General features: G+C 56.9%; 54 protein-coding genes and 1 pseudogene (1 of these 55 cut by a window edge). 32 read left to right on the top strand and 23 right to left on the bottom strand.

The window, feature by feature from the left end; translation table 11 throughout:
• Together rplT and ACR0J8_RS17630 are read left to right on the top strand one after the other, a co-directional pair.
• Window positions 1-245, top strand: the 3' portion of a protein-coding gene (gene rplT, locus ACR0J8_RS17635) for a 50S ribosomal protein L20 (protein ID WP_152457001.1). It extends 121 nt beyond the left edge of the window; the window shows 245 of its 366 coding nt (coding positions 122-366); the start codon falls outside the window, past its left edge; it ends in the stop codon at window positions 243-245.
• 153 nt (window positions 246-398) lie between these two features.
• Window positions 399-914, top strand: a complete 516-nt coding sequence (locus tag ACR0J8_RS17630; protein ID WP_170816066.1) for a GNAT family N-acetyltransferase — start codon at window positions 399-401, stop codon at window positions 912-914.
• 100 nt (window positions 915-1,014) lie between these two features.
• Here ACR0J8_RS17630 and ACR0J8_RS17625 read toward each other — a convergent pair whose 3' ends face one another.
• Window positions 1,015-2,406 carry an aminotransferase family protein gene (locus ACR0J8_RS17625; protein WP_170616061.1) on the bottom strand — a complete coding sequence of 464 codons (1,392 nt, stop codon included), beginning with the start codon at window positions 2,404-2,406 and terminating at the stop codon, window positions 1,015-1,017.
• A gap of 215 nt (window positions 2,407-2,621) precedes the next feature.
• Between ACR0J8_RS17625 and ACR0J8_RS17620 the strand changes: the two genes are divergently transcribed.
• Window positions 2,622-4,250 (top strand): acyl-CoA synthetase, encoded by a 1,629-nt coding sequence (locus ACR0J8_RS17620; RefSeq protein ID WP_480523597.1) that lies wholly within the window; start codon window positions 2,622-2,624, stop codon window positions 4,248-4,250.
• On the opposite strand, the gene ACR0J8_RS17615 is transcribed toward ACR0J8_RS17620, so the two are convergent.
• From ACR0J8_RS17615 to ACR0J8_RS17600, 4 genes and pseudogenes are all read right to left on the bottom strand, one after another.
• Window positions 4,247-4,588, bottom strand: a complete 342-nt coding sequence (locus ACR0J8_RS17615; protein WP_480523595.1) for a DOPA 4,5-dioxygenase family protein — start codon at window positions 4,586-4,588, stop codon at window positions 4,247-4,249. The two genes, ACR0J8_RS17620 and ACR0J8_RS17615, sit on opposite strands and share 4 nt — an antisense overlap.
• A 92-nt stretch (window positions 4,589-4,680) precedes the next feature.
• Window positions 4,681-5,319, bottom strand: coding sequence for a maleylacetoacetate isomerase (gene maiA / locus ACR0J8_RS17610; protein WP_480523594.1), 639 nt, complete (start codon window positions 5,317-5,319; stop codon window positions 4,681-4,683).
• A 19-nt stretch (window positions 5,320-5,338) separates the two neighbouring features.
• Window positions 5,339-6,415 (bottom strand): annotated as a pseudogene (locus ACR0J8_RS17605) (NAD-dependent epimerase/dehydratase family protein).
• A gap of 187 nt (window positions 6,416-6,602) precedes the next feature.
• Window positions 6,603-7,499 carry a LysR family transcriptional regulator gene (locus ACR0J8_RS17600; protein ID WP_480523592.1) on the bottom strand — a complete coding sequence of 299 codons (897 nt, stop codon included), beginning with the start codon at window positions 7,497-7,499 and terminating at the stop codon, window positions 6,603-6,605.
• A 135-nt stretch (window positions 7,500-7,634) separates the two neighbouring features.
• Here ACR0J8_RS17600 and ACR0J8_RS17595 point away from each other — a divergent pair, with 135 nt between their 5' ends.
• From ACR0J8_RS17595 to speB, 4 genes are all read left to right on the top strand, one after another.
• Window positions 7,635-8,651, top strand: a complete 1,017-nt coding sequence (locus ACR0J8_RS17595; RefSeq protein WP_480891417.1) for a TRAP transporter substrate-binding protein — start codon at window positions 7,635-7,637, stop codon at window positions 8,649-8,651.
• A 71-nt stretch (window positions 8,652-8,722) separates the two neighbouring features.
• Window positions 8,723-9,328: a TRAP transporter small permease gene (locus ACR0J8_RS17590; RefSeq protein WP_480523588.1), complete on the top strand. Its 606-nt coding sequence runs from the start codon at window positions 8,723-8,725 to the stop codon at window positions 9,326-9,328.
• The gene (locus ACR0J8_RS17585; protein WP_480523586.1) at window positions 9,325-10,605 is read left to right on the top strand and encodes a TRAP transporter large permease; all 1,281 of its coding nucleotides are present in this window, start codon (window positions 9,325-9,327) and stop codon (window positions 10,603-10,605) included. Before ACR0J8_RS17590 ends, ACR0J8_RS17585 begins: the two co-directional genes overlap by 4 nt.
• A 22-nt stretch (window positions 10,606-10,627) precedes the next feature.
• Window positions 10,628-11,593 (top strand): agmatinase, encoded by a 966-nt coding sequence (speB, locus tag ACR0J8_RS17580; RefSeq protein WP_480523584.1) that lies wholly within the window; start codon window positions 10,628-10,630, stop codon window positions 11,591-11,593.
• 226 nt (window positions 11,594-11,819) lie between these two features.
• Here speB and ACR0J8_RS17575 read toward each other — a convergent pair whose 3' ends face one another.
• On the bottom strand, window positions 11,820-12,500 hold the full coding sequence (locus ACR0J8_RS17575) for a GntR family transcriptional regulator (protein ID WP_480523582.1): 681 nt from the start codon (window positions 12,498-12,500) through the stop codon (window positions 11,820-11,822).
• Between the two features lie 322 nt (window positions 12,501-12,822).
• On the opposite strand from ACR0J8_RS17575, the gene ACR0J8_RS17570 reads away from it, so the two are divergent.
• Together ACR0J8_RS17570 and ACR0J8_RS17565 are read left to right on the top strand one after the other, a co-directional pair.
• On the top strand, window positions 12,823-13,812 hold the full coding sequence (locus ACR0J8_RS17570; protein WP_480891412.1) for a TAXI family TRAP transporter solute-binding subunit: 990 nt from the start codon (window positions 12,823-12,825) through the stop codon (window positions 13,810-13,812).
• A gap of 73 nt (window positions 13,813-13,885) precedes the next feature.
• The gene (locus ACR0J8_RS17565) at window positions 13,886-14,836 is read left to right on the top strand and encodes a D-amino acid aminotransferase (protein WP_480891409.1); all 951 of its coding nucleotides are present in this window, start codon (window positions 13,886-13,888) and stop codon (window positions 14,834-14,836) included.
• A 295-nt stretch (window positions 14,837-15,131) separates the two neighbouring features.
• Here ACR0J8_RS17565 and ACR0J8_RS17560 read toward each other — a convergent pair whose 3' ends face one another.
• On the bottom strand, window positions 15,132-16,673 hold the full coding sequence (locus ACR0J8_RS17560) for a phospholipase D family protein (RefSeq protein WP_480891406.1): 1,542 nt from the start codon (window positions 16,671-16,673) through the stop codon (window positions 15,132-15,134).
• Window positions 16,674-16,942: 269 nt separating this feature from the next.
• Window positions 16,943-18,358: a MocR-like pyridoxine biosynthesis transcription factor PdxR gene (pdxR, locus tag ACR0J8_RS17555; RefSeq protein WP_480523575.1), complete on the bottom strand. Its 1,416-nt coding sequence runs from the start codon at window positions 18,356-18,358 to the stop codon at window positions 16,943-16,945.
• Between the two features lie 94 nt (window positions 18,359-18,452).
• Here pdxR and ACR0J8_RS17550 point away from each other — a divergent pair, with 94 nt between their 5' ends.
• Genes ACR0J8_RS17550 through ACR0J8_RS17535 form a run of 4 tightly spaced genes read left to right on the top strand, consistent with a single transcriptional unit; the run spans window position 18,453 to window position 21,404 of the window.
• Window positions 18,453-19,199 (top strand): GNAT family N-acetyltransferase, encoded by a 747-nt coding sequence (locus ACR0J8_RS17550; RefSeq protein ID WP_480523573.1) that lies wholly within the window; start codon window positions 18,453-18,455, stop codon window positions 19,197-19,199.
• Window positions 19,196-20,380 (top strand): MFS transporter, encoded by a 1,185-nt coding sequence (locus ACR0J8_RS17545; protein ID WP_480523571.1) that lies wholly within the window; start codon window positions 19,196-19,198, stop codon window positions 20,378-20,380. Before ACR0J8_RS17550 ends, ACR0J8_RS17545 begins: the two co-directional genes overlap by 4 nt.
• Complete coding sequence (locus tag ACR0J8_RS17540) at window positions 20,377-21,117, top strand: YggS family pyridoxal phosphate-dependent enzyme (RefSeq protein WP_480523569.1); 741 nt, start codon at window positions 20,377-20,379, stop codon at window positions 21,115-21,117. The genes ACR0J8_RS17545 and ACR0J8_RS17540 overlap by 4 nt, the downstream gene beginning before the upstream one ends.
• The gene (locus tag ACR0J8_RS17535; protein WP_480891402.1) at window positions 21,114-21,404 is read left to right on the top strand and encodes an antibiotic biosynthesis monooxygenase family protein; all 291 of its coding nucleotides are present in this window, start codon (window positions 21,114-21,116) and stop codon (window positions 21,402-21,404) included. The genes ACR0J8_RS17540 and ACR0J8_RS17535 overlap by 4 nt, the downstream gene beginning before the upstream one ends.
• Window positions 21,405-21,507: 103 nt before the next feature.
• On the opposite strand, the gene pcaQ is transcribed toward ACR0J8_RS17535, so the two are convergent.
• On the bottom strand, window positions 21,508-22,425 hold the full coding sequence (pcaQ, locus tag ACR0J8_RS17530; RefSeq protein ID WP_170617274.1) for a pca operon transcription factor PcaQ: 918 nt from the start codon (window positions 22,423-22,425) through the stop codon (window positions 21,508-21,510).
• 93 nt (window positions 22,426-22,518) lie between these two features.
• Here pcaQ and pobA point away from each other — a divergent pair, with 93 nt between their 5' ends.
• The 12 genes from pobA (at window position 22,519) to ACR0J8_RS17470 (ending at window position 33,159) form a co-directional block, all read left to right on the top strand.
• Window positions 22,519-23,688, top strand: coding sequence for a 4-hydroxybenzoate 3-monooxygenase (pobA, locus tag ACR0J8_RS17525; RefSeq protein WP_170807489.1), 1,170 nt, complete (start codon window positions 22,519-22,521; stop codon window positions 23,686-23,688).
• A gap of 23 nt (window positions 23,689-23,711) precedes the next feature.
• A complete protein-coding gene (gene pcaC / locus ACR0J8_RS17520; protein WP_170617270.1) occupies window positions 23,712-24,095 on the top strand; it encodes a 4-carboxymuconolactone decarboxylase in 384 nt (127 codons plus the stop codon).
• A complete protein-coding gene (gene pcaH, locus ACR0J8_RS17515) occupies window positions 24,092-24,817 on the top strand; it encodes a protocatechuate 3,4-dioxygenase subunit beta (protein ID WP_480523565.1) in 726 nt (241 codons plus the stop codon). Before pcaC ends, pcaH begins: the two co-directional genes overlap by 4 nt.
• 2 nt (window positions 24,818-24,819) lie before the next feature.
• Window positions 24,820-25,419, top strand: a complete 600-nt coding sequence (gene pcaG / locus ACR0J8_RS17510; protein ID WP_480523563.1) for a protocatechuate 3,4-dioxygenase subunit alpha — start codon at window positions 24,820-24,822, stop codon at window positions 25,417-25,419.
• Entirely contained in the window at window positions 25,412-26,263 is an 852-nt protein-coding gene (locus tag ACR0J8_RS17505; RefSeq protein WP_480891396.1) for a 3-oxoadipate:acetyl-CoA acetyltransferase, read from the top strand. Before pcaG ends, ACR0J8_RS17505 begins: the two co-directional genes overlap by 8 nt.
• Window positions 26,263-27,048 (top strand): 3-oxoadipate enol-lactonase, encoded by a 786-nt coding sequence (gene pcaD, locus ACR0J8_RS17500; RefSeq protein ID WP_480523559.1) that lies wholly within the window; start codon window positions 26,263-26,265, stop codon window positions 27,046-27,048. The genes ACR0J8_RS17505 and pcaD overlap by 1 nt, the downstream gene beginning before the upstream one ends.
• Entirely contained in the window at window positions 27,045-28,103 is a 1,059-nt protein-coding gene (locus ACR0J8_RS17495) for a 3-carboxy-cis,cis-muconate cycloisomerase (RefSeq protein ID WP_480523558.1), read from the top strand. The genes pcaD and ACR0J8_RS17495 overlap by 4 nt, the downstream gene beginning before the upstream one ends.
• A 73-nt stretch (window positions 28,104-28,176) precedes the next feature.
• Entirely contained in the window at window positions 28,177-29,211 is a 1,035-nt protein-coding gene (locus ACR0J8_RS17490; protein ID WP_480523556.1) for a TRAP transporter substrate-binding protein, read from the top strand.
• Between the two features lie 63 nt (window positions 29,212-29,274).
• The gene (locus ACR0J8_RS17485) at window positions 29,275-29,772 is read left to right on the top strand and encodes a TRAP transporter small permease (RefSeq protein WP_480523555.1); all 498 of its coding nucleotides are present in this window, start codon (window positions 29,275-29,277) and stop codon (window positions 29,770-29,772) included.
• Window positions 29,765-31,156 carry a TRAP transporter large permease gene (locus ACR0J8_RS17480; protein WP_480523552.1) on the top strand — a complete coding sequence of 464 codons (1,392 nt, stop codon included), beginning with the start codon at window positions 29,765-29,767 and terminating at the stop codon, window positions 31,154-31,156. Before ACR0J8_RS17485 ends, ACR0J8_RS17480 begins: the two co-directional genes overlap by 8 nt.
• Window positions 31,157-31,291: 135 nt before the next feature.
• Complete coding sequence (locus tag ACR0J8_RS17475; RefSeq protein ID WP_480523550.1) at window positions 31,292-32,218, top strand: MBL fold metallo-hydrolase; 927 nt, start codon at window positions 31,292-31,294, stop codon at window positions 32,216-32,218.
• Window positions 32,218-33,159, top strand: coding sequence for an MBL fold metallo-hydrolase (locus ACR0J8_RS17470; protein ID WP_480523823.1), 942 nt, complete (start codon window positions 32,218-32,220; stop codon window positions 33,157-33,159). The genes ACR0J8_RS17475 and ACR0J8_RS17470 overlap by 1 nt, the downstream gene beginning before the upstream one ends.
• 1 nt (window position 33,160) lies before the next feature.
• On the opposite strand, the gene ACR0J8_RS17465 is transcribed toward ACR0J8_RS17470, so the two are convergent.
• The 14 genes from ACR0J8_RS17465 to ACR0J8_RS17400 form a co-directional block, all read right to left on the bottom strand.
• The gene (locus ACR0J8_RS17465; RefSeq protein ID WP_480523548.1) at window positions 33,161-34,219 is read right to left on the bottom strand and encodes a YeeE/YedE family protein; all 1,059 of its coding nucleotides are present in this window, start codon (window positions 34,217-34,219) and stop codon (window positions 33,161-33,163) included.
• 52 nt (window positions 34,220-34,271) lie between these two features.
• Window positions 34,272-35,495, bottom strand: a complete 1,224-nt coding sequence (gene hemA, locus ACR0J8_RS17460; protein ID WP_480523546.1) for a 5-aminolevulinate synthase — start codon at window positions 35,493-35,495, stop codon at window positions 34,272-34,274.
• 1 nt (window position 35,496) lies between these two features.
• Complete coding sequence (locus ACR0J8_RS17455) at window positions 35,497-35,931, bottom strand: DUF302 domain-containing protein (RefSeq protein WP_480523544.1); 435 nt, start codon at window positions 35,929-35,931, stop codon at window positions 35,497-35,499.
• A gap of 78 nt (window positions 35,932-36,009) precedes the next feature.
• Window positions 36,010-37,272 carry an FCSD flavin-binding domain-containing protein gene (locus ACR0J8_RS17450; RefSeq protein ID WP_480523542.1) on the bottom strand — a complete coding sequence of 421 codons (1,263 nt, stop codon included), beginning with the start codon at window positions 37,270-37,272 and terminating at the stop codon, window positions 36,010-36,012.
• Window positions 37,273-37,296: 24 nt separating this feature from the next.
• Window positions 37,297-37,950: a c-type cytochrome gene (locus ACR0J8_RS17445; RefSeq protein WP_480523821.1), complete on the bottom strand. Its 654-nt coding sequence runs from the start codon at window positions 37,948-37,950 to the stop codon at window positions 37,297-37,299.
• 56 nt (window positions 37,951-38,006) lie between these two features.
• Entirely contained in the window at window positions 38,007-39,065 is a 1,059-nt protein-coding gene (locus tag ACR0J8_RS17440; RefSeq protein ID WP_480891389.1) for a c-type cytochrome, read from the bottom strand.
• Window positions 39,049-40,320 (bottom strand): sulfite dehydrogenase, encoded by a 1,272-nt coding sequence (gene soxC, locus ACR0J8_RS17435; RefSeq protein ID WP_480891387.1) that lies wholly within the window; start codon window positions 40,318-40,320, stop codon window positions 39,049-39,051. Before soxC ends, ACR0J8_RS17440 begins: the two co-directional genes overlap by 17 nt.
• 64 nt (window positions 40,321-40,384) lie before the next feature.
• Window positions 40,385-42,082 (bottom strand): thiosulfohydrolase SoxB, encoded by a 1,698-nt coding sequence (soxB, locus tag ACR0J8_RS17430; RefSeq protein WP_480891384.1) that lies wholly within the window; start codon window positions 42,080-42,082, stop codon window positions 40,385-40,387.
• Between the two features lie 87 nt (window positions 42,083-42,169).
• On the bottom strand, window positions 42,170-43,015 hold the full coding sequence (gene soxA / locus ACR0J8_RS17425) for a sulfur oxidation c-type cytochrome SoxA (protein ID WP_480523534.1): 846 nt from the start codon (window positions 43,013-43,015) through the stop codon (window positions 42,170-42,172).
• Window positions 43,016-43,085: 70 nt separating this feature from the next.
• Window positions 43,086-43,415, bottom strand: a complete 330-nt coding sequence (soxZ, locus tag ACR0J8_RS17420; RefSeq protein WP_170617232.1) for a thiosulfate oxidation carrier complex protein SoxZ — start codon at window positions 43,413-43,415, stop codon at window positions 43,086-43,088.
• A gap of 34 nt (window positions 43,416-43,449) precedes the next feature.
• A complete protein-coding gene (gene soxY / locus ACR0J8_RS17415) occupies window positions 43,450-43,866 on the bottom strand; it encodes a thiosulfate oxidation carrier protein SoxY (protein ID WP_321254752.1) in 417 nt (138 codons plus the stop codon).
• 46 nt (window positions 43,867-43,912) lie between these two features.
• The gene (soxX, locus tag ACR0J8_RS17410) at window positions 43,913-44,389 is read right to left on the bottom strand and encodes a sulfur oxidation c-type cytochrome SoxX (protein WP_480523532.1); all 477 of its coding nucleotides are present in this window, start codon (window positions 44,387-44,389) and stop codon (window positions 43,913-43,915) included.
• A gap of 131 nt (window positions 44,390-44,520) precedes the next feature.
• Window positions 44,521-45,099: a thioredoxin family protein gene (locus ACR0J8_RS17405; protein WP_480523530.1), complete on the bottom strand. Its 579-nt coding sequence runs from the start codon at window positions 45,097-45,099 to the stop codon at window positions 44,521-44,523.
• Window positions 45,100-45,113: 14 nt separating this feature from the next.
• Window positions 45,114-45,854: a cytochrome c biogenesis CcdA family protein gene (locus ACR0J8_RS17400; protein ID WP_480523529.1), complete on the bottom strand. Its 741-nt coding sequence runs from the start codon at window positions 45,852-45,854 to the stop codon at window positions 45,114-45,116.
• Window positions 45,855-45,934: 80 nt separating this feature from the next.
• Here ACR0J8_RS17400 and ACR0J8_RS17395 point away from each other — a divergent pair, with 80 nt between their 5' ends.
• The 7 genes from ACR0J8_RS17395 (at window position 45,935) to ACR0J8_RS17365 (ending at window position 56,420) form a co-directional block, all read left to right on the top strand.
• Entirely contained in the window at window positions 45,935-46,309 is a 375-nt protein-coding gene (locus ACR0J8_RS17395) for a thioredoxin domain-containing protein (RefSeq protein WP_170807468.1), read from the top strand.
• A gap of 100 nt (window positions 46,310-46,409) precedes the next feature.
• On the top strand, window positions 46,410-46,718 hold the full coding sequence (locus ACR0J8_RS17390) for a metalloregulator ArsR/SmtB family transcription factor (protein WP_170617300.1): 309 nt from the start codon (window positions 46,410-46,412) through the stop codon (window positions 46,716-46,718).
• 43 nt (window positions 46,719-46,761) lie between these two features.
• A complete protein-coding gene (locus ACR0J8_RS17385) occupies window positions 46,762-47,823 on the top strand; it encodes a YeeE/YedE family protein (protein ID WP_480523527.1) in 1,062 nt (353 codons plus the stop codon).
• 133 nt (window positions 47,824-47,956) lie between these two features.
• Window positions 47,957-51,556 carry an adenylate/guanylate cyclase domain-containing protein gene (locus tag ACR0J8_RS17380; protein ID WP_480891377.1) on the top strand — a complete coding sequence of 1,200 codons (3,600 nt, stop codon included), beginning with the start codon at window positions 47,957-47,959 and terminating at the stop codon, window positions 51,554-51,556.
• Between the two features lie 26 nt (window positions 51,557-51,582).
• Entirely contained in the window at window positions 51,583-51,840 is a 258-nt protein-coding gene (locus tag ACR0J8_RS17375) for a DUF4242 domain-containing protein (RefSeq protein WP_170617216.1), read from the top strand.
• 109 nt (window positions 51,841-51,949) lie between these two features.
• Window positions 51,950-53,365, top strand: coding sequence for an FAD-binding oxidoreductase (locus tag ACR0J8_RS17370; protein ID WP_480523523.1), 1,416 nt, complete (start codon window positions 51,950-51,952; stop codon window positions 53,363-53,365).
• A gap of 949 nt (window positions 53,366-54,314) precedes the next feature.
• Window positions 54,315-56,420: an alkyl/aryl-sulfatase gene (locus ACR0J8_RS17365; protein WP_480891374.1), complete on the top strand. Its 2,106-nt coding sequence runs from the start codon at window positions 54,315-54,317 to the stop codon at window positions 56,418-56,420.
• The last annotated feature ends 668 nt before the right edge of the window (window positions 56,421-57,088 follow it).

The following is a 57,088-nucleotide window of genomic DNA, read 5'->3' as shown; positions in this document are numbered from 1 at the left end:
AGGCCAACCAGTACGCAACCCGCGACCGCAAGAACCGCAAGCGCAACTTCCGCGCGTTGTGGATCCAGCGTATCAATGCTGCTGTCCGTTCGCATGACGAGGCACTGACATATTCCCGCTTCATCAACGGCCTGAACCTGGCCGGTATCGAAGTGGACCGCAAAGTTCTGGCCGACCTGGCCGTGCACGAACCGGAAGCGTTCGGCGCGATCGTCGCCAAAGCTCAGGCTGCTCTGACTGCCTGATCCTCTTTCAAGAGACAGTGAATAAAGGGCCGTCCCATTGGGGCGGCCTTTTTTCTCGTTGCGGTGAATTTTGGGCATCTCCAGCAAGTAACACCTTCTGACCGGGAAATTCTTGTCTTATGCTGGGCTGAAGCTGGGGCTCTGGAGGGAGCGATGCTGGAAATTCAGGCTGTCAGAACCCAAACACAAGCAGATGCCGTTTATTCGTTGGCATACGAGTTCACGGACTGGCTGCGCGAACGCTATCCGGAAATGGCGGCAGATATTGATGTTTACCTCAAACACCAGAAGTTTGATGAGCAGATCCGAGATGTGCTGATCCATTTCAGCCCGCCAAAAGGGGAATGCCTGCTTGCCGTCAATAATGGGCAAGCGATCGGAATTCTGATGTTGAAGGATCTCGGAGAGGGGACTTGCGAAATGAACAGGATGTTCGTTCGCGAAACCGCGCGGGGGCTGGGGGTAGGCCGGGCTCTGGTCCAGGAACTCAAACGGCGGGCACGGGAAATGGGCTTCAGAACCATGACGCTGAGCGCCCTGCCGCGCCACCACGAAGCTCTGGCCCTTTATCGGGCGAGCGGGTTCCAGTTAGATGATCGCGCAAGGGATGCAGGAAACTCGGCAAACGCTGTTCTCATGAAAATCAATCTGGATGCGCTTTCCGAATAATGGCTGGCCCTGCGGTTTTTGCTGACAAGAAACCAGTTTGTGGTCAAAAAAAACCGGCGCTAAAAGCGCCGGCTCAATTTGCAAATCACCTCGGGTCTGTTTACCCGAACACACGCCCCAGCGCGCCGTCAACGGCGTCAGTGATCTGGTCAATGTCATCCGCCGTTGCGATCAGCGCGGGCGAGAAGCACAGCGTGTTGTTGCGGCTGGGGATCGAGCGGTTGGTGGCCCCGATGATGACGCCCTGCGCCATACAGTCGGCCACAACCGCCTGAACGCGTTTCTCGTCCATCGGGTCTTTGGTGGCGCGGTCGGTTACCAGTTCGGCACCCAGGAACAGGCCCTTGCCGCGCACGTCACCGATCACCTTGTGTTTTTCCATCAGCGCCTGCAGGTTGCCCATCATGCGGTTGCCCATGTCGGTGCAGTTGCCCAGCAGGTTCTCGTCTTCGATGATGCGCATGTTCTCGATCGCGGCCGCCGGACCTGCGGTGCAGCCGCCAAAGGTCGAGATGTCGCGGAAGTAGTTCAGCGGATCGGATGCGTCGTCCTTGAACAGGTCAAAGACTTCCTCGGTGGTGACCATCACGGCAATCGCCGCATAGCCCGAGGCAACGCCTTTGGCCATGGTCACGAAGTCCGGCTTGATTCCGTATTGCTGATAGCCGAACCATGTGCCGGTCCGGCCGACGCCGCAGACGACCTCGTCAATATGCAGCAGCACGTCGTACTTCTTGCAGATCTCCTGCACACGCTGCCAGTAGCCTTCCGGCGCTTCGATCACGCCACCGCCTGCGGTCACGGGCTCAAGGCACAGCGCACCAACGGTGTCGGGACCTTCGCGCAGGATCACTTCTTCGATCTGGTTTGCGGCCCATTCACCGAAGTTCTCCTCGGGCGCGCCGTCCAGCTCGTGCTTGCGGTATTCCATGCAGTGCGGAACGCGTACGAAATCAGGCGCAAACGGACCATACTGCGCGGTGCGCTCGTCCTGACCGCCTGCCGACATGGTCGCCAGCGTCGAGCCGTGATAGTCGCGGTCGCGATACAGGATCTTGGTCTTCTTGCCGCCATAGCGCTTATGCGCGATCTGCCGGACCATCTTGAACGCTTTCTCGTTCGCTTCCGAGCCCGAGTTGGTGTAGTAGACGCGGCTCATCCCCGGCATCTTTTCGATCAGGTTTTCAGCAAAGATCGAACCGGGAATCGAACCTGCGGTATTGGCGAAATAGCACAGCTTCATCAGCTGGTCGTACACCGCCTTGCAGATCGATTCGCGGCCATAGCCTACGTTGACCGTCCAGACCCCGCCGGACACGGCATCCAGATGCTCTTTGCCTTTCTGGTCCCAGACGCGCATGCCCTTGCCTTCGACAATGATGCGCGGGTCACTGGTTTCAAAAGGTTTATGCTGCAGCAGATGGTGCCAGATATGGGCGCGGTCGGCTTCGACTACGCGCGAAAGATCGTTTTCGTTGAACGTGCCGTCCATGACATGTCCTTTCCAAAATGCAGTGCCCGGCGGCGAAATCAGCCCTGTCCCGGGAAGTGTTTCCGATAGCCCAGATCACCTTGAAAGGTGCTTTGTAGATAGGGCCAGATCGCATCATCCCGTATCTCCAGAGCATAGGCCAGCGTATTTTTACGGATTTGCACAGCCCTGTCTTTGTGGTGAAGTCTACCGGCACGAATTGGGAGGACCAGCGGATGTCAGGCACCAACATCTATACCCGCCATCTGGATAAAAGCGGCGCGAACTACACACCGTTGTCTCCGCTCAGCTTTATCGAAAGGACGGCGCAGGTTTACCCGGATTATCCGTCCGTGGTTTACGGTGATCGCAGGTATACTTGGGAGGAAACGTACACGCGTTGCCGCCAGCTTGCCGGCGCGCTCGCGGCGCACGGAATCGGGCAGGGGGATACGGTGTCGATCATAGCGGCCAATCTGCCTGAAATGTACGAGGCGCATTTTGGCGTGCCAATGGCAGGGGCAGTGCTGAACGCGATCAACACCCGGCTGGATGCTCCGATCGTTGCGTTCATCCTGAACCATGCCGAAGCCAAGGTTCTGCTGGTGGATCCCGAGTTTTCAGGCGTGGTCAACGAGGCGTTGAAACAGGTCGATCACGAGGTTTTGGTCATCGACATAGAAGACCCAAGTTTTGCCGGCGGCGAAAAGATCGGATCAGTCACCTATGGTGATTTTCTGGCCACGGGTGATCCGCATTACAACTGGTCGTTGCCGGCAGATGAATGGGACGCCATCACGCTGAACTATACCTCCGGTACGACCGGAAACCCGAAGGGCGTCGTCTACCACCACAGGGGTGCCGCCCTGAACGCGCAATCGGATATTCTGGACTGGGACATGCCGAAACACTCGGTGTACCTGTGGACCCTGCCGATGTTTCACTGCAACGGGTGGTGTTTCCCATGGGCCATGGCGGCCAATGCCGGGGTTTCGGTCTGCCTGCGTGCAGTGCGGGATGAGCCGATCTATGCCGCGTTCCGAGAGGAGAAAGTAACCCATTTCTGCGGTGCCCCCATTGTTCTGAACATGCTGGCCAATGCCCCGGACCACCTCAAGGTTTTTGATCATCCCATCAAGGTGATGACCGCCGGTGCGCCGCCGCCAGCCGCCGTCATCGAAAAGATGGAGGCCATGGGCGTCGAAGTGACCCATGTTTACGGGCTGACCGAGACTTATGGCCCTTCGGTTGTCTGTGCGTGGAAAGAGAAATGGAATGAGAGGGGCGCGGATGAACGCGCTGCGCTGAAGGTGCGGCAGGGTGTGAAATACACGGCGCTGTCCGGCCTGATGGTCGCGGATCCGGAAACACTGGAACCTGTTCCGGCCGATGGCGAAACCATGGGTGAGATTTTCATGCAGGGCAACGTCGTGATGAAAGGGTACCTGAAAAACCCGGATGCCACGGACAAGGCGTTCCGGGGCGGTTGGTTCGCTTCGGGCGATCTTGGGGTGATGCATCCCGACGGCTATGTTGCGTTGAAGGACCGATCCAAGGACATCATCATTTCGGGGGGCGAAAACATCTCATCCGTCGAGGTTGAGGGGATCCTTTACAAGCATCCCGCCGTGATGGAGGCGGCAGTGGTCGCGCGCCCGGATGACAAGTGGGGCGAAACACCCTGTGCATTTGTCGAACTGAAGCCGGGCAGGGAAGCAACTGAGGCTGAAATTATCACTTTCTGCCGGGACAACATGGCCCATTTTAAAGCGCCCAAAACGGTAGTTTTCGGCGCATTGCCCAAGACCTCGACCGGCAAGATCCAGAAATTCAAGCTGCGCGATCAGGCGCGAGAGCTCTCTTAGGTCCTGGCGTCATCGAAAATGGACAGATCGAGAGGCAGCATCTCTCCCATCCAGATCGCGCGGTCACGGTGATCGCTCAGATGGTCGCCGGTCTCGGGGTGGGTGAACACGGTCAAACCCCTGCGGTTTATCATAAGCCAGGGAATGACCTGGTCGAATGTCTCCGGCCCAAAGCCCAACTGGCAACTCCACCGGGGGTGGGGGCCGACATTGCGCGCATGCATTCGGCCCACCTGAACGGGAAACAGGCGCGCGGCTTCTTCACAGACAAGCCGGGCAGATTCCTGTGTATCCGCGTCAAAATAGACATGGGCGTGATAGCCGGTAATTTCAGTCATATAGGGCCTCGATCATCATTCACTGGCCAAAGTGTACCGGCTGCACGGCTTCCTAGCCATCCTTGTCAAACACACAGAGACTGTGCGCTGAATCAGGCTGGGGCGTGCGCGTCAGGATATGCCGCTGCAAACGCCGGGTGTTTGGTGCACGCGGCCTCAACTTGCAGGATTCGGGGCATTCCGCTCAGGTCGACCTGCCAGCGGCGCGCATTGTACATCTGCGGCATCAGGCACAGATCGGCCAGACCGGGCGCGTCTCCGGTGCAATACGGGGATTGATCGAACCCGCCCAGCAGGTCTTCAAACGCCAGCAGACCGGGGCGAATGAAATGACGCATCCAGTCGTCGGGCATGTCACCGGCCCCGCCGCTCAGCGTGGTGGCATGGCGCGCGACGGAAAGATTGCAGACGGGATGCAGGTCGACGGCAATGGAATGCGCCAGGGCCTGAACTTTGGCACGTTTGCCTGCGTCAGCTGGCAGCAGCCCCAGATTTCGCGTTTGATCGAGATACTCAAGGATTGCCAGAGACTGGGTCAGCCGCAGGCCGTCAATCTCCAGAACAGGAACGAAACCCTGCGGATTCCGGGACAGGTGGGCCTTGGATTTATGTTCGCCCGCAACCAGATCGACGATTTCCGACCGATAGGGGATGCCAGCCAGATTAAGGGCGATCCGAACCCGGTAGCTGGCCGATGACCGCCAGTAGTCATAAAGAACGACGTCACTCATCCTCGTCTCCGCTGCCAAATCACCCCTGCTCCTTTTTTGCCCATATGCTGAATTGGTTGAGGCCGTCCCTGACGGAGACCTGTGGGGACCAGTTCAGCAGGCGGCGTGCCTTCGAGATATCGGCCAGAGCATAGCGAATGTCGCCGGCGCGGAAATCGCCGGTGACTTGGACGCCGTTGCGCGCGTCCCCGACAAGGTCGATCAGTTGCCGGGCCACGTCGATGATGGTCGCCGCCTCGCCTGCGCCGATATCCACGATCTGATCCGAGAAGCTGTCCAGCGCGACGGTGCTGGCAAAGGCGCGCACAACGTCGTCGACATAGATAAAATCGCGGGTGATGTCGCCGTCCTCGAAGATGTTGAGCGTCTTGCCCTGCATGATCTAGTCGGCAATGATCGAGATCACGCCGGTATAGGGGTTCGACATGGACTGCCCCGGGCCATAGACGTTCTGCAGGCGCAGAATGCCGACCTCGGTCGGGGTGCCCCAGAAGGCCTGGGTCAGCAGGTATTCCTGCATCAGCTTGGTCGAGGCATAGATCGAGGCGGGTGCCACCGGGCAGGTATCGGCATTGGTCGGCACCGGTGTCAGGGTTTCGCCGCTGGCCGATTTCGGCAGGAAGTCTCCGTTCGACATGTCCTGGCTGGTGCGGGCGACCGCAGGCACAAGGACGTTGTTGGCGTCCACGCAGGCGCCCTCGCCATAGACGCTGCGCGAGCCGGTCAGAATGATGCGGCGTACCGGGGTATCGGCCGCGCGCACCGCCTCGATCAGGTTGGTGGTGCCGATGATGTTGACCTCGTTGTACCGGGTCGGGTGGTCAAAGGACTGGCCGGTGCCGGTTTCGGCGGCCAGGTGGAAGATGAACTCGGGCCGGACCTGCGACATGGCGCGCTGCATGTCGTCGCGCGAACGCACGTCGCCCACGATCATCCCGGCGCCAGAGGATTTGGCGATCCTGAAATTGGTCTCGTTCTGGAAATGAACCTGTGGGTGCAGCGAGTCGAAAATCGTGACGTCATGCCCTTGCTGAACAAGTTCAGCGCTCAGCCGCGACCCGATAAAACCCGCGCCCCCCGTGATCAGAATCTTCATTAAGCTATCCACCATGTCTACAGATGGCGCGTCACTAGTTCATTCAGGCGAATTTCGCAATGTAGCCCGGATGTGCCGGGTGCAACCGGCCTGAAAATTCAACGTCTCAGGCGTTGTCCTGGAGCCGGCAGGTGCCGGCATGTGTTGAGGCAGGTGAGCCCAAATACTAGCTACACGGCAAGTGCATTTAGGTTTTAAATGCCCCGCATGACCGGAGCACGTCCGCCACAAAAAGTTCAACGGCCTGTCTGTGCAGGCTGGAAGATCGCGTTGCGAGGTAGAATGTCGAGGTCCAGTGCAGTCTTTCAGGCGCAAGTTCTCTCAGACGGCCGTTTTGCCCAAGGCCTTCCACAAAGTGAACAGGCAGCGGCCCCAGAAAATGGCCGGTTTCAATCAATGTCGCCATCGCCTCCATATTCGCCACGACCGCTTTGGATTCCTGGGATTGCAGTTCTGGCGATACCAGCATGCCGTAGGACCGCTGGCAAATCTGATGTTGCGAGATGACGTCGAGATCGATCTTGTTGTCGGGCTGGTCGTACAATGGATGGTCTCGGCCGCAGTAGAGCCGATGTTCTTCCTGACACAGTTCGTAATAGGTCAGTTCGGCAACCTGATTGCGAAATGGCGCAATTGCCACATGCAGTTCCCCGGTCAGCAACCGTTGCGTCAATTCTGTTGGTGAGGCAACGACGACTTCCAACTGCACCTCGTTTGGCCGATCCAGAAATCGCTTGAGGGCTTCTGCCAGGTTCAGCTCGGCCAACGAGTTGACAGCGTCCACGACGCCGATCCTCAAATCCCCGGCTATCGTATTTCGAAGCCCCAGCAGTTCGGCATCAAAATCACGCGCGCTCCGCAATATGTCTTTGGCCTTTTTGTAAGCAATCTCGCCGCGTTCCGTCAGCCAGAAACCGCCGCGCCCCCGTTCACAGACCCGGTAACCCAGCGCAGCTTCCAGGTCGCGGATTCGGATGCTGATGGCTGATTGGGTGATACCTAGCGCATATTGCGCATCGGTGAATCCACCGCAATCGACCACGGCAACAAAAGTCTCCAGAAGTGTATTTCTCAGCAGTTTCAACGATCAGCCCTCACTGAGGTCATTGCATGAAGAATCCTTATGTCAACATTTACAGTATGATATTTTTTAATGAAAGGAACCGTGATGTGATCTCCCTCAGAAGCAACTGACTAAGCGAAACGGGAGGATATTCGCGTGGCTTTTACTCTTAGTACCCTAAGAACAACTGCGGCCGCCGCGCTGCTCGGGCTGGCGCCCATTGGTGTGCTGGCGGAAGACTGGAAATTCGCCATCGAGGAAATTCCGGGCTCGATCATGGATGCCTATGCGCAGGAGTTCAAATCCCGCATCGAAACCGCGACGAATGGTGACGTGACCGTGACCGTCTATCCTATGGGCACGCTGGGCACGCCGACAGAAACAGTCGAGCAGGCCGCCGATGGCATCATCCAATTCACCAATGTCTCGATCGGCAACTTGGGCACTGTTGTGCCGGAAAGCCAGGTGTTCCTGCTGCCCTACCTGCTGCCGTCCGACCCGGCTGCAATCTCGAACATCCTGAGCAGCTCGGAAACCATATACGGCCCGATGAATGATGATTTCCGCCAGCGCGGTCTGGAAGTTCTGACGATGTATTCCGAAGGCCCGCAGGTCTGGACCACCAACCGCGAGATCCGCACGCCTGAAGTCTTCGACAACTTCAAGATGCGCGTGATGGTGTCGCCGATCCTGCTGGAAACCTACAAGAACATGGGTGCAAGCCCGACGCCGCTGCCGTTTGGCGAAGTGTTCGGGGCGCTGCAACTGGGTGCTGTTGATGGTCAGGTCAACCCGATCCCGACCATCGAAGAGATGAAGTTCTATGAAGTCACCAGCCACCTGATCTGGGCTGGCGAGCAGGAGCTCGTCACCACAGTTGTGGCCGGTTCGGACTGGTTTGAAACCCTCAGCCCGGACCGCCAGCAGCTGGTACGTGACACCATGGCCGACATGACCGGGTTCATCGATGGCGTTGTCACCGACTTCAACCAGCAGCGTCTGGACATCATCAAGGAAGCCAAGCCTGACATCGGTCTGGTTGTTCTGACCGAAGAAGAGCGTGATGCGTTCCGCGCGCGCAGCACCGACACCTCGGCGACTTTTGTTGATACCGTCGGTTCCCGCGGCCAGGAGTTGCTGGACGCGCTGCAGGCGGAATTGGCTACCAACTAACCTCTCCCCAACCACTCATATAAAACGTCCTCACGCGTATTGCGCGTGAGGCTTCAAAAAGGGAGGACTTCATGCACAGCGGCACTACCACTCCCTTCGGCTTTCTGGGAAAGATCGACGCCGTCATCGGACGGATCGAAGTCTGCATCCTGGGCTGGGGGATCATCCTGATGGCCTTGAACACAATCGTCAATGTCTTTGGCCGGTATGTGTTCAACCAGTCCATCTATTTCTCTGAGGAACTGAACGAGTTCCTGATCGTCATCGTCACCTTCATGGGGCTGGGCTATGCCACCCGCAAGGGTATCCACATCCGCATGTCGGCGATCTATGACGCATTGCCGATCAAACTGCGCAAGGGTCTGATGGTGGTGATTGCCGCCACCACCGCAGTCGTCATGGCGGTACTGGCCTGGTACGCGCTTGAATATGTTCAGAAAGTCGCCTCGCGCGGGCGGATAACCCCGGCGCTGCAGCTGCCGCTGTACCTGACCTATGTCTGGGTGGTGATCGGACTTGCGCTGGCTTCATTCCAATACCTGCTGACCGCGATCCGCAACCTGAATTTCGCCGAGGAGGAGGTCTACGTCTCGTACCTAGAGGTCGACAGCTACGAAGACCCCGAGACCGCGGCGGCCATCAAGAAATTCGAAGATTCCAAGGAGGCAGGCAAATGACCGAGTTGATGCTGGTCGTCATGATCGTCCTGCTGCTGGCAGGCTTCCCGATGAAAATGCCGCTGATCTCGGCGGCGGTGCTTGGGTTTCTCGTCTATTTCCCAGACATGAACATGCAGATTCTGATCCAACAGATGATCGGGGGTGTGAAACCGGCTGCGCTGATCGCGGTGCCGATGTTCATTCTGGCCGCTGACATCATCACACGCGGTCATTCCGCCAACCGGCTGATTGACCTGGTGATGAGCTTCATGGGTCATATCAAGGGCGGGCTGGCCATCTCGGTTACGTCTGCCTGCGCACTGTTCGGCGCGGTTTGTGGCTCGACACAGGCGACGGTTGTGGCCATCGGCGGCGCGATGCGCCCCCGGATGCTGAAATCGGGCTACAGCGACAGTTTCTCGATCGGTCTGATCGTGAACGCCGCCGACCTTGCCTATCTGATCCCGCCGTCGATCGGCATGATCATTTATGGCGTCGTGTCAGGCACTTCGATCTCGCAACTGTTCATCGCGGGTATCCTGCCAGGGCTGCTGATCCTGGCGCTGTTCTCGGCCTATTGCATGGTCTACGCCTATCGCCATGACATCCCCGTGCTGCCGCGCGAGGGCTGGGTGCAGCGTTTTACCGCCCTGCGCAAAGCGCTATGGCCGATGGGTTTTCCAGCGATCATCGTGGGCGGTATCTATGGCGGCGTCTTTTCCCCGACCGAAGCTGCTGCGATTTGCGTTCTCTATGCGGTCGTGCTGGAGGTCGTGATCTTCCGCTCGATCAAAATCGGAGATCTTTTCGATATCGCGCTTTCCACCGGTGCCATCACCTCGGTCGTTTTCATCCTGATTGCGGCAGGCGCGGCGTTCAGTTGGACGCTCAGCTTTGCGCAGGTACCGCAGACCATCATCGCAGCATTGGGTCTGGAAAGCGCCAGCCCGCTGATGGTGCTACTCGCAGTCAACGTGGCCTTCTTTGTTGGCTGCATGTTTGTGGACTCGATCGTGGTGATCCTGATCCTGGTTCCGATCTTCGCGCCTATGATCAAGGCCAGCGGGCTGGACCCGGTTCTGGTCGGTGTGCTGATCACGCTGCAGGTTGCCATCGGAGCGGCGACGCCACCCTTTGGCTGCAACCTGTTCACCGCCATCGCGGTCTTCCGCCGCCCCTTTGTCGAGGTGGTACGCGGAGTACCCCCGTTCCTGATCATCCTTTTGATCGTGACGGGCTTGCTGATAACCTTCCCTCAAATCGCCCTGTTCCTGCCGGAACTGGCCTATCGCTAAACCATAAGAAACGGAGAAAATCATGTCGGGACATGGTTATGAAGCTGGTCGCCTGAATCTGCCTTTTGTCGGCATCTCGACCTTTGGCAAGAAACCTTATGTCGAGAACTGGGACGAGATTGACGCCGATGTGGCGATCCTTGGCGCGCCATTCGATTTCGGCTGTCAGTTCCGCTCGGGCGCACGGTTCGGGCCACGCTCGGTGCGCGAGGCATCGACCCTGTTCAGCTTTGGTCACGCGGGAGCTTATGATCACGAGGATGACGCCACCTATCTGGGCAGCGACGTGCGCATCGTCGATCTGGGGGATGCCGATATCATCCACACCAAGACCGAGGAAAGCCACGCCAACATCGAATACGGCGTCAGGAAAATCCTCGATGCCGGCGCGATCCCTGTCACCATCGGCGGCGACCATTCGGTCAATATTCCCTGCATCAACGCATATAGGGACGACTGCGCCAAAAACGGACCGATCCACGTGATCCAGATCGATGCGCATCTGGACTTCGTCGACGAACGGCACGGTGTCACCGTTGGCCATGGCAACCCGATGCGCCGCGCCATCGAAAAGGACTATGTCTCGGGCATGACCCAACTGGGCATCCGCAACGTGTCCTCGACCGCGAAAGAAGGTTATGACGATGCGCGGGCGCGCGGATCGGACATCCTGTCGGTGCGGCAGGTTCGCAAGCTGGGCGTCGAAGGCGTTCTGGATCGCATCCCGGAAGGCAGCCGGTACTATGTCACCATCGATATCGACGCTTTCTGCCCGTCGATTGCGCCGGGTACAGGAACACCCAGCCATGGCGGGTTCCAGTATTATGATGTTCTGGAAATCCTGCAGGGCCTCAGCAAACGCGGCGACGTGGTCGGCATCGATCTGGTCGAGGTCGCGCCTGCTTATGACCCCTCTGAAAGCACACAGATCCTGGCAGCCCAATTGTTACTGAACTTTATCGGGTTCATTTTCCACAACAGAAAATAGGCTCCCTCCCATGGCGTTTTCTGATGCCGTGACACGCCGGCGCGCTGACAACAAACGTCGCGTGCCGGTTTGGACCGTTCCCATAATGCATTGACGGTTGCGCGGCTTGAACCAAGGCCCCTTTGCATCCTCGGACGATCGGTTCGGGAAGTGGAGCGAATCTCAAGATGTGCGACTCTAAGGGCGTGCAGTGTTTGTTCAATCCCCGGGAAAGCTATGGCCTGACTTACGAAACGTTTCGTTCATCAAGAAACTTCATCGTATTTTCCAGGCCTTGTCGCATGTGGTCTTCAAGGTGATCCAGCATGTCATCCAAGCTGTCCCCGTTGGCTAGCTGAATATACTTGTCGTGGGACTCATGGAGCGGGCCGCCACGCCCATGCGCCTTTTGATGCATGGCAAAGTAGAACTGCAAGTTGGGTTTCAGACGTTCCCAGCTTTGCAACAGCAGGGTATGCCCCGACAGTTCGTAGCACCAAGAATGAAGATGCATTTCGGCCATGATCGCGCCGTATGGATCATTGTTCGAGATGCAATCGCATAGCTTGTTGTTTCGCATCTGCAGGTCGGCGAGGCTGATCAGATCGCGCTTGTCCCAGCAGAACTGGAAGGCCATCTTCTCGAGCCCGGTGCGAAACGAATAGATTTCATCCAGATCAACCGGATCCAATGTACGCAGGAACGTTCCGCGGAAAGGCAGATAGACCAGAAGCCCGATCTCGCTCAATTGAACCATGGCCTCGCGAAGCGTTGCGCGGCTTACGTCCAATTGGGCGGCAACTTGTGTTTCAAGCAGCTTTGCACCCGGATCCAGATTGCCGGTCAGGATCAGTCTCTGGAGACGCTCCAGTGTTCTGTCTTTCAGCGTGTCGCCGGATTTTTCTGGTGAGGATTCTTTCCGTGTCATTTCGATCCCGTTGGTGGAACACCCGATGGGCGGAAGGCGAGATTACTTCTTTAAGCCAGGATAGCCAGAAAAATGACCGAAGCTGAACTTTCTATTCCGGTTCGACGGCTGGCTGCGGTGTTTGGAAACTTAAGTTAGTTCGAATATGCAGTATTGTCGACAATTATACAAATTGTCGACAATATGAAAATCCTGCTGTAGTGTCATGCCAGGTGGGGATTCGAAAAGCGCGAAACCTGGCTGCGATTGCCCACCCCATCGGCAAGAACAGTTCATCCGGTCCGGAACCGGGATGACGCAACAGGTGAAAAGGGAGAAATTCATGTTGTCGACCGGCGTTCTCAAACGGAAAATGCACTCGGGGCTCGCGGTGATTGGCGCCGCTGCGCTGCTGTCGGGCGCTCCGGCAAAAGCCGAAGAGTTCCTGACCATCGGCACGGGCGGTGTTACCGGCATCTATTACGCCGTTGGCGGCGGCATCTGCCGGCTGGTCAATCAGGGACGGAAAGAGCACGGCATTCGCTGCTCGGTCGAGAGCACCGGCGGTTCGGTCTACAATCTGCGCACGATGCGTGAAGGTGAACTGGAGATGGGCATTGTGCAATCGGACTGGCAGTTCCACGCCCTGAACGGAACCAGCTTATTCGAAGAAGATGGTCCGGATTCTGAGCTTCGCAGCCTGTTTTCTCTGCATCCGGATACGGTCATCATCGCCGCGCGCAAGGATACGGGGATCGAGTCGCTGGACGATCTTGGCGGTCGGACTATCAATCTGGGCAATCCCGGCTCTGGTACGCGAGGGACGGCAGAGGTTCTGGTAGACGCGTTGGGTTGGGATATGAATCACTTCGGGCTGGTGACCGAGTTGAAGTCCGCAGAACAATCCGCAGCGTTGTGCGACAACACCATCGAGGCGTTTCTGATGGTCGCTGGGAACCCGGTGGCCAACGTTCTGGAAGCGGCCACAACCTGCGACATCAACATCATTCCGGTTGAAGGCGAAGCCGTGCAGGCTCTGGTCGAGAGCAAACCCTATTACGGTAACGTCAACATTCCGGGTGGTCTGTACCGCGGCGTAGATGGAGACGTTCCGTCCTTCGGTCTTCCGTCCACCTTCGTGACATCCTCGGACGTGCCGGAAGAAACCGTCTACGTGATGGTCAAGGCGGTCTTTGACAACTTTGATGCCTTCAAGTCGTTTCACCCGGCCTTTGCCAACCTCAAGAAAGAGGAGATGGTCGTAAACGGACTGTCCGCACCGATGCACCCCGGTGCAGAGCGCTATTTCCGCGAAGTCGGGTTGTTAAACTAACCACCTTTACCGGGGCGGCGGCCATCGCCGCCTCTGCACCACCTAAACCCAGCGTCCAGCTACGAGCGAAGATATGAGCGAGCAATCCCTGAGCCATTCCACCCATGACGCGCAGGAAGATCTGCGCAATCGGGACATCAAGATCTTTCTCAACGGCAGGATCGTACCGCGCAGCGAAGCCATGGTGTCCGTCTACGATTCCGGCTTCATGCTGGGTGATGGGATGTGGGAGGGGCTGCGGCTTTATGACGGTGTATGGGCGTTTTTTGACGAACACATGGATCGGTTTTTTAACAGCTGCAAGGCCGTCTCGATTGATGTTGGCATGAGCAAGGCCGAAGTCCTGCAGGCGCTGAACGATACTGCCAAGGCCAACGGTATGACAACGGACGCACATTGCCGGTTCATGGTGACCCGGGGGCCAAAGGACAAGCCGTTTCAGCATCCCGGGTTGTCACGGTCCGGGCCCACGGTAGTTGCAATCGTCGAGCACTCGAAACCCGCGGACAGCCTGATGAGCCAGGGCATCCGGCTGGCCACCGTGCCTCAGGTGCGTGGCCTGCCGATGAGCCAGGACGCCAAGTATAACAGCCACTCGAAACTGAACTGCGTCATAGCATGTCTGCAGGCCGAGCAGGCGGGTGCCGACGAAGCCCTGATGCTGGACCCTCATGGCTTTGTGAACACCACGAATGCATGCAACTTTTTCATTGTGCGCCGTGGCGAGGTTTGGACATCCACCGGAGACTACTGCATGAATGGGGTGACGCGCCAAAAGGTCATCGACCTGTGCCGTGCCAACGATATTCCGGTGTTCGAAAAGAACTACTCGCTCTACGAAGCCTATGGTGCCGACGAGGCATTCCTGACAGGTACTTTCGGCGCCCAGACACCCGTCGCGTCAATTGACGGGAAGAAGATCGGTGAACATGAAGGTGCCGGTCCAATGACCCGTCGCATACGAGAGCTCTACAAGCAGCTTGTGCAGCGAAATGTCCGCCATCAAAGCGGTTGCCCCGACTAAGCGGAGAGCATTGAGTGCGAACTGGCCAGTCTGTTGCTTTCTTCGGTCTGCAAAGTGCGCACCGCCTTCCAAAATGAGTAATGTTGAGGAAGGGGAACCTGCAAAATCACGGCGGACATTGTCCGCCCACATGGCCTCCAGAGTGTGAGGCAGGCATGTTCTTCCAACAGCAACTTGGCGTTATCCGCGTCTTTGACCAGAGCGGCGTCGAACATGCCTTTGGGATCAGAACTCTCAGTCTGATTTTCGAGCGCTTAGACGACCATATATTGCCAAATTGCTCTCGGTGGGGTGACTAGAGCATCCATTCGACCGGCAGCCACCTTACGACCGCCGTCAGCGCACGCTGGAAGCTGCCGGTTTCCGGTTCCGTCGTGTGAACGGTGACTGTCCCGTCATTTTCTTCTTGCAGCCAGATCACCTCACCGTTGTCGGCCAGTTCAACACGGTACGCGAATTCGGGCCTGTTCAGTTGATCGGCAAGCGATGCCGCAACCGCGGGGCTTTCGACCAGCAATCCCATTTCGGTATTGAGACGCGCAGATCTGGGGTCAAGGTTATAGGAACCGATAAACACCCGCTTTCCATCGGACCCAAAGACCTTCGCGTGTAATCCCGAGGCTGAACCGGCCAGTATCTCGGGCAGGCTTCGGTCGCGATGTTCCTGCCGTAACGCCCGAAGTTCCAGCAACTCGACACCGCTGTTCAGCAGGCCATCCCTGTATCGCATATAAGCGGCATGAACCGGCATAACGTCCGTGGCGTCCAGCGAGTTGGTCAGAACGCGGACCTTAACGCCGGACTTCGCCAACCCTTCCAGAATGTCAGCGCCTCTTTCGCCGGGAATAAAATACGCCGACACAAGGTCCAGTGAGGTTTCAGAGCCTTGCGCGAATTCGATCAGCCGTTCCACGATCAGGTCTTCGCCTTTGACTTCGCCTAGGCCTTTTGCCGGGTCGTCTGAAAAAAGGGTGATTTCGCTCCATTCGAACTTCAGATCATGTGCGGCTATTTGATCGGTCAGCGCATTTTCCTGGATTGCCTTTTGGTAGCCCGCGCCAACGGCAGTCTGTCGCGCAGCGTCCGCCGTGGATTGAAGGCTTTGTTCCGCCGGAGGCCCAAGAAAGAGGTCGGCGTCGTAGGATGAACCGCTGTTCCAGTAAGAATCGAAGGATTGCGAAACCTCGTCCACGATCGGACCAATGGCTATTGCGTCCACGTCCAGGTAGTGGGTTCCAGCGCCGTAATCGAAGTAAATGTCGCCGACATTGCGGCCCCCGACAATCGTTGCCACACCGTCCACTGTCATTGATTTGTTGTGCATGCGTCGATTCAGGCGGCCGAAGTCAAAAGCATATGACAGGAGTTTGGGGTTTCTCAGCGTGAACGGATTGAAAATACGCACATTTGCGGTCGGTAGGGCATCGAGTTCGGCAAGATAACTGTCCATTCCGGATATGCCGTTATCGTCGACCAGCAACCTGACCCGCACGCCGCGCTCGGCCGCCGACCTAAGCTCATCCAGCAGCATCACGCCCGTGACGTCATCTTGCCAGATGTAGTACTGAGCATCGATTGAGGAAACCGCCTCTCTCGCGAGGATGGCCCGGGCCGCGAAAGCCACGCGCCCATTGCCCAAAGGCCGAATTCCGTCCCGCCCGGGATTCCGTTCGAGAGCGTTTTTGATCGTCTCCCCCAAGGGTCCGGTCCAGTCCGCATCTTGCTTCAGCGTTCGCTCAGAGAAATTCTCTTCAGGAAGCGGAAACGCCAGTCTTAACCCGACTACGGCGATTGCGATCACCACCACTGCAATCAAACAAATCCTGATCAGCCGCATTCAGGGTCCCTTGTTGTGCGCGCCGGATTGGCCTTGTTGCCAAGATTGACCTATTGGAACTTGGGTTTTCAAGAGAATAGATCGAAGCAAGTGGTTTAGCGACATGCTGTGACTGCCTTTGGGCGGAATCAGACCATCGCGCTAAGTTCCGGACTCTGAGGAAGGATGCGGATCTCAGGCAAAGTGAGGATCAGCGCATCGAACAACAGGATCGTTCACTCGAATTTCGGCACGGATTGCGCTTGAGGCTTTGCAGGGCGAACGGACGATCACTGGCGGGCTTTGCGCCTCATGAAACAGGTTTTTAACGCGGCCAATGCCGAATCCATTTCTTCCTCGGAATACCCGCAAAAGCCAAGGATCAGGCCATTGTGGGCCGAACCTTTGACTGAGAACCGTGATAGCGGCTGCGCTGTGACGCCCGACTCTGATGCGCGCATGGAAATTTCGGTATCTTCGAAGCCATCGTTGAGGTGCAACACGACCTGCATACCCGCCTGGTGGTTGATGAAGTGCCCATAATCCGAGAAATCGTGCCTGAGCCGCTCCAGAAGATATTTCCGCCGGTCATCGTATATCCGACGCACCCGGCGCAAGTGTCGGTAAAATTCCCCTGACTTCATGAACTCGGCCAGCGCCTGTTGGGGCATATAGCTTGCTTTCAGCCCGAAACGCCTCAACGTTGTTCGGAAACGGTCAATCAGGACTTCGGGGACGATGACATATCCCAACCGAAGTGAATTAGAGAATACCTTGGAGAAACTGCCGACATAGATTGCTCGGTTCAGACTATCAAATCCCGCCATGGCAGGGATCGGGCGGCCCGCATACCGGAATTCGCTGTCGTAGTCGTCTTCGAGAACCCACGCGTCATTTCGTTGCGCCCATGCCAGGAAATCCAGCCGACGGCTTGGCGACATGGCCCCACCAAGCGGGTACTGATGAGACGGCGTCAACACGGCAAGCTTTGGCACGGTGCGCTGTTCGGGCAAACGGGCACCACTTTCATCCACGTCCAGATAGGTTGGCGCAAGCCCCTGGGCGTCGGCAAGCTGGCGAACGGGCAGATAGCCCGGGTTTTCCAGGCCGACGATCTCGCCTTTGCCAACCAGACTGCGCAAACAAATCTCGATTGCATCGATTGAGCCGGCGGTTACGATGATCTGATGCGGCGAGGCATCGATCCCACGCCACTCTGATACATGTGCGGCGATGGCTTCGCGCAGATCGCTGTTTCCAAAACTGGAACTCCCGACCAGCATGGCCTCAGGATTTGTTCGGCAGACGCGGGCAACCGCCTTGGCCCACTGCCGGTGCGGGAACAATCGCATGTCCGGATAGCTGGCCTCGAAAGGGATCGGAGTTTTGATTTGTTTATCGGCGGATCGGGTCCCTGTGCGGCTTCCCTGTTTCGTCAATTCAACCTCACCCAAAGCACAAATGAAGTAGCCCGACCCTTGCAGGCTGTTCAGATAGCCTTCGGCAACCAGTTGTTCATAGGCTGTCACGATGGTCGAACGCGACACCCCAAGTTCAGTGGCAAACACGCGGGTTGGCGGCAGTTTTGTACCCTCGGCCAGATCGCCGGAAATGGCGCGGTCTCGGATAGCGGCACAGATCTGCTCGAAGACCGGTGTCTTCGCGGACCGGTCGATGGAAAAGGCAAGCCAGGGTGTTTGCTTCATATTGGTATGCTCATTTTTGTCTATTTTGGACATTAATGAACGTCCAAAATCATGACAATCGATTCCCGACCAAAAACACCTTGAGGACGCCGCCATGACAGTGCGTAGAAATGAATACGGCCAGCTGATCGGCATGGCCTTGCCCAAGTGGGCAGGCGCCGAGCACCCCGGACACAAGGGAATGGCCGGGCGCTATGCGCGCTTGATCTCTCTGGATCCGTTGACGCACACAAAAGAACTGTTCGAGGCGTTCAGCCAGGATCGATCAGGAAAAATCTGGACCTACAACTTCATTGGGCCGTTTAACACCGCCTCGAGACTCAGGGCTTGGACCAAAGATGCCAGCGGCGTTGACGCGCAACCCTATTTTGCTGTGATCAATCAGGAAACCGGCAAGGCGTCAGGGATTGCCAGCTTTATGCGCATCCAGCCCGAACATGGCGTGATCGAGATCGGCGGCATCACTTTCGCACCCGGTTTGCAACGCACAAGGGTTGCGACCGAAGCGATATACCTGATGATGCGGCGCGCCATGACCGAACTGGGCTATCGCCGCCTGGAATGGAAATGCGACGCGCTGAACACACCCTCTCGGGCAGCGGCAGAGCGTTTTGGTTTTCGGTTCGAAGGTGTGTTCCAACAGGCAGCCACGTACAAGGGCCGCAACCGTGACACCGCTTGGTATGCGCTTTTGGATCGGGAATGGGAACCCGTCCAGCGTGGTTTCCAGACGTGGCTTGCACCGGAAAACTTCGATGAACATGGCCGGCAGCACCGGAAGCTCTCGGACCTGATCGCGCTGGAACGCGCCAGTTTCTACAAAGCGGAGAACGTCGCATGAACCGACTGACCATGTTCGCCCTGTTTTACACCGCCAGTTTCCTTCAGGCGGGTGCCTATGGCCTCACGTTCATGTTGCCGCGCCTGTTCGAGACCTTTGGGGCCAATGAGAAAGTGGTGGGCATAATGTTGTTCGTTACCACCATCGCCACGCTGATCACTGTCTATTATGCCGGGCATCTGTCAGACAGGTTCGGGCGCCTGCGCACGCTTGGCGTGGCCTGTCTGTCCATCGCGGCCGCGCTGACCGCCTATGGCCTCGCCGAAGGTGTCGGGGCGCTTCTGATCTTTGCCAGCATCGCGATCGGCTTTGGCTGGGGACTTACCTACGCGCTGTCGCCCATCGTTCTTACCCGATTGGTCACGACCGCTGAACGGGTTCGTTATTTTGCCATTCTGTCGGTGGCCTTGATGGCCGGGTTCGGCCTGTCGCCGGTCATGGCGTCGATGATGGAAAAAGCCGGCATGACGGTGAACACCGCGTTCTTTGTCACGGCCGCGCTGTGCGCTTTGGCCGGCGCTATCTTCTTTGCCCTCATCAAGCCTGTTCGCGCTCATTCCGAGGGCTCCGGCCCCGAGCTGCGTTCCTCCCTCTCGCTGGCCGGCGTCGCCGCTATCATGCGCTCGCGTGCGCGACTGCCGGTGATCATGGTCTGCCTTGGCGCGTCGGTCTTTGCCGGGATGAACAACTTTCAGACCGTCTTTGCGGATGAGCGTGGACTGGATTACGCCGATTATTTCCTGGTCTACACGGTCACTGTCGTGTTGTTCCGGGTGGTGCTGGCGCGGTTCAAAGGCGGGCGCAATCCCTACGTGACGATCGCCACCCTGCAATACGTGATGTTCGGGTCCGTTGTGCTGTTCATCGGGATCGGCAGCAATGTCCCGATGTATCTGGTCGTCGCCTTCCTGTTCGGCATCGGATACGGAGTAAGCTATCCGATCCTGGCAGCGATGGCAGCCAATGATGCCGACCAGGACCTTTTGCCCCAGACACTTCAGTTTTTTGCTCTTTCCTACTTCATTGGCATCTTCGGCTTCCCACTGGTGGCGGGATGGATGATCGTCGAATTGGGCAGCTTAGCACTTCTGATCCTGGTGGCCGCCCTGGCCGGGATCGAGGCAACCATGGCGGCACTACGCGGCGCGCAGCAACGCAAGGCTATTCCGGTCAGCACATGACCCGGATTGCCGAGAACCTTGCGGCGGTGCAAGCCCGGATCACCCGCGCTTGTATCGCCTGCAACCGAAACCCTTCGGAGGTGACGCTGCTGCTGGCGACCAAGACGCAACCGGCAGCACGGGTCCTTGAAGCCATGGCGCACGGCTCCTTCCTGACGGGCGAGAACCGCGTGCAGGAACTTGTCGAGAAATCACCGGCTCTGGCCGGGCACAGGATAGAACGGCATCTGATAGGGCACCTGCAATCGAACAAGGCGGGCAAGGCGTTGGAACATGTCACCTGCGTGCAGTCCGTCGATCGGCTGTCGATTGCCGAAAAGCTGAATCGCCTGTGCGAGGTTCGAGAACGGGAGTTAGATGTTTTCCTGCAATTCAACACATCGGGCGAGGCCAGCAAGTTCGGCATGGATCCAGCCGACGCCATATCATTTGCCCGTGCCGCGGCTGCACTACCCAACCTGCGGGTGTGGGGCTTGATGACGGTTGGTTTGCTGGCCCCGCACCCGGTTCTGTCCCGCGATAGTCTGCGCGACTTGCGCCTGTTGCGGGACAAGATCACATCCGAAGATATCGACGACGTGGACCTGCGCCACCTGTCGATGGGCATGAGCACGGATCTGGAGATTGCTATTCAGGAAGGTTCAACCATGCTTCGCATCGGGACTGACGTTTTCGGAAAACGAAACCTGCCGCCGGGAACCTTTTGGCCCGAAAAAGAATGGGAGTATCTGGCATGATTGCAGTCATCTTCGAGGTTGAAATCGCCGACGGGCGAAAACAGGACTATCTGGACGTTGCCGCAGACCTGAAGCCGCTGCTGGAGCAGGTGGATGGGTTCATATCCGTCGAACGCTTTCAAAGCCCGACCAATCCCGGAAAACTGCTGTCACTTTCATTCTTTAGGGATGAGAAGGCTGTTGAAGCTTGGCGCAATCTGCCGCGTCACCGGGCCGGACAGGCCATGGGCCGAGACGGAATTTTCGAAGGTTATCGCCTGCGCGTTGCCGGTGTGATCCGGGACTAAGGAATGAACGACCGGGAACAGGCCCCGAAGGACAGCCGGGAAACGCACAGTTGAAGGTTGGGTGCCTCGCTGCCGTCGATCCGCATCTGGAATTGCCTGATGTCTAAGCAAGGTTCAGATTGCTCACAGCGCGAACAGATGCTTGCCGGAACAGACTTGCCAATGGGGACATTTCACTGTCCGCCCGGGCCATTATGCCAATTGGCCCCGCAGTCAGACTTGTATCGATCGGTAGCGCCTTTAGCCGTCCGCTTTGGATGTCTGCGGCGACCACGCCCGTTGAAATGATCCATACGGCACCGCCGGCAAGCGCAACCTGCCGCCCGAACGCTGCGGAGACGGATTCGATCATTCTTGGAAAACTGCTCAGACCGTTGGCGATCATCATCCGGTCGACCAGCGGTCGGATCGCCGAGTCATCCGGCGGATAGATAACGGGATAGTCTGACAACTCGCTCAGGTTCTGGGCATGGACCAATGGGTGATCGGGCGCACAAACGATTGCGACGCGTTCGATATACATTTGAGTGAAGGAGATATCCTTCATCGTCGTTGGTTTTCCCAGCCGACCGATGACAAGCTCCAACTGCCCCGCGTGCAAGCGATCGATCAAATATCCATGGGGGCCGTCCTCGACCCGGGGAATGGTGTCGGGCGAAAGCTGGGAAAAGATCTCTAGCGCATGCGGCAGTAACCGGGCGGCAACGCTGGGCAGGGCGCCAATGGAAATCGAACCGGCATCTCCCTTGCGGATCGCGGCGACGCTGTTCATCGCCATGTCCAAGGCTGTCATTCCACTTGTTGCGTGTCGCAAGAACACGTCCCCGGCCACGGTCAGTGTAATGCCACCCCTGTTGCGCTCCAGAAGGGTGGTGCCGGTGATGTCCTCCAGCTCTTTCAGGGTTTTCGAGATTGCAGGCTGACTGAGATTCAGGTTCTCGGCCGCAAGTTTCATGCTTTGTCGCCGCACGATTTCAACGAAGGCTTCGATGTGCCTGACTTTTAGCCTGCGATCGATCATCACTTTCCATTTTTGGAAACTAAATGGGACATAACGTCATTTTACATAACGGAAACCGTAGTGCAATCTGGTCGAAGTTGGAGGAGGGGACAGATGCGCACACAAGTCGTGGTCATCGGTGGCGGACCGTCAGGCTTGCTTTTGTCGCAGCTTCTGCATGTCCACGGCATAGACAGCATCGTTTTGGAGAGAAAGACCAAGGAATATGTCCTCGGCCGCATCCGCGCAGGTGTATTGGAAAAGGGATTTGTCGGCCTGATGGAAGAGGCCGGTGTCGCCGACCGCCTTCATGCCGAAGGTTTCGAACATGACGGCACGCTGATTGCTTATGATGACGAGTGCTTTCGCGTCGATTTTCGCGAACACACCGACACGCCTGTCGTCATCTATGGCCAGACGGAAGTGACGCGCGATTTATATGCTGCCCGCGAAGCCGCAGGCGGCAGGATTGTTTTCAACGTGGAAGATGTCACGATCCATGATGCCGACACCGACACGCCGTTTGTAACATTCACGGTCGACGGTAAGGAGCAGCGTGTGGATACCGATTTCGTGGCTGGCTGCGACGGGTTCCACGGCGTCAGTCGCCAGACCATTCCTTTGGATGTGCGCCGCGAATACGAAAAAGTCTATCCATTCGGTTGGCTTGGCGTTTTATCTGAGACGCCCCCTGTCCACGAAGAACTGATTTATTCTTCATCGAGCCGTGGTTTTGCGCTGTGCTCCATGCGCAACGAGTCTCTTAGCCGCTATTACATTCAGTGTTCGTTGTCCGACAAACCCGAAGATTGGTCTGACGCGTCTTTCTGGGCCGAGCTCAAGCGTCGAATCCCGCGCGAATTCGCCGATGCTTTGGTGACGGGGCCGTCGATCGAGAAATCGATTGCACCCTTACGCTCGTTCGTGACGGAACCGATGCGCTGGGGGCGGCTGTTTCTTTGCGGTGATGCCGCGCATATCGTGCCGCCGACCGGAGCAAAGGGGCTGAACACCGCGTCTTCGGACGTACACTACTTGTACAACGCCCTCAGGGACTTCTACGAAAACGGCTGCACCCGGGGAATCGACAGTTATTCGCAAAATGCGCTGGCCCGCATCTGGAAAGCTGAACGCTTCAGCTGGTGGTTTTCATCGCTGCTGCACCGGTTTCCGGATCAGTCCGAATTTGACCTTAAGATGCAGCAGGCCGAGATCGACTTTCTGCGGACGAACACGGCGGCCCAAAGGGCGATGGCTGAAAACTACGTCGGTTTGCCGTATTGATGGGCATAGCCAAGGAGATAACGATGACGGATCGCTATACCACGGGAATGTCAGTCCGGCGCCGGGTGCTTGGTGATGTGCATGTGGACCGGGCGGAGGCACAGAAATCCGCCTTCGATGCGCCGTTCCAGGAAATGATAACTGAAACGGCGTGGGGCACCCTTTGGGCCAACGATGCGATCACACCGCGCGAACGTTCGATGATCACGCTTGCCCTGTTGGCGGCCACGCGGAACTTCGAAGAGATCCCGATGCATGTGAAGGCGTGCAGAAATACAGGTGCCTCTAGGGAAGACATCATGCAAGCTTTCATGCATGCGGCGGTTTACGCAGGCGTTGCATGCGCGAACCAGGCCGTGAAGCTGGCAAAACAGACATTTGCCGAAATGGAGGGTGAGGTGAAATGACCAGGCCGATGGACCTGTACCAGCGGGACCGTGAACGGCACCCGCCTGCCTTTTCCCCGAATTACAAGACGAGTGTGTCGCGCTCGCCCAGAAATGCCCTGTTGTCGCTGGAACCTTCGCTGAGCGAGTCCACGGGACCGACATTCGGCCATGGTGATCTGGACCCGCTGGATAATGACCTGATCCGAAATTACGCCAAGACAGGCGATCCGATCGGCGAGCGTATCATCCTCCATGGCCGGGTTCTGGACGAAAACGCACGGCCCGTTCCGAATACCTTGGTGGAAATCTGGCAGGCCAATGCAGGGGGGCGTTATCGTCACAAGAAAGACACCTATCTGGCAGCGATTGATCCCAATTTCGGAGGGTGTGGCCGTACGCTGACGGACGAGAATGGCTGTTACACTTTCAGAACGATCAAGCCAGGGGCTTATCCATGGCGCAATTGGGTCAACAGCTGGCGGCCGGCGCATATTCATGTTTCGGTGTTCGGCTCGGCCTTTGCGCAGCGGCTGATCACACAGCTATATTTTGAAGGCGACCCCCTGATTGCCAAATGTCCGATCGTGAACACGATTCCGGATCAAATCGCGATCGATCAACTGGTTGCCGCGCTGGATCTGAACGCGACGGTTCCGCTGGACAGTATCGCCTACAAGTTTGACATCGTGCTGCGCGGTCATCGATCGACCTATTTCGAAAATCGACCGGACGGGAATTGATCATGGCTCAGAAGCTCGACTATCTGAAAGAAACCCCATCGCAAACGGCCGGACCCTACGTTCACATTGGCCTGGCCCCGGGGGATGCAGGGTTTGACATTTATCGGCAGGAATTGGGCCGGGACGTTGTCGGCGCGCAGGCCGAAGGTGAGCGGATCACCATTCGGGGCAGGGTGCTGGATGGCACCGGCGCGCTGGTCAAGGATGTTCTGATCGAAGTCTGGCAAGCCAATGCCAAGGGGATTTACCCCGGGCAGGGCGAGGTCGAGCCCGGTTTTCGTGGATGGGGCCGTATCATACCCGATTTTGAATCCGGAGAGTGGATCGTTGAAACAGTCAAGCCCGGCTCTGTTCCGTATCGGGACGGCAGGCCAATGGCTCCGCACATCAGCCTGTGGTTAGTGGCGCGCGGCATAAATGTTGGGCTGAACACGCGGCTCTATTTCCCGGAAGAAGAGGCCGCCAATTCGGTTGATCCGGTTCTGAATCTGATCGAACAGGTTGACCGGCGGCAAACCCTGATAGCTGAAAGAACCCCGGACGGCTATCGGTTCGACATTCGCTTGCAGGGGGAAAAAGAAACGGTGTTCTTCGATGTCTGACGAAACAAAACAAAACCCGTGTATTATCTGCGTGGCAATCACCGGCTCGGTTCCGACCAAGGCGGACAACCCGGCTGTTCCGATCAGCGTGTCGGAACAGGTTGAAAGCACACATGAGGCTTTTGAGGCCGGTGCTGCCATCGCCCATTGCCATGTGCGCGATGAGGAAGGCAAACCTACCTCGGACCCCGATCTTTTTGCCGCGTTGAAAGAAGGGATCGAAACCCACTGTCCCGGCATGATCGTGCAGCTTTCGACGGGCGGGCGGTCCGGGGCGGGCTCCGCCCGTGGTGGCATGTTGCCACTGCGGCCGGACATGGCGTCCTTGTCCGTCGGATCGAATAACTTTCCGACCCGCGTTTACGAAAACCCGCCTGATCTTGTCGAATGGCTGGCCAGCGAGATGGTGAAATACGATGTCAGGCCAGAGATTGAGGCGTTCGACCTGTCTCATATCTTTCAGGCGGCCAAAATGCATAAGGCAGGTCAAATCAGGGATGTGCCCTATGTCCAGTTTGTCATGGGCGTGAAAAACGCGATGCCCGTTGATCGTGAGGTTTTCGATTTCTACGTGCACACAGTGCGCCGCCTTTGGGGGGATGTGCCATGGTGTGCGGCAGGCGTCGGGGCAAATCAGATCGTGTTGAACGAGTGGTCTGTTGTTTCTGGCGGGCATGTTCGAACGGGGCTTGAAGACAATGTGCGCCTGGACAGAACCACGCTTGCTCCGTCGAATGCAGCGTTGGTTCGTCGAGCCGTCGAAATCTGCGAAACGCACGAACGCCCTGTCGCGACTGTCGCGCAGGCACGCGCGATCCTTGGGCTGCGAGAGGTCGCCGCCTGATGCCGAGTTTCGCCAGACCCCGTGACGTAATCCTGCACTATGAAGTGGCAAACCACGGTGTCGGCGGAGTGCCAGTTGTCTTTCTGAACTCTTTGGGGACGGATTATCGCATCTGGCGGGAAGTCGTGGCAGGTCTGGGCAAAACAGAATGCCTGCTTTGGGACAAGCGCGGGCATGGACTGTCGGATTGCGCTGTGACCTCAATTGATATGCTGGCCGAAGATGTTGCGGATCTGATGGACATGTTGGGTTGGCGCAATGCAATTCTGTGCGGTGTTTCGGTCGGCGGACTGATCGCACAGCGCGCTGCCCACCGACGCCCCGATCTTGTGGCCGGGCTTATCCTGAGCAACTCCGGTACGAAAATTGGAAATGACGAGGTTTGGAATACGCGCATTCAGGCTGTGCGTGAATCCGGTATCGATGACATCGCCGACACGGTAATGGAACGTTGGTTTTCCAACCGTTTCCGAGCCGAGCACCCCGATGCCGTGGCCGGTTACCGGAACATGCTGACACGCATACCTGCCGAAGGTTATGTCGCGACCTGCGAGGCCATTCGGGATGCGGACCTTGCCGAAACAACCAGCCAGATCAAAGTACCCACCATCTGTGTCGGTGGGCGTGAAGATCAGGCAACGCCGCCCGAACTTGTAGAGGCTTTGGCCGATCTCATAAAAGGCGCAGAGCGACATATTTTGCCGGATGTCGGGCACTTGCCATGCGTCGAAGCGCCGGGATTTGTCGCGGGCCAGATCCGGGCACTGTTAGGTGTTGTGGCATGAGTGACGTGTTCAATCATCCTTGGTTGTCGGGCCTCTTTGGCGATCAGGAAGCCGAGGTGATCTGGTCAGCCGAACGCACGCTGGCCCATATGCTTGCCTTCGAAGCCGCCTATTCCCGCGGGCTTGGCGCCATTGGCGTCGTGCCGGAGGACCAGGCCCGGGCCGCCGCCGAGTTGATTGAGCCCGCCAATCCGGACCTTCGGGATTTGCAGACCGGAACCTTAAAAGACGGGATGCCAATTCCCGCATTTGTGCGTGGTTTGAAGGCCGAGGCCGGGCCATTAGAGGGCGCGATCCATACCGGCACAACCTCACAGGATGTGATGGATACAGCGCTGGCTATGACAATGCGCGAAAACTCAGACCTGATCGCGGATCGTTTGTCGACCCTGACCGAGCGATTGGGTGATCTGGGCCGTCGGTTCGGCAGCAACAAGATGATGGGGCGTACACGGATGCAGGCCGCATTGCCGATCTCGGTCGGGCACCGGATCGAGAACTGGCAAGCGCCGTTTATCGAGCACGGCGATCGCATCGAGCAGATGCGCAAGAGTGTCGAGCGCCTTCAATGGGGCGGGGCAGTCGGGGATGGACAGGCCATTGGCGAAAAGCATCGCGACCTGGCAGCCTTTGTTGCCAAAGCGTTGTCGCTGCGCCCACCCAGCCGCAACTGGCATTCAGATCGCGCAACCGTCACCAATTATGCAAATCTGTTGTCGCTGATTTCCGGTTCGATTGGGAAAATGGGGCAAGACATCTGCTTGATGGCGCAGCAGGGTGTCGACGAAATCAAGCTTTCAGGCGGCGGCGGGTCATCAGCCATGCCGCACAAACAGAACCCAATTCTTGCCGAATTGCTGGTAACGCTGGCGCGCTTCAATGCCACGCAAGTATCGGGGATGCATCAGGCGCTTGTGCATGAACAGGAACGTTCAGGAAGCGCCTGGTCCCTGGAATGGATGCTGTTGCCAAACATGGCCAGGTGCACGGCCAGATCGCTTTCGGCAGCGAATGCCCTGTGCGCGCAAATTGATTCAATGGGGGTGCGGGAATAGGCGCGAGGCAGACATCGCGCCGAACGCCAAACACCGAACTTCGCCATCACGACACTACGGAGGAGGAGAAATCATGACCAAAAGGAAATCCTTGCTGAGTTCACTGGCCGCCCTGGCCGTTTCAGCAACAGCCAGCCTGGCCCAGGATGTGACGCTGACGATGCATCACTTCCTGCCGCCAGTCGCAGCGGCGCATAAAGGCATGCTTCAGCCATGGGCCGATAAGATCACTGCCGACAGCGATGGTAGGATTGCGATTGAAATCTTCCCGTCAATGTCGATGGGTGGCAAACCACCTGAACTGTACAGCCAAGTGCGTGATGGGTCTGCCGATATTGTCTGGACAGTCCTGGGATACACACCGGGTGTCTTTCCGCGCACCGAAGTTTTCGAGCTGCCGCTTGTTCACGCAGGCTCTGCGACGGATACAACGGTCGCCATGAACGCCTCGATGGAGATGCTGGCGGAGGACTTCGATGACGTCCACGTCATCTTTTTGCACACCCATGATGGGAATGTCATACATTCGGCGTCCGACCCGGTGCGCACTCTGGAAGACGCAAAGGGGATGAAGCTGCGGACCCCCAGCCGTACGGGCGCGTGGGTGATCGAAGGCATTGGTGCGGAACCCGTCGGCATGCCCGTGCCGGCCTTGCCCGAAGCCATGTCGAAAGGCGTTGTGGATGGCGCGCTGATCCCGCTGGAAATCGTGCGGCCCCTGAAATTGCAGGAACTGGACAAGTCCATAACAGAACTGCCGAACGGAGACCGCTTTGGCACCGCAACCTTCATGGTGGCGATGAACAAAGACGCCTACGAAGCGCTTCCGGATGACCTTAAGGCCGTTATCGACGCCAATTCAGGCGCCAATGTCGCGCGCGAGGTCGGTTCCAATTGGGAGAGTTTCGAAGAAAGCGGCACCGAGGCACTTGAAGCCGCAGGTGTAGAACGGATCGTGTTGTCCGACGAAGAAGCGGCCAAGTTCAACGCCGTGAGCGAACAGATCGTCCAGCGTTGGATTGACGAGGTGAGCGAGAAGGGCATTGATGGTGCAGCCCTCGTCGACAAGGCCCGCGCGGCAATTGCCGCAGCCCAGTCTGGCAACTGATTGGAAAACGGCCGAGCGGTCCGATGGTCGCTCGGTCGTTTGTGAAGCCTCGGGAATATGAGAATGCGCGTGGTTCTGAAACGGCTGGCGGATGCTTTTGCATTGCTCGGCGGCGTCATCTTGCTGGCGATTGTCGCCGTCACAACAACGAATGCTTTTGCCTTCATCCTCGATCGGTTTGCCGGGGCGTTCGGCGCGGATGTGTCGGGTCTGCCGGGCTATGAGGATTTTGTTCAGCTGGCGATCAGCTGCGCAGCCTTGATGTTCTTTCCCTACTGCCAGGCAAATCGAGGCCATGTGTCAGTGGATCTGCTGATGGATCACTTGCCCAAGTCCGTGCAGCGCGGCTTCGATCTTCTTTGGTTGGGGGTCACCGTCATTGTAGCTGTGTTTTTAAGCTACTGGATGGTTTTCGGTATGCTCGAAGTACGCTCGGACGCGGTGGTGACCAGCGTTCTGGGGTGGCCGACCTGGCCATTCTATTTCCCCGGTCTGCTGTCGATGATCCTGTGGGCTTTGATCGCGGTGTCTCAGGCATTCGAGGGCGCCGCAGATGCTTGATCCCATTTCCATCGGCATTCTTGGCCTGATCGTTCTTTTCGTCCTGCTGCTGCTTCGGATGCCCGTCGGGATCGCGATGATCGTTGTGGGGATTGGCGGCACGTGGGTGTTGAGCCAATCTGTCAGTTACATCCGGTTCGTGCCCTACCTGAAGCAATTCAAAAGCCTGCTGTGGGAAAACGTGGCCAACTATGACCTTTCCGTCGTCCCGCTGTTTGTCCTGATGGGCTATGTTGCGGCCGAAGCGCGACTATCCACTGATCTCTTCAAAGGCCTCGAAGCGCTCATGTCGCGTTTGCGCGGTGGCGTTGCGATGGCTGCGGTCGCGGCTTGCGGTGGTTTCGGTGCAGTTTGCGGGTCTTCTCTGGCGACCGCAGCCACGATGGGGCGCGTGTCGTTGCCCGAACTGAAACGGCTGGGATATGCGCCCAGTCTTGCCTCAGGTTCACTGGCCGCCGGAGGGACCTTGGGAATTCTGATCCCGCCATCGGTAGCCCTGGTGATCTATGCAATCATCGTGGAGGGCTCGATCCTGCGGATGTTTCAGGCCGCTATCGTACCAGGGATATTGGCCGTTCTGGGTTTTATCGCCGTGATTGCCATTCAGGTGAGGGTGAAACCATCGCTGGCGCCAGAGCCGACGCAGATGGATCCGGTTGAACGAAAACTGGCTATACGTCGCCTCTGGCCCGTTATTCTGATTTTCGGTGCCATCATACTGGGTCTGGGCTTTGGTCTGTTCACGCCAACACCCGCCGCCAGCATTGGGGTTTTTGTGATAACGGCCTACGGTTTTGCACTGCGGGTGTTTACCGGCGAAGGCCTAGCGTTTTCCGGGTTGCTGAAGGCCATTCGCGCCACGGCAATCACCAGTGGAATGATCTACCTGATCCTTTTTGGCGCCGAAGTTCTGAAAGGCTTTTTTGCCCGCACTCAGCTGCCGCAGGCCTTGTCCGACTGGGCCGCAACCAGTGGTATGGATCCGATGCTGATCCTTGTGGTCATGCTGTGCCTCTTTGTCATTCTTGGCTGCTTCATGGAGAGCTTGGCAATGATCCTGGTGGTGGTCCCGTTTTTCTGGCCGACCCTGATTGCGTTGAATGGGGGCGAGTACGCCACGGCCGAGACGGCGGCGTTCGGAATGGACGCCGATAACCTCAAGATCTGGTTTGGAATACTGGCGCTGATCGTTGTGGAACTGGGGTTGATAACGCCCCCCGTCGGGTTGAACGTGTTCATCATTTCGTCGCTTGCAAGGGATACGTCCATGGGCACGGTATTCCGAGGCGTCTTTCCCTTTCTTGGTGCCGAGGTCGTACGGGTTGCATTGATCCTGTCGATACCGGCCCTGACGCTAGCGGTGCCGGCACTCATCGGGGGCTAAGCGAGTTTTGATACCTGTTTTGGACGCTTGCGCAGTATCTCCGACTTAGATGCGCTGTGATTTTGAGGAAAACGGCACGGCACCAAATTCCTTTTCGCCGTTTACAAATTAAAATATTCATTTTAGTGATTGTGTATGAGTGAGAATGCATGGTCCCGACGCACTTTCTTGTTTCACGCCGCATGCCTGACGGCATTGGGTGCTCAATCCAGGATTGCACTCGCCGAGGTGCAGCTTGGTACTTCGGCCCGGATATCAACAGTGTCAGACGGGCACCTGTCGTTGCCGCCGGAGATGGTGTTCGGATCCATGCCGAAGGAAGAGCTGAAGCAGCTTCTGAACCGCAACAAGGTGGACACGACCAAGTACGAGCCGGAGTGCAACGTTGCACTTTACCGCGACAATGAAAACACGGTGTTGTTCGATGTTGGGGCGGGGTCTGATTTCATGCCGACGTCCGGCAAGCTTTTGGAAACTCTTGAAACAATTGGCCTGGCGCCTGAAGACGTAACTCAGGTGATCTTTACCCACGCGCACCCGGATCACCTTTGGGGCGTTTTGGATGACTTCGACGATCTGTTTTTTCCCAACGCCACGCACCACTTTGGCCGCAAGGAATGGGACTATTGGTGGAACCCTTCAACGGTAGGATCGATAGGGGAAGATCGCGCCGCGTTTGCCGTGGGCGCAAAGCGACGCATGGAGGCGATTGAGGATCAGGTCGCGTTCTTTGACGACGGTCAGGAGATCCTTCCCGGTATCGCCGCGCGGGCAAGTTATGGGCACACGCCCGGCCATATGGCATTTGAAATTCACAATGGAACCGAGGCCGTCATGATCGTCGGCGATGCGCTCGGGAATCCGCATGTCGCGTTCGAACGCCCGGACTGGCACAGTGGTACTGATCAGGAACCTGAAGCTGCAGCAACTGCGCGCACATCACTGCTGGGTCAGATTTCTCAGGAGCAAATGAAAATCATTGGCTTCCATCTGCCGAACGGTGGGATTGGCCGGGTCGAAAAGACCGGCTCCGCATATCGATTCATTGGAGAGCCTTCATGATGCGATCGTTCGTGATTGCCGTTGCCTTGGCCACACCAGCCCTGGCCAGCGAAGATATTGCAGATCAATACCCGCAAAGCGTGCTGTATTCCAAGCCGGTCGAATACATTCCCGGCGTCTATTCTGCCATTGGCGCAACTGCTCCGCCCACCTATGAAAACTCCGGTCACAACAACAACCTCAGCTTCATCGTAACCGGTGAGGGCGTGGTCGTTGTAAACGGTGGTGCGGCCTATGTGCTTGCCGAAGCGCTTCACAAGGAAATCCAGGCGATCACGGATCAGCCGGTCAAACTTGTCTTTAACGAGAACGGTCAGGGGCACGCGATGCTTGGCAATGCCTACTGGTCAGAACTTGGCGTTCCAATCATCGCACACTCGGATGCGGCGGCAGAGTTTGAGGAATACGGCGCCCAGATCCTGCAGGGGATGCAAAACTACAATAAAGACAAATCCGAAGGGACGTTTCTGGCTGGACCGACCGAAACATTCGACGACGAATATGTGGTCGAGCTGGGCGACTATCGCATGGAGGCGAAATACCTTGGGCCCGCACACAGTCCCGGTGATATTTCGATCTGGTTGCCCAACCAAAGCCTTGTCATCGCAGGCGACATGGCCTTCCACGAGCGTTTGCTGCCGATCTTTCAGGAGACCTATACGGCCGATTGGCTCGAGACCTGGGACAATGAGTTCGAAGCCTTGAATGCCACCTATGTCATTCCCGGACACGGTCACCCGACAAACATGGATCAGGTACGCCGCTATACGCGCGACTACCTGATTTACCTGCGCGGCAAGGTTCAGGAGCACATGGATGCCGGTGGTGATCTGGCCGGGGCCTACTACGTCGATCAGTCCCCGTACGCCCAACTGGATACGTTTGAAGAACTGGCAACAAAAAACGCCGGACGTGTTTTTGAGCAGATGGAATTCGAATAGTTCAGGACTGCTGCGGAACGGGCAACCGCATCAGCAATCTATGCGTGCTGATCGCGCCAACCCACATGAAGAAGACGGCAAGCCATGCGGTCAATGACAGGGCTGACCCACCAGACAAACCGGCCCCAACGGCGCAGCCGCCTGCCAGCATCGCTCCGAAACCCATAAGAACGGCCCCGACCAGGTAGCGTTCCATCGGTGTATCCGGGCCAAACCGTTCAATCTTCCACTCTCCGGCAAGTATGGCTGATCCCGCCGCGCCGACGGCCACACCCGGAACAAGGCCGATACCGAAGGACAGCACGACATTACGCTCTGCAACCAATGCCATCAGTGTATCTGTGGAGGGGCCCGTGAAGGTGACCGAGGACACAGGCACAACTTCAAAAGACGCTTGCGCGATTGCAAATGTCATCAACCAGCCAAGTGCAACCGCCACCCCAACTCCTGCTGCGGATACGATCTTGGTGATCGGGACATTGCGGCGGATTGCAAATGCAATTGCCAAGGCCAACCCGAAGGCCGCAAGGCTTGCGTAAATCACCGGAGAAAACCCAATTATCTTGGACAGATCACGCGGCGCGCCTCCAGCGATGGTCCAGATGCCGGAAAGCGCCTCGCGCGCCGGGCTGAGAACACCGGTGTAGGCCGCCTGAGCCACCAAGGTCAGAATCAACCCCGCTACAAGGGCACGCAGGTTCCCGCTGGACGCCAGAACCAACAGGCGTGAGGCGCACCCGCGCGACAGAACCATTCCAACCCCGAACATTGCACCGCCAATTACCGCACCGCTGAGACTTCCCGTCGATGCAATCGCACGCGCCCCGGACAGGTCCAGCCATCCGAACGAGACAAACCCCTGCACCAGAGTCAGCGCTGCGGAGAAGGCAATCAGCCAAACCGCGAGCCGTGGCCCGAACTCACCTTCAGCGACCTCGACGGTCGAGGCGCGCAAACAGAAGTGGGATTTCTGGGCGGTCACACCGAACAGGAGGCCGACAAGCGCTCCGGCAAAGGCCAGCGCGCCCGGGTCTCCCAGTAAATCGATGAGCCTCTCCATGGACAGAAACTCTCACCTCGTTGATTGTTCGTCTTTGCCTTTCGTCAAATTACTATTGTGCGGCCATCGGCCGACGAGCCAGTTGGCATTGCGTCCAAAGCTCGCCCAAAGCGGCTACCAACCTGCCGATGTCTTCCGGTGAATGCACGGGCGACGGAGTGATCCGTAAACGTTCAGTTCCCTTCGGGACGGTTGGATAGTTGATGGGCTGGATATAGATCCCGAAATCACGCATCAGAACGTCTGATATAAAGCGGCATTTGACCGGGTCGCCAACCATGACCGGGATGATGTGGCTTGGGTTGGGTGTGTGTGGAATGCCCAGTTCGTCCAGCCTGATTCTGACTTCCTGCACGCGTTGCCGGTGCAAATGCCGCTCCGCTTTGCTCTGCTTCAGATGACGAACAGAGGCCGCCGCACCAGCTGCCACGGCAGGGGGCAGCGCGGTGGTGAATATGAACCCGCTGGCAAAAGACCGAACAAAGTCGACAAGGTCATGGGAGGCCGCAATGTATCCGCCGACAACGCCGAACGCTTTGCCCAATGTTCCTTCGATGACGGTCAGACGGTCCATCAGACCTTCGCGTTCGGCAATGCCACCTCCGCGTGGGCCGTAAAGTCCGACGGCGTGAACCTCATCCAGATATGTCATCGCGCCATAGCGATCCGCCAGATCGCAAATCTCGGCAATCGGTGCAATGTCGCCGTCCATCGAATAAACACTCTCGAACGCGATGAGTTTCGGGGTATTGGCCGGCAGGTCCGCAAGGTGCCTTTCAAGGTCCGCGAGGTCGTTGTGCTTCCAGATCCGCTTGTTGCAGCGACTATGGCGTATGCCCTCGATCATCGAAGCGTGGTTCAGTTCATCGGACAGAACAGTGATACCGGGGATCTTGGACGCCAAAGTGCCCAAAGCAGCCCAGTTCGACACGTAGCCGGACGTGAACAACAACGCCGCTTCCTTGCCATGCAGGTCTGCAAGTTCTTGTTCAAGCAACACATGCTCGTGCGTGGTTCCCGAGATATTCCGTGTTCCGCCAGCCCCGGCACCACAGCTGTCAATGGCCTGATGCATGGCGGCGAGGACTTTGGGATGCTGACCCATCCCGAGATAATCGTTCGAACACCAGACGGTTACATTCTGAGGACTGTTCTTCGTGTGGCTTCGGGCAGTTGGGAACTTGCCACACTGACGTTCCAGATCAGCGAAAACCCGGTAGTTCCCTTCTTCCTTCAGCTTATCAAGCTGGTCGCGAATGCACTGCTGGTAGTCCATTTCAGTTTCCAACGGCCTCTTCGACGATCTCGGACAACAGGGTCTGAACCTTTTGCATCGGACCGTCAGGATAGCTACGGTATCCCACCATCACGCCGCTATCGTTCTCGGCCACAAAAATTCCGTAGGGGCAGTAGCCGATATTCATTGGGTCGGCTTCCATCACCTCACGCGAGATCTTTGCTGAACAGAAGATGAAGATATCTGCGGCCGAAAAAATCTGTTTGTTGCTGCCGACATCAGCGCCTGTTCGGTTCAGCATTTCACCGACATGGCTGACATAGTCGATGACCAGTCCCTGTCCCACGATCGCGGACTCCACGGCGAAGGTTGCATCGTCAAAACTTCCGTCGAAGGGAGTGGTTATGATCGCTTCCGCAAGCGCCTGGCTTGCCAAGACAGCGGAAAGCGCGGCCGTAGCGATAAAGTGTTTCATGATCGTGATCCTCCTCGTGAACCGCATTCTCTCAGGTTGTGCTGCGGGGGCTTTGACACCGGTCAACCCCCGAGTCCTTTAGCCAAACATGTCCGAAGTGATACCCGCGTACCAACCAAGCGACTCTTCGTAGGTTGCTTTCCGAAGGTCTGCGTTTTCGCCTGTCTGACTGATGAAACCATCCACCTTGGCGATCTTCTCGGGCGTCGCTTCGTACGTGGCACCAACCTTGACCCCGTCATCTGCATCGATGAGCGACCAGCACGTGTTCGAAAACTTGGCCGGAAACACTTTCGACCCGGTCAGCGCGCCTCGTACGGCATTTGCACAAACCTTCGCCTGACTGTTTGCCGAGAAACCGGATTTCGGCATGTCGCCCTGCTGGCTGGCATCACCAAGGACATAAATGTCCGGATCGGCTTTCGAGGACATGTCCGCCGCATTGACGGGCGCCCAGTTGCCGTCGGTCACACCGGCCATTTCCGCGATGCGCCCCGCTTTCATCGCTGGGATCACATTGCAGACATCGACCTTGGTCACTTCACCGTCGATGGTCACAGTCATCGCGTCCGGATTCACCGACACGTTGCCGCCGCCGAAGTCTTCACCGATCCAGTCAACCATCCCTTCGTAGTGGTTTGCCCAGCCTTCCTGAAACAGTGACATCTTGGAAAACTTCGGTTTCGGATCAGCCACGATAATTTTTGCTGTCGGATTGTTCGCCTGCAGAACATGCGCGACCATTGAAACGCGCTCATACGGCCCGGGAGGGCAACGGTAGGGATTCGGCGGGGCGACCATTGCAAAGGTCCCGCCTTCGGGCATTGCCATTACCTGCGCTTTCAGGAGTTCGGTCTGGGAACCGGCCTTATATGCGTGCGGCATCTTGTTTTGTGCGGAGATATCCCAACCCTCGACCGCGCCATCGACGAAATCGATACCCGGGCTCAGGATCAGCTTGTCATACGGGACGGATCCACCCCCCGCCAGGGACACGGTCTTTGCGTCGCGATCAACACCAACCGCCCAATCGTGAACCACGTTGATGCCGTAGTCCGCGGCCAGAGTGCCATAGCTGTGAGCAATATCCGAAAGCTCCTGAAACCCTCCCAGATACAGGTTCGAGAAGAAACAGGTGTAGTATGTTCGGGACGGCTCGATCAGAGTAACGTCGATTTCGCCTTTGCTATCCTTGGCAATGTAGCGTGCAGCGGTTGCCCCACCGGCGCCGCCGCCAACAACCACGACCCGTGGCTTGCCTTGCGCCAGTACCATCGGAGCGGACAGCCCGGCGGCAATTGCCCCGGCGGTTCCAAGAAATGCTCGTCTATTGATTGTCATCGCGTTTCCTCCCCTTAGTCACTTTCACTCTGGATTGTTGAAATAGGCGGCCAAGGCCGCGATCTCGTCGTTGCTTAGCCGTCCGGCGATCATTTGCATGACCGGATGGGGCCGCTGCTTTTGCTTGTATGCGTGCATGGCGACCAAGAAGTCCTCATCAGGCCAATACACGATCGACGGAATGCCATCGTCGGCCCCTTCGATCTGATGGCATGTCGTACATTCGCTGCTGAGATATGCGCCGTATTCAGGATCACCCTGGATCGCCAGAATTGCCGGGTCGACCGAGCGATCGGTACTTTTAGCCGTTGGATCCGCTTCGGGAATATCCCGGGGATTGTCCGAAAACGCCCGAAGATATGCGATAACGTTTGCCCGGTCTTCCGCGGTCTTCAAACCGCGAAAACTCATCCGTGTTCCTGACGCAAAGGCACGTGGGTTTTCGATGTAAGCCGACAGGGTGTCCGCGTGCCATTCCAGGCCCGAATTTCCTGCACGTTTCAGGCTTTTCGAATAGTTGAAGCCATCCAGCCCGGCGGCCTTGCGTCCGAAGATTCCGTTCAGATGTGGACCGATCTTGTTTTCAGCCCCGTCACCGACCTCGTGGCAGCCTTTACACTGCGCGAACACAGCTTTCCCGGCGTCCGCATCGCCCAGGTCCTCGGTTGCGCTTGCCATGGGTGCAAGACCACCCAAGACCGCAGCACAACTCAGTACCTTCGGCCACCCCATGGTCAGCCTCCGAACGACTTGAGATAGACAATGACCGCCTGGATATCGTCCTCTTTCTTAAGGCCCGCGAAAGACATTCGGGTCCCCTTCATGTAGGCTTTGGGCTTTGCCAGAAACGCCGCCATTTCTTCGTCAGTCCAGACGAGGCCGTCATCGGCAGCCGCCTTCATTGCCTTGGAATATTTGAACCCTTCGACAGCACCGGCATTGGCCCCGATAATCCCATTCAAGGCAGGGCCCGTCCGGTGCTTGGCACTTTCACCGACCTGATGACAGGATTGGCACTTCTTGAAAACTTTCTTTCCGCTTTCGATCATCTCGGGATCAAGTGCGGCGGTTTGTTCTACTGCTGTAGCTTCCGCCGGTTTCTCTTCGACCGCCACCGATGCTTCCTGAACCGAAGGCTGCGCCTCGGTCGCCATTGCTGCGGTTTCTTCAGGCGTAACATCCAAAACGGCCGCGCGCATGGTGATTTCCACGCTTTCCTTGCAATCGGTCATGCAAGGTTCGCTGGTCCAGAAATGGGCCTCAGCGGTTTCACGATCATCCACGATGAAACCGCCCGCATTCGGCATTTCGACTTCGAGGAAATTCTCGTGCGACAGAGTAAACTCGTCATCGACGATGTCATTGGAATAAAGGATATAGGCCACCATCGCATAGACATCATCCGTTTCCAGCGACTGTGCGTTTCCGAAGGGCATGGACCGGTTTACATAGTCCCAGACCGTCGAAAGATAGGGCCAATAGGACCCAACTGTTTTCAGGGGGTCCTTGTCGGCCAGTGTGCCTTCGCCGCCCGCCAGTTTGGGCCAGTTGTCCACGCCTTCCGCGAAATCGCCGTGGCAGACCGCGCATTGCTCGGCAAAGACCTCTTCTCCGGTGAACACGTCACCAGAACCCTCCGGCAACCCGGTTCCGTCCGGAGCGACGTCCAGATCCCACGCCGCAATCTCTTCTGACAGTGCTGGCCGTCCAAGTCCGAATTTTTCGGCATGAGCCGGTACGGCCAAACATAAAGCAAGGGCAGAGGCGGCCAACAGCTCAGGATACTTCGACATTTTCCGCCTCTCCGGTCTCTTTGATCCACCAGGTCTGGATGCAATTGTTGTGGTAAATTGAATTCTCGCCGCGCACTTCACGCAGTTGGGCCTTGCTTGGCTGGACATAGCCTGTGGAATCCTTCGCGCGGGCCTGCAGAAGCATTTCGGACCCGTCCCAGTTGTAGTCCAGATAAAAGCGGGTCAGCGCCTTGTCCGTACCGGGCGCTGCCAGTCGGGCCGGAATCCAGTTCTTGCCCCCGTCCACGGAAACGTCGACAACCGTGATCGAGCCTCTTCCAGACCAGGCCAACCCTGTGATCACCAAGGGTCCCGGTCCGTGCTTGATCGGAGCCTGTGGACTGGGCGACGTTACAACGGACTTGGCGTCCATGACCCAGGTCCATTTGCGGGATGTGCCGTCTTCCAGCGTGTCGGTGTATTTCGAAGTCTCCTCGCGGCTCTCAATCGCCATTTCCGTGACCTCGACACGGCGCAACCATTTGACCCACATGTTGCCTTCCCAACCGGGGACGACCAGGCGAACCGGATAGCCATGTTCCTTGCGCAACGCCTCGCCATTGGCCTTGAAGGCCACGAGCACGTCGTCCATGGCCTTTTCCAGCGGGATCGAGCGCCCGTTCGAGGATGCATCCGCCCCTTCAATGTAAACCCACTTGCCTTGGGGCTTCACGCCGGCCTCTTCCAGCAGGGTGCGAAGCGATACGCCGGAATACTCCATGTTGTGGATCATTCCATGGGTGAACTGCGCACCATTCAGTTGCGCACCGGCCCATTCCATACCTGTATTTGCAGCGCACTCGCAGAAATAAACGCGGTTCTCTCGCGGGAAGCGTTCAAGGTCTTCGTAGGTGAACACAAGGGGTGTATCGACCAGTCCGTTGATCATAAGCCGGTAGTCCGCCTTGCTCAGTTCGATGGCGCCTGAATGATGCCTTTCGAACGCGCAACCCTGCGGCGTGATTGTACCGTCCAACGCGTGGATCGGTGTGAAGTTTATCGAACTGATCGTGTCGGCGGTCAGCCACTCGACATTGCGGCGCACGACGTCGTCTTCAAACTGGATCGGCAACCCGTAGGGGGTCGCATCCACGCCCTCACCAGTGGCCTGTGCCCATTCCTGAACCTGGGTAATCAGCGGGTCGGGGCCGGCAGCGCGCGCTGCTCCGGCGCCGACTGCTCCTACTCCAAGGGCGGCCGCGCCACTTAGAAATTGGCGGCGGGAGGGCGCCTTTTCTCTGGAGTTTTCACTCATCGTGTTTGCCTCCGTTACTCGATCAGCAAATTTTGTTTATGTGTTGCAAGTTCCGGCCGCGGCCTCAGGCGCCGATGACGTCGACCGATGTATTCGGCTCGACGGTCACGGTGCCCTGGCTGCGAATGTGGTTTTCGACGACATCCCAAATGGGTGGGCCTTCGGTGCCTTCGTTGACGCTGGCCCAACCCGCCACGACGTAGGTTTTCGACGGATCAATCGCCTCGCCGGTCTTGAGCAGGGTCATTTCACTGATCCGCTGCCCTTGCGGTTTGGTTACGTCGATGCGGTAGCCAAGCCCGCCGACACGCACCATGTCGCCGCCCTGCTGGTAATAGGGATCTGGGTTGAACAGGTTGTCACCGACATCTTCGAGGATCACGTGGATGAATTCGCCCGTCATTTCCGTGCGATACGCGTTCGGATAGGACATCGAGGTGACGTTCCAGATGTCTTCGCGCGTTATGTCCTGCCCCGGCAGGATCGACGGCCCCCAACGGACGCCGGGGGACATTGCGATGTCCGCCTCGCGCTGGTTGATCAGGGCATCGCAGATCAGATCATCCCAAGTGCCGTTAAAGTTGCCCCGGCGGTAAAGCAACGAGTCGGTCTTTCCGATGACCTCGCTCAATGCCGCTTGATAAGGTGCGCGTTGATCGTTGATCAAGGCAGAAATGGCAGGATCTGGGGCGATAACGTCCGAGAAGATCGGGATCAGCTTGTGCTTCAACCCCATCATCTGGCCATCCCGCACATCCAGGTCCACGCGGCTGACGAATTTACCATTCGAACCCGACGCGATGATGTGGGTCTTGCCAACCAGAACTGGCTCGGGCAACGCATCATGGGTGTGACCGCTGAGGATCACGTCGATCCCCTGCACTCGGGCGGCCATCTTTTTGTCAACGTCGAACCCATTGTGGCTGAGGACAACGACAACATCGGCACCGGCATCGCGCACTTCGTCGACCATGACCTGCATGTTTTCGTCCCGAATGCCGAAAGAGTATTCCGGGAACATCCAGCCCGGGTTGGCGATTGGCATGTAGGGGAATGCCTGCCCGATCACGGCGACCTTTGCGCCGCCCCGGTCAAAGAACTTGTAGGGTTGGAACAGCTCGGCGGGTTCGTCCCATTCGGCATCAAAGATGTTCTGCCCTAGGGCGGCAAAGGGCAAACCTTCGACGATTTCGTTGACTCTGTCGCTGCCCAGGGTGAATTCCCAATGGAATGTCATCGCGTCAGGTTTCAGCGCGTTCATGACATTTACCATGTCCTGCCCAGCCGTCTGGTAGCAGGTGTAAGAACCGTGCCATGTATCGCCGCCGTCCAGAAGCAGGGCATCAGGGCGGTCAGCGCGGATAGCGTTTATGACTGTCGAGATCCGGTCCAGACCACCGACCCGGCCATAGGTCTTCGCCAGCGCCGCGAAATCATTGTAGGTCAGCGCATAGGCAGACGGGCTTCCATCCTCGATCCCGTAGGCTTTGCGAAACGCGGCACCCGTCACATGCGGCATGTGCCCACGCGCGTCGCCGATACCCAGATTGACTTCGGGTTCGCGGAAATAGATCGGCTTGAGTTGCGCGTGTATGTCGGTGACATGGATCAGGCTGATATTGCCAAAAGTCTCAAACTCCAGCAGCTGATCCTGCGTCAGGCTTTGCTGCGCGGCAAGTCTGGCCCAGTTTCCAAACCCGGACGCCCCATAGAGCGCGGAAGCGGCCATCGAAACCTGCAGGAAGTCACGTCGCGAAATCATCTATCGGCTTTCCTATTTCACATATAAATGTGTGAATGTTTAATCAGATGAAAACCCGCGCAAGACATCTCTTGCGCGGGTTCAGTGTTATTGACGCACGGCCGGAGTTTCGATCGACAGCCCGTTTCCGCGCGAAGCAACGTAAAGCTCCAGCGCGCGGAACTCATCCGATCCTTCGGCAAAGGTTTCCGCCCGTGTGTCGCGAATACAGCCGCGGAAACGATTGTGGCGCGAAATTAGCTTGGCCTGTTTCAGGCGGTAGGTCGGAAATCCGTTGATCATACCCTGGCTCAGGTGATCCGCCCGGATCATGTTGCCCCAGTTGTCCTCATGACAATTGGCGCAGCTCAGTTCCAACTGGCCATAGCGGGTATAGTACATTTCCTTACCCTGCTCCCAATAGGGGGCGGCATCGCCATCAATAGCGACGTTCATCGGCATCCCGCGTGACTGCAGACCAATCAGCGCGACCATTCCCTGCATGTCGCCACCGGACCATTTCCAGGCATCGGCTTCCATGCGATCCGTACGACACTTGTTGATCAGATCTTCCATCACCATCAGCTTGCCGCTTTCGGCATCGACCTTGGGCATGGACGCCTGCAACCCCTTGAAGCTTTCCACGCCATCATGGCACGAGGCACAGCTTTCACCAGCGGCACCGTCGGCCGCCTGGAACAGGTCTGCGGCCTGATCGACAAAGATCATCGCCGGATTGTCAAAATCGTCGATTTGAAGCGCCTGGGTTTCATCGGTTCGGAAATGCCACCCAGAATAGATCTTGTCGAAGTTTTCGACATGCGCCGGTGCTGCGGTTACCGAGATCATATCCAGCTCGTCGTTGATCACGAGATTGTCGCCGTCTGGTTCGGCCACTGCCGCCACTGGGAAAGCCAGAATAGCCGCAATCGTCGTAAGTGCCTTATTTTTCATTACGTTCCTCCCTTGGTGGACCAGCGCCAGAACTCATAACCGGCGCTGACCTGCCTTAGCGGCCGAGCCGTCAGGCGATCTCGATCGATTTCTTTTCGTCGTAGACAGAACCGTCATCGTCGTACCATGTGAAGACAAACTCACCGGCCTCGGGCACGGTTGCTTCGAACTGGAAGTACGGGTTTGTCGAAATCGCCGGCTCCATCGTCACATCAACGACCAGCTCACCGTTAAACTCGCAGGTGAAACGGTTTATGATCGAACGCGGGATGACATTTCCTTCTTTGTCTTTGCGCTGACCGCTTTCCATTTTGTGGCTGATCAGCGTTTTGATCGTGATCGTTTCGCCAGCAGCGGCAGTCTTGGGAACCTTGACGCGGGGTTTTACACCGGATGCCATTGGTTGAACTCCTGTTCTTCAGGGCGCGTGGCGATCAGCCGCCGCAGCCGCCAATTGTCACTTTTACGGTCGCGGATGCCTTGGCAAAGCTACCATCCGCCATCTTGGCCACAGCAATGACGTCCTGCGTTCCGGCAAGCCGAATGCGCGTGGAAGCAGCCTGTTCGGCCGCCAGCGGGCCGAAATTGAACGTGGCAACGCCCGGCTCGGGGTTGCCTGCCGCCACGATCAGAATTGCGGAAGCACCCGGCGCACTGACTTCAATCGGTACAGTATTGCCATTCTCGGCAATTTCCGGCGCGGTAAGGGTGACACCACCGTCCGCCATGTCCGCCCCGCCGGTAAACGCCGCGATGGCATCATCGGCGGCCGCATTGGCGCGAAGCGGCATCAGTGTCAGGAACGCGGCGCTCAGGCCAAGGGCCAGAGTCTCGCGACGAGAAAGTTCCATTTTCAATCTCCTTCGGATTCTCGCAATTTCACGCCTTAATGCGTGATCATTCCTCTTTCAGGGTCGCCAGAAATGCGACCACATCCTCGATCTCCTGCGCGGTGAGGATCGTCGTCAAAGGCGCTGACGGAGCTTTGCCGGTATAGGCGTCGCCGGGGCGAATATAACCGTCATCCTTGTAGAAGGCGGGCATGACCGTTCCTTCAAACGTCATCTTGGCATTTGCGACCAAACCACGAAGTTCTGCTTCGCTCCAACGATCACCAGCGCCGTCCAGCATCGGTCCAACTTCGCCATGAAACGGAATTTCCGCCAAGGCCGTAACCGCGTGGCAGGCCACGCAGTTGCCCTTGGACTTGTCTCCGACGATGATCGCGCCGTTTTCGACATCACCTGCAACGCCGGTCAGAGAGACCTCGATTGCACCATAATCATCATAGGCTACGTCCTTTGGGCCTGTACCTGCCGCATAGGCGCCGACACCTGTCATTGCGCAGACCAAAGTTAAGAGTCTCAGCTTCATGATCCCTCCCATTTGTTACCGCGCCGATGGCGCTTTGCGGCCTAAAGCTTTGGCGTACCGTAGTCGACGGGCAGGGTTCGTCGCAACATTAAATTCATTAAAATGAATTTTTTTATTTGTAACGCTAACGCTCAGTCCTGCGAAATATTGTTTCGCTCCTGAATGCGCCGCGCATGATACCGTTGAAAATCTTCACCATTATCAAGTTCGTATCGTTTCTCATTGACCCACGTGAAAAGATCCAGGGTTGTTCCATTGGAGAACGCGCCTGGCATGACGGCAACCGCCGCATTGATGGCCGTGGCGTCCTGTGGAACTTCTTCCGGCAGAAAAACAAGCGTCGGGGTGAACAGAATCCCCCACTTGCGCATCAGCGCTCTTTGCTCATTTTCTTCCCCGTCAAAGTCGGTGGCGGTGGTGCTTCCATGCAGATCCAATTGGACCACAAAGAAGTTGTCTTCGATATACACCGCCAGATCAGGCTGGGGAAAAACCTCATCATGCATCTTTTTGCAATAGATGCAGCCTTGTTGTTCAATGAATAAAACCAGGCGCTTACCTTCGCTTGAAGCCTCTTCAAGATCGTCGCGGAGGTCCTTGAACGTATCGCGCATCCACGGCGTTTTGTGCAAGCCGTCGTCGCCCAGTTCCGCCGCGGAAACGGCCCCACCCAACAGGCATGCTGCCAGGAAAAGTAATACTCGGTTCATGTCTTCCTCCTGTCTTAGCCAATCGCCGCGAGCCAGGGAATATGGTCCAGCATCCACTGGGCGATGAGGTTGATAGAGTTGGTTGCAATCAGCACGCCGAAGAGAATCAGCATCCCGCCCATTGCCTTTTCGATCAAAGGCAAATGCTTCCTGAACCGCGCCATCCATTGCATGAACGGACGAACCAAAAAGGCCGCCAGAACAAACGGCGCGGTCATTCCTACACCGTAGACGAACAAAAGCATTGCACCACGCCAGGCCGTCTCGGTACCTGCCGCGGTAAACAGGATTGCCGCAAGCACCGGCCCGACGCAGGGTGTCCAGCCAAAAGCAAAGGCCAGTCCCAGAACGTAGGCTCCGATCAGGCTTATGTTCGACGTCTCGCCTAAATCCGCGCGAATCTGGCGATACAGAAACCCGATGCGGACAAGCCCAAGGAAATGTAGGCCCATCGCAATGATGGTGGCCGCCGCGATCCAACGCAGAATGTCGAAATACTCTCGGACCAACTGCCCAAAAATCGAAGCCGTCGCTCCGAGTGCCATGAATACGGTGATGATCCCGGCGGCAAATGCGATTGCAGATAACATGGCCCTGCGACGGACGCCGGGCGAAATGGCGGAACCTGCTGAAATCTGCTCCATCCCGACACCCGCCAGATAGCTGAGGTAGAAGGGCACAATTGGCAGGATGCAAGGAGAGAGAAAGGACAACAGCCCCGCGACCAAAGCTCCTGCAAATGTAATGTCGAGCATGGTCAAATCCGTCCCAAAGCGCTATCATTCACACATTCAAAATAGTAAAGATATAATGCTGCGGTCAATCGGAGCTTGAGATGCGTCAATTACTCTTGCTTGTTCTGGCAATCACATTGCTTGTTTTCCCTGTGTCTTCACGGGCCGAAATGACACTTCTGATGGCAGAGGAAGATGGGTGTATGTGGTGCGCCCGTTGGGATTCCGAAATCTCTCAGATCTACCCGAAAACGCCCGAAGGACATGCCGCACCATTGCAGCGCGTCGATATCCACGCGGCACTGCCAGACGGTATTTCTCTCACTAAACCTCTCTACTACACGCCGACCTTTGTTTTGTTGGACAATGGCCACGAGGTCGGCCGGATCGAAGGCTACCCGGGCGAGGACTTTTTCTGGGGCATGTTGGGTGTTTTGCTTCGTGACGCAGGAATACCGATTGAGACCTCTGGCTAATTGGCTGCAAATTATATAAACTGTTTTGAATACGTGAAGCCAAGACAGCGAGGCATTCTTGTTGGACAAACCATCGAAACTGCCTGTGTTCTCGAAGGACATGTGTGCGGAAGATCTGGACCGAATGATGGAAAATGCCCAGACGGCATCAAACTTCCTGAAGGCTATCAGTCACGAAGGGCGTCTTATGATCCTGTGCTATCTGTCCTCGGGGGAAAAATCCGTCACCCAGATGGAGGAGATGCTATCAGCTCGGCAGGCTGCGGTCTCTCAACAACTGTCTCGCCTGCGCTTCGAAGGTCTGGTCAAAACCCGGCGCGAAGGAAAAACGATCTACTACAGACTGGCTGACGACCGATCGACACAGATTCTCGAAGTTGTTTACGATCTTTTCTGCAGGGAAAACTAGAGGCCCTGTCTGAAAGGCCGCCAGCTTTGGGAGGGGACTGGCCATGTTCGAATTGCTGGGAGACGCCAATTCCGTTGCCCTGATCGGTTTGATCGGCGGGATAGTGTTGGGATTGGCGGCACGTATCGGCCGATTCTGCACGTTGGGCGCGATTGAGGACTACCTATACGCGGATGATGATGGGCGGCTGCGAATGTGGGCCGTTGCAATCGGTGTGGCCATTGTCGGTAGCCACGCGGCTATGGCGTTGGGTTGGCTCGATCCCGTCGAAACGACATATCTTGCGCAATCGTGGAACCCGATCGGCTCGATCGTGGGGGGGGTGCTGTTCGGCTACGGCATGGCCATCAGTGGAAACTGTGGCTACGGCGCATTGGCAAGGCTGGGGGGCGGTGACCTCCGATCATTCGTAATCGTATCTGTCCTTGGTCTGTCAGCATACGTCGCAATGTCGGGCCCCCTGGCATATCTCAGGGTTTCGGTATTTCCTGTGGAAATGGATATTGGCCAGCCGCAGAGCATCAGCTTTCTGGCCGAGCGCTTGACCTCTGTTCCGGCCTGGTTGATCGGTGCGCTTGCCGGCGCCGCCATGGTGGGTTTCGCTCTGGCAAACGAACGGTTTCGCCGCACCCCGTCGCGGGTGTTTTGGGGCACAGCCGTAGGACTGGCGGTCGCCTCAGGTTGGCTTGGAACGTATTGGGTTGCGTCTCATGGCTTTGACGCAGAGACGGTGCAGACCCATACATTCGCAAGGCCGCTGGGTGACACGATACTCTATCTGATGACTGCATCCGGCACCACGCTTTCGTTTGCTGTCGGTTCGGTCTCAGGTGTTCTCATCGGAGCGTTCCTTGGATCCTGGTCCAAGGGCCATTTCCGGTGGGAAGCGTGCGAGGATCCACGTGAACTCAAGCGGCAAATGCTGGGCGCCGCCATCATGGGCCCGGGCGCGGTCATCGCGGTTGGATGCAGCGTTGGACAAGGTATCTCTGCCTTCTCACTTCTTGCCTACAGCGCGCCCGTCACATTCGCTGCGATCTTCGCCGGGGCAGCCCTTGGTTTGAGGCAACTCGTCTCAGGGCTGTCTTTCATAACTGAGCGTTGAGTTCCTAATTCAACGCCAACCGGAAACAACTTCCCGCCGCTTCCCTGACGTCGGTGAGTTTCTTTCGCCAATAATCAGTTCGTGTTGATAGCGTTTTCTTGATTAGCGCCTCATACCTCATCATGATCCAGATATGTCGGTCGAAATTGAAAAGTGGCTAAATGATCTCGGATTGAGTCAGTACGCAGATGCTTTTGCGGAAAACGATATCGATGCGCGCGTTTTGCCATTGTTGACAAGCGACGACCTCAAGGAGCTTGGGGTAAGTCTGGGTCATCGAAAAATTATTCTCGCTGCGGTTCGGGAACTGGGTAGCCAACAGAAATTTCCCACTTCATCCCAGTCAGCGGACGGGCAAATCGATGAGAAGGATGAGGAATTTGTTTCTGATGAGGCTGAAAGTGGAAGTCCATCGAAAAGAAGATCTACAACACAAACAGCCGCTGAGAGGCGACATTTAACAGTCGTGTTTGCTGATCTGGTTGGCTCGACAGAACTGACCAATCGCCTGGATCCCGAAGACATGCGGGGTCTGTTGCAGAATTACCAGGATGCCGTCGCAGGGGCGGTAAGCCGATATGGCGGCTACGTCGCGAAATATCTGGGCGATGGCCTTCTGGTGTTCTTCGGCTGGCCAACGGCCTATGAAGATCACGCTGTTCGCGCGGTAAAGGCCGGTCTTGAGGCTGTTCGACGGGTCAAAGAACTTAAAACGCCGGACGGCGAGCGTTTGTCTGTCAGGCTGGGCGTTGCGAGTGGTGATGTGGTGGTCGGCGACACGGTCGGAGAAAATACTTACGAAGAAGGCGCAATGACCGGCCCGATCGTCAATCTTGCGGCTCGTTTGCAGGAATATGCAGAACCAAACTCAGTCGTCTTGTCTGTTGAAGAAACCGAAGCAGCCTTGCATCAGATTTTTGAGTTCAAATCTCTTGGGCAAACCGAACTCAAGGGGTTCAGAGAACCACGCACTCTGTTGAAAGTAGTTTCGGAGCGCAGCGCGGAGAGCCGTTTTCGCGCTTCACACAGAAATGACGCCGGCAGCGCCATGATTGGCAGGGATTACGAAAAAGGGATCCTTTTGCAGTCGTGGCAACGCGCCAAAAGCGGTCATGGGGAGGTTGTCCTTCTGGCGGGCGAGGCCGGAATTGGAAAATCGCGCCTGACAGAGGAATTCCTTGCAGAAGTCGCCGCAACTGACGAAGCCGATGTGATAAGACTGAACTGTTCCCCTTATCTGACCAGCAGTCCTTTCCACCCGGTTACGCAGCGAATTTCCCAGGACGCGGATGTTGAACCGGACTTTGATGACGATCTGATCCTCGACCATGTCAGGAAGATGCTGGAGGGCAGAAAAGGCTTGGACTGGGAGAAGGTCTTGCCTGTTTTCGCCGCACTGGTCGCGCCTCGTAGCGCGCTCGCTCGAGAAGTGCTCGACTTGACGCCGCAGGAGCAGCGCGACCTAACAATTCAAACCTTGATCCACGCGGTTCAGGTTCGGTCAAGCGTTCGCCCGGTTATTCTGTGCGTTGAGGATGCTCATTGGATCGATCCTTCGACGCAGGCCCTGTTGGAGCGTTTCAAAGCGATTTGCACCGATCTTCCCCTGATGATGTTGATAACGCACAGACCGGGCTGGGAAATGGCCCGTGACGATGGAGCCTCGCACGTTCAGACCCTCTTGCTGAGGCGGTTTGATTCAGCTCATGTCTTCAATCTGGTTCGCAATATTACCGGTCAGGATCCGGACGATGCGCTGATCGCCGCAATTGTTGAGAAGACGGATGGCGTGCCCTTGTTCGTCGAGGAACTGACCCGCGCAATCGTGGAAGCCGGAGAGCAGGGACAAATCCACATACCGTCATCTTTGAAAGGTGCGTTGATGGCGCGGCTCGATGCGGTTTCACCAGAGGCCAAACAAGTCGCGCTTACGGGATCCGTCATTGGTCGAGAGTTTGAGCCGAGCATATTGAGTGCCGCAATGAGCCTAGATGAAGCCGACATCATCAAGCGTCTCGAAGAGCTTTCTCGTACCGGCCTGATCTTTGAAAGCGGGCATAATCGCGGGCATTTCGTTTTCCGACATGCCCTTATTCGTGACACTGCCTATCAGTCTATGTTGAGCTCTACCCGAAGGCAGCAGCACTCAGGTGTGGCGCGCGCTTTGCTGCAGATGCGATCTGCTGAGATTGAACGCCGACCCGAATTGGTCGCCCGCCATCTTTCAGAGGCCGAAGAATGGCCCGCTGCGTTCGAAAAATGGCGCACTGCGACTGAAATGGCCCTGGCGCGATCTGCCAGCCAAGAAGCGATGGTCAACGCCCGGGAAACACTCAAGGCAGCGGAAAAACTTGGACCTGAGAACAGTGCTCAAACGATCAAGAGCAAAATATTGATCGGTCGCAGCCATGACAGCCTGGGTCAGTTGCCAGAGGGTATAGCGGTCTTGAAAGCTGCTTCGGACGCAGCCCGTGTCATACGTGACGTAGAGCTCGCTGCAGATGCGGCCAACCACTTTGCGGATTCGTGTATGATGTCGAGCGAGAAATACAGCGAGGCAATTGAACTTTGTGACAACGCGCTGAAGGACCTGCCCGACCATGACGAAGTTCGCCGGTGCAGGCTGATGAGCCAACTTGCGCGCGCGCACATGTTTGCTGGCCAGCTTTCCGAGGGCGTGCGTTTTGGCCAACAATCCATGGAACTGGCCGCGAGACTGGGTGATTACAAATCCCAGTTCTCTGTGATGATGATGCATTTTGGCGCGCCGTTTGTCGCGCGCAAAGGAAGAGAGGCGCGCCATTGGCGTGAAAACCTCGATGCCATGCATCGGGTGGCCGAGAACCTGGGAAGTATTGATCAGGGTCGAAATTGGACACTCAGCCTGTTTGTCGGAGCCGAAATGGCCGACCGAGACCTGATGGACAAATCGCTCGAATTGCTGGCGGAGAACTCGGAAAAGGAAAACCATCTGCAGCTCTACTGGGTTCAGAAACACGCACGCGCCATGATTGCAATTATGGACGGCGATTTTGACCAGGCCGAAAAGCATGCAACCGAGGCGGTGCAGATAGGTCGGAAGACCCACGGAGAACACGTTGAAGGTGTCTTCGGTGTTCAGATGTTCACCATCCGCCGCGAACAGAACCGCCTGCACGAGGTCGCGCCGGTGATCAAAAAACTGATGACGGACAGCCCCGAGGATATTTCCTGGAAACCGGGCTTTGGCCTGATCGCGGCAGAGTTGGGATATACAGAACCAGCCGAACGCATTTTGAACGAAATGGCAGAAAATGGCTTCGATCTTCCACCGGATGCCATGTATTCGACTACATTGTCCTATCTTGCCGACATTTGCGTCGCCGTTGAGAACCTTAAGCATGCCAAGACCCTCTTTGACATGCTTGCCCAATACGAAGAGCTGACGATCACCGCTGGGGCAACCACAGTTTGCACCGGGGCCGCTGCGAGACGCCTTGGCAGTCTGGCCGCGCTGCTGAAGGACTGGGATATTGCCGAAAGGATGTTCGAAAAGGCTATCGAAGTAGACACGCACATGAAATGCCCGCCCTGGATTGCGCATAGCAAGGCAGCCTACGCATCCGCGCTGCGGCGCCGGGGTAGCGCGAGTGATCTGAAGCTGGCGTTTCAACTGGAAGGGGAAGCGTTGGCAATTTCGCAGAAATTGAGTATGGTTTCCTTAAGGTCAAAGCTCGAAGGAACAGCCAGTTAAGGCCATACCATGCTTGGGGGAGCATCATGCCAAGGTACATCATAGAAAGACAATTCGCCGAGCAACTGAACGTCACCGACGATGACAAAATCCACATCAAGCAAATCAATGACGAGGTCGGCGTCGAGTGGATTTTCTCGTTCCTGAGTGCAGACAAGCGCAAGACATATTGTCTTTATGAAGCCCCTGATGAGGAGAGCCTCAGAAAGGCGGCCGAGCGCCTGAACATTCCTGCCGATGTCATAACACCTGTGGATCAGATCGATCCGGGCATATTCGCCTGACCGTCAGCCGGTCTTTTACTTGAAAGAACGTAGCTCCTTCGTGAAGGGCTTCATAAGTACATGAGGCAGCCGTGCAAGAAGCCTGACCTGACAATGGGGAGGCCTAAGCATGTATGACCTGAAAACACTCGACGGAAGCACAGCAACTGTGGATCAGGAAGCGCTGGACGCGCTGGATGCTTCACTTCGTGGCGGTGTCTACCTGCAGGGAACTTCGGAATATGAAGACGCAAGGACGACCTGGAACAGTATGTTCGAACGTTATCCCGGGTTCGTAATCCGCGCCATGGGGGCGAGCGATGTCCAGAAGGCAGTGAACTTTGTCCGAGACGCAGGCCTCATGATGTCGGTCCGGTCCGGCGGTCATCAGATTGCAGGTCATGCTGTCGCGGACGAGACCGTAATGCTCGATCTGTCCCATATGCGGTCTGTACACGTGGATCCCATCAACAAGACAGCGCGGGTTGCGCCAGGTGCACTGCTTGGCGACGTGGATCGCGAAACTCAGGCTCATGGGCTTGCCGTTCCCGTTGGCATCAACTCGACCACGGGTATCGCAGGCCTGACCTTGGGCGGCGGCTTTGGATGGACCACCCGGAAATTCGGCATGACTATCGACAACCTGCTTTCGGCAGAAGTCGTGACTGCAGACGGCGCGATTGTAACAGCCTCTTCCACGAGCCACCCCGAACTTTTCTGGGCCATCCGCGGTGGGGGTGGAAATTTCGGGGTCGTGACTTCCTTCGAGTTCCAGTTGCACGACCTCGGACCCGATGTTCTGTCGGGCCTGATCGTACATCCGATCGAAAAAGCACCGGAGCTTCTTGCCCAATTTGCGGCCATTGCAGACAATTCCCCTGATGAACTGACCGTCTGGAGCGTGATGCGCAAAGCACCGCCTCTGCCTTTCCTGCCGGAGGAATGGCATGGGCGGGAAGTGCTGATCTTTGCGGCTTGCTATAGTGGACCGATGGGCGAGGGTGAAAAGGCGATGTCACCTTTACGTGCGCTCGGCGAACCGATTGCCGATGTCATATCACCGCACAAGTTCGTGGACTGGCAAGCCGCCTTTGACCCCTTGTTGACGCCCGGGGCCCGGAACTATTGGAAAAGCCATGATTTCGATGCGCTATCCTCGGATGCGATAGCGGGTCTGCTGGAGGCAATTTCCAGCCTTCCCGACCCGGCGTGCGAAGTCTTCATTGCCCATGTAGGTGGCGCAATGGCCCGCGTTGAATCCAGCGCGACAGCGTATCCGGAAAGATCGGCGCATTTCATCATGAACGTTCACACGCGTTGGGAAGATTCTGGAAAGGACGGAGAATGCATTGAATGGGCGCGCAGGCTTTATGAGCAGATGCGACCACATTCGACTGGCAGCGCGTATGTGAACTTCATGCCAGAGGACGAAGCGGATCATATGACTTGCGCGTACGGCGCGCATGGCGAGAAGCTAACAAAGATCAAAGGCAACTATGATCCAAATAATCTGTTCAGGATCAATCACAACATCTTGCCCGGGTGAGGCCATGCAGTGCTTGCAGAGTCGGGCTGAGTAGAGACCCGTAACCTGATTTGGTACCGCACAAATGCTCTCTTGGGTGTGCCAAAAGCCCGCAGGGACCTCTTGATTGCCGTCTTGAGGGTCCATACGAATCCGGTTCCGAAATCAACCGAATGAGGCGGCGAAGAGAGAACTGTGCATTGCATATCTGCCGGTCTTGCTGATCGAAGCGTTCCGCCAGCTTCACCATAACCGGCCCTCGTTTCCCGACCTGAGCGGCGCGCATGTGATCAATAAGGTAGTGCGCCTGCCGCTCTCATTCTCGGGGGCCTAAACTACACACTGGGTCTAAATAGCCATTGCAGGCTGTCCAGACCTTTGGATGACACTTATCCGCTTTTCCTACACAAGCATAAGGGCCGACGCGGCTGCGTCGCTGGGTACGGTATCCGATTTTGGAACTGGAAGAGTGTATCCCACCTTGTATCCCATTGTCGGAAGACTGGGATACACGACGGGTGGAAGGGGAGGAATTCCCCTATTTTGTTGCTCTTTCGGAGAATGGTGGCTGGGATGGTAGGAATCCTTGCCCACCGATGAAACCTATCAACTTTTCTCACTAGCCCGAGAAACTGGGGCGGTTTCGGGGGCATTCTGCTGAGCGAAGCGACGGGCGGAATGGAGCGTCAGCGGAATGAGCACGGGGCAAATCTAACAGTGAGCACGGGACTTTTCGACCGCCGGAGAGGCCGGTCTCTGGTGCTGACAGAACCGCTGACGACTGGTTTCGGGCGCTGACGGGTGGTCGCTGGTGTTGATGTTCCGGGGGCTGGGACCAGTGCAGCGAAGGACCGTCTAGAGATCACGCCAGATATCGCAAGAAATGAATTTGTTTATCATGCGTCAAAGCTTCTCGGCTGCTATCATCGCAAACATAGTCACAGTTTGAAGATTTGGGAGGAGGGAACTTATGACCACTAGACGCGATGTATTGAAGGCAATTCCAAGCGTCGGAACGGCATTTGCTGTTTCGTCCGCCGCTCTGTTAGACGAAGCAGCCGCACAGAGCACGGCTTCCGCACCGCCGCTTGAAGGGCATTTCCATCCGAAAGGGAAGGCACCGTCCAAATATACACTGGAAATTCTGGACGAAGCGAGGCGTACCCTTCCATTCTCTGATGTGCAGGACTTCGAAGAACAGCAGCGCGGCCTCATTGCTGAGATGCAGGACACGCAGATCATGGCTGATGCCGGTCACGTCGCGTGGGACAAGAAGCGATTTGATTTTCTGAATAGCGATACTGACTTTGACAGTATTCACCCATCACTGCAGCGCATTTCCCGATTGAACCAGAACTATGGTCTCTACGAGGTTATTCCTGGCATTTTCCAAGTGCGTGGGTTTGACCTATCCGATGTCACTTTCGTGCGCGGCAAGACTGGGTGGATTGTTATTGATCCTCTTATCTCTGCGGAACCTGCTCGCGCTGCTCTGGAGTTGTTCCAGCAGCATGTGGGCGAAGGATTGCCCGTAACAGCGGTGATATATTCGCATTCCCACGGCGACCATTGGGGGGGGGTGCGCGGTGTCGTTGATGAGGCCGATGTCCGCGCAGGTAAGGTTGAAATAATCGCACCACGCGATTTCATGGAGCATACAATTTCCGAGAATGTTTATGCCGGCAACGCCATGAATCGCCGCCTGTTTTACCAGTATGGGCTGCTACTGCCTGCAAGTCCTCATGGCTATGTCGGACAGGGTCTTGGGCAGGGTGTGTCAGCCGGTGCTGTCGGACTGATTGCGCCGACGCGAATAGTCGAAGAGGACATCGAAGAGTTCGAGGTGGATGGTGTCAGGATGATTTTCCAGAACACACCGGGGACAGAGGCACCTTCGAATATGAACACCTACTTGCCCGACTTGAAGGCTCTGTGGATGGCGGAAAACGTTACGGCGACGTTACACAATATTTACACACTGCGCGGCGCACCTGTTCGCGATCCGTTGCGTTGGTCGAAGTATATCAGCCGCGCGCTTCATCTCTATGGTGCAGAAGCAGACGTGATGTTCTATTCGCACCACTGGCCACGTTGGGGCAACGACCGAGTCCAAGCGATTTTGCGCGATCAGCGAGACCTTTATGCACACATGAACAATCAAGCGCTGCATTTCGTCAACAAAGGCGTGACGATCAACCAGATTCACAACGTCTATAGCCTGCCGCAAAGCCTTCAAGACAAGTGGCACTGTCGCGGCTATCACGGTTCACCCCAGCACAACAGCCGAGGTGTTGTACAGCGTTACATTGGCTTCTGGGACTGCAACCCGGCAACGTTGATCCCGCACTCGCCAGAGGACTCAGCGCCTCTCTATGTAGAAATGATGGGCGGCTCAGACGCAATCATGGCTCGAGGAGTCGAATTGCATGACAACGGTAAGTACCTTCTGGCCAGCGAGATTCTGAACAAGCTGGTGCAAGCGGAACCGCATAACATGTCGGCCCGGAATCTGCTGGCAGATGTGTACGAACAACTCGGCTATCAGCAAGAAAACCCGGGACTTCGTAATTCCTTCCTATCCGGAGCATTTGAGTTGCGTTCGGGTATCCCGGGGGGCGACATTCCAGACACTTCGAGTCCGGACGTTATTCGGGCTATGTCGACGGAACTGTTCCTGAACTTCCTTGCCATCAAGATGGACAGCCGCAAAGTCGAAGGGCACGAGTTCACTATGAACTTGGTGACCCCCGACAATGGTGAGAAATTCCTCGTGGAGTTGCGCAACGCGACCTTGACAAATGTCGAAGGGTTCACTGCAGATGCGCCGGATCTGACTTTGACAATCAGCCGTGCCGACTTGGAATTGACAATGGCCGGTGAGAAAACACTGGATGCGCAACTTGCGGATGGATCAGCTCAAATAGAGGGCGACCCCACCGTGCTCGGTATCCTCGCTCAGGCAATGGTCGATTTCGATCCATTCTTTGAAGTCTTGCCCGGGACGCGAGACCCTCATCATGTAGAGCCGCATTCGGACGCTTTTGAGGCGGTCACCGGGCTACCTGCAATTGAATAAGCTGCAAAGTCGAAGCAGATCTTTGGTGTGGGCAAGTAAATTGCCCGCGCCATGAAGCATAGGTTGGCAGCTTTGTCCGCACAGCCTTCATTCCGCCACCTACGACCAACACCCGCTTCAGCAAAAAGAAAGCAAAGCGGACACCCCCGGCAACCCGCTAAGGGCCGCCGAGGGTTCTGTCTATGAAGGTGGTCGCCGCCGGACAACATAGTCTGCCAACCACTGCCAATAGGCTTCAGCGTCACGGAACCCCTGAGCACGAGCGGCCAAATCCTCCGCTGCCTTTCGAGAGCACCTGCTCCACCAGCGTCTCGAAGCGCGCATTGACTTCAGCGGCTCGGACACGGGCGGTGTTACGATCCCCGGTCTTCAGGCCCTGCTTCAGCGCCTGAGCGCCTGAGCGCCCAGCGCGAAAGCCACGTCAACGGGATAGTTGCGTCTGAACAACCACGTATGGCCCTTCAGATAGGCATAGCGAATGTGAGCAGACATAGGTCTCCTCCTTTCAGATTTGGAATGTGGGATGGGTTCAGTTGGTTGAGACAACCCGCAGGATCATCTAGAGTGCCGGTTCGCCGTAGGGTCAGGACCCATTGATTTCCAGCGGTCGGCATGATTCACGGCTGAAAAACGAGCGGTGAACATGTCTGATCTTTTCTGGTTGACCG

The sequence above is a fragment of the Ruegeria sp. N11 genome (genome assembly GCF_056531525.1).
The sequence above is the reverse complement of the archived record's forward strand: the minus strand, read 5'-3'. Positions and strand labels throughout refer to the sequence as shown.

Coding starts and splice junctions, on each gene's coding strand:
- ACR0J8_RS17470 (WP_480523823.1), top strand. CDS start 32,218: ATGCGATCGTTCGTGATTGCCGTTGCCTTGGCCACACCAGCCCTGGCC.
- speB (WP_480523584.1), top strand. CDS start 10,628: ATGTCGGGACATGGTTATGAAGCTGGTCGCCTGAATCTGCCTTTTGTC.
- ACR0J8_RS17450 (WP_480523542.1), bottom strand. CDS start 37,272: ATGACAATCAATAGACGAGCATTTCTTGGAACCGCCGGGGCAATTGCC.
- hemA (WP_480523546.1), bottom strand. CDS start 35,495: ATGGACTACCAGCAGTGCATTCGCGACCAGCTTGATAAGCTGAAGGAA.
- ACR0J8_RS17440 (WP_480891389.1), bottom strand. CDS start 39,065: ATGTCGAAGTATCCTGAGCTGTTGGCCGCCTCTGCCCTTGCTTTATGT.
- ACR0J8_RS17405 (WP_480523530.1), bottom strand. CDS start 45,099: ATGAACCGAGTATTACTTTTCCTGGCAGCATGCCTGTTGGGTGGGGCC.
- ACR0J8_RS17535 (WP_480891402.1), top strand. CDS start 21,114: ATGATTGCAGTCATCTTCGAGGTTGAAATCGCCGACGGGCGAAAACAG.
- ACR0J8_RS17575 (WP_480523582.1), bottom strand. CDS start 12,500: ATGACACGGAAAGAATCCTCACCAGAAAAATCCGGCGACACGCTGAAA.
- ACR0J8_RS17560 (WP_480891406.1), bottom strand. CDS start 16,673: ATGCGGCTGATCAGGATTTGTTTGATTGCAGTGGTGGTGATCGCAATC.
- ACR0J8_RS17385 (WP_480523527.1), top strand. CDS start 46,762: ATGTTCGAATTGCTGGGAGACGCCAATTCCGTTGCCCTGATCGGTTTG.
- ACR0J8_RS17475 (WP_480523550.1), top strand. CDS start 31,292: ATGAGTGAGAATGCATGGTCCCGACGCACTTTCTTGTTTCACGCCGCA.
- maiA (WP_480523594.1), bottom strand. CDS start 5,319: ATGAGTGACGTCGTTCTTTATGACTACTGGCGGTCATCGGCCAGCTAC.
- pcaH (WP_480523565.1), top strand. CDS start 24,092: ATGACCAGGCCGATGGACCTGTACCAGCGGGACCGTGAACGGCACCCG.
- ACR0J8_RS17550 (WP_480523573.1), top strand. CDS start 18,453: ATGACAGTGCGTAGAAATGAATACGGCCAGCTGATCGGCATGGCCTTG.
- ACR0J8_RS17370 (WP_480523523.1), top strand. CDS start 51,950: ATGTATGACCTGAAAACACTCGACGGAAGCACAGCAACTGTGGATCAG.
- ACR0J8_RS17565 (WP_480891409.1), top strand. CDS start 13,886: ATGAGCGAGCAATCCCTGAGCCATTCCACCCATGACGCGCAGGAAGAT.
- ACR0J8_RS17375 (WP_170617216.1), top strand. CDS start 51,583: ATGCCAAGGTACATCATAGAAAGACAATTCGCCGAGCAACTGAACGTC.
- ACR0J8_RS17570 (WP_480891412.1), top strand. CDS start 12,823: ATGTTGTCGACCGGCGTTCTCAAACGGAAAATGCACTCGGGGCTCGCG.
- soxZ (WP_170617232.1), bottom strand. CDS start 43,415: ATGGCATCCGGTGTAAAACCCCGCGTCAAGGTTCCCAAGACTGCCGCT.
- ACR0J8_RS17590 (WP_480523588.1), top strand. CDS start 8,723: ATGCACAGCGGCACTACCACTCCCTTCGGCTTTCTGGGAAAGATCGAC.
- pcaC (WP_170617270.1), top strand. CDS start 23,712: ATGACGGATCGCTATACCACGGGAATGTCAGTCCGGCGCCGGGTGCTT.
- ACR0J8_RS17365 (WP_480891374.1), top strand. CDS start 54,315: ATGACCACTAGACGCGATGTATTGAAGGCAATTCCAAGCGTCGGAACG.
- ACR0J8_RS17395 (WP_170807468.1), top strand. CDS start 45,935: ATGCGTCAATTACTCTTGCTTGTTCTGGCAATCACATTGCTTGTTTTC.
- pobA (WP_170807489.1), top strand. CDS start 22,519: ATGCGCACACAAGTCGTGGTCATCGGTGGCGGACCGTCAGGCTTGCTT.
- ACR0J8_RS17485 (WP_480523555.1), top strand. CDS start 29,275: ATGCGCGTGGTTCTGAAACGGCTGGCGGATGCTTTTGCATTGCTCGGC.
- pcaD (WP_480523559.1), top strand. CDS start 26,263: ATGCCGAGTTTCGCCAGACCCCGTGACGTAATCCTGCACTATGAAGTG.
- ACR0J8_RS17480 (WP_480523552.1), top strand. CDS start 29,765: ATGCTTGATCCCATTTCCATCGGCATTCTTGGCCTGATCGTTCTTTTC.
- ACR0J8_RS17455 (WP_480523544.1), bottom strand. CDS start 35,931: ATGAAACACTTTATCGCTACGGCCGCGCTTTCCGCTGTCTTGGCAAGC.
- ACR0J8_RS17505 (WP_480891396.1), top strand. CDS start 25,412: ATGTCTGACGAAACAAAACAAAACCCGTGTATTATCTGCGTGGCAATC.
- ACR0J8_RS17545 (WP_480523571.1), top strand. CDS start 19,196: ATGAACCGACTGACCATGTTCGCCCTGTTTTACACCGCCAGTTTCCTT.
- ACR0J8_RS17585 (WP_480523586.1), top strand. CDS start 9,325: ATGACCGAGTTGATGCTGGTCGTCATGATCGTCCTGCTGCTGGCAGGC.
- pcaQ (WP_170617274.1), bottom strand. CDS start 22,425: ATGATCGATCGCAGGCTAAAAGTCAGGCACATCGAAGCCTTCGTTGAA.
- soxC (WP_480891387.1), bottom strand. CDS start 40,320: ATGAGTGAAAACTCCAGAGAAAAGGCGCCCTCCCGCCGCCAATTTCTA.
- ACR0J8_RS17495 (WP_480523558.1), top strand. CDS start 27,045: ATGAGTGACGTGTTCAATCATCCTTGGTTGTCGGGCCTCTTTGGCGAT.
- ACR0J8_RS17380 (WP_480891377.1), top strand. CDS start 47,957: ATGTCGGTCGAAATTGAAAAGTGGCTAAATGATCTCGGATTGAGTCAG.
- ACR0J8_RS17390 (WP_170617300.1), top strand. CDS start 46,410: ATGTGTGCGGAAGATCTGGACCGAATGATGGAAAATGCCCAGACGGCA.
- ACR0J8_RS17465 (WP_480523548.1), bottom strand. CDS start 34,219: ATGGAGAGGCTCATCGATTTACTGGGAGACCCGGGCGCGCTGGCCTTT.
- ACR0J8_RS17615 (WP_480523595.1), bottom strand. CDS start 4,588: ATGACTGAAATTACCGGCTATCACGCCCATGTCTATTTTGACGCGGAT.
- pcaG (WP_480523563.1), top strand. CDS start 24,820: ATGGCTCAGAAGCTCGACTATCTGAAAGAAACCCCATCGCAAACGGCC.
- soxX (WP_480523532.1), bottom strand. CDS start 44,389: ATGAAGCTGAGACTCTTAACTTTGGTCTGCGCAATGACAGGTGTCGGC.
- soxY (WP_321254752.1), bottom strand. CDS start 43,866: ATGGAACTTTCTCGTCGCGAGACTCTGGCCCTTGGCCTGAGCGCCGCG.
- soxB (WP_480891384.1), bottom strand. CDS start 42,082: ATGATTTCGCGACGTGACTTCCTGCAGGTTTCGATGGCCGCTTCCGCG.
- ACR0J8_RS17445 (WP_480523821.1), bottom strand. CDS start 37,950: ATGGCAAGCGCAACCGAGGACCTGGGCGATGCGGACGCCGGGAAAGCT.
- pdxR (WP_480523575.1), bottom strand. CDS start 18,358: ATGAAGCAAACACCCTGGCTTGCCTTTTCCATCGACCGGTCCGCGAAG.
- ACR0J8_RS17620 (WP_480523597.1), top strand. CDS start 2,622: ATGTCAGGCACCAACATCTATACCCGCCATCTGGATAAAAGCGGCGCG.
- soxA (WP_480523534.1), bottom strand. CDS start 43,015: ATGAAAAATAAGGCACTTACGACGATTGCGGCTATTCTGGCTTTCCCA.
- ACR0J8_RS17630 (WP_170816066.1), top strand. CDS start 399: ATGCTGGAAATTCAGGCTGTCAGAACCCAAACACAAGCAGATGCCGTT.
- ACR0J8_RS17400 (WP_480523529.1), bottom strand. CDS start 45,854: ATGCTCGACATTACATTTGCAGGAGCTTTGGTCGCGGGGCTGTTGTCC.
- ACR0J8_RS17625 (WP_170616061.1), bottom strand. CDS start 2,406: ATGGACGGCACGTTCAACGAAAACGATCTTTCGCGCGTAGTCGAAGCC.
- ACR0J8_RS17540 (WP_480523569.1), top strand. CDS start 20,377: ATGACCCGGATTGCCGAGAACCTTGCGGCGGTGCAAGCCCGGATCACC.
- ACR0J8_RS17490 (WP_480523556.1), top strand. CDS start 28,177: ATGACCAAAAGGAAATCCTTGCTGAGTTCACTGGCCGCCCTGGCCGTT.